The organism is Paracoccus sp. MC1862 (assembly GCF_016617715.1).
In the GTDB taxonomy this organism is placed as follows: Bacteria; Pseudomonadota; Alphaproteobacteria; order Rhodobacterales; family Rhodobacteraceae; genus Paracoccus.
In genome coordinates, this window is the sequence record NZ_CP067226.1 from 1 (window position 1) to 56,147 (window position 56,147).

The 56,147-nt window shown below is 65.7% G+C and carries 52 protein-coding genes and 3 pseudogenes (1 of these 55 running past the window's edge); 19 read left to right on the plus strand and 36 right to left on the minus strand.

Translation table 11 applies throughout. The annotated features are described in order from the left end of the window. The first annotated feature begins 148 nt into the window (after positions 1-148). Complete coding sequence (locus JGR78_RS16345; protein ID WP_182805386.1) at positions 149-1,384, plus strand: helix-turn-helix domain-containing protein; 1,236 nt, start codon at positions 149-151, stop codon at positions 1,382-1,384. A gap of 192 nt (positions 1,385-1,576) precedes the next feature. Here JGR78_RS16345 and JGR78_RS16350 read toward each other — a convergent pair whose 3' ends face one another. After that, positions 1,577-1,780: a hypothetical protein gene (locus JGR78_RS16350; RefSeq protein WP_182793676.1), complete on the minus strand. Its 204-nt coding sequence runs from the start codon at positions 1,778-1,780 to the stop codon at positions 1,577-1,579. Between the two features lie 363 nt (positions 1,781-2,143). Here JGR78_RS16350 and JGR78_RS16355 point away from each other — a divergent pair, with 363 nt between their 5' ends. The 6 genes from JGR78_RS16355 (at position 2,144) to JGR78_RS16380 (ending at position 7,720) form a co-directional block, all read left to right on the plus strand. Continuing rightward, positions 2,144-2,551 carry a hypothetical protein gene (locus JGR78_RS16355; RefSeq protein ID WP_182793677.1) on the plus strand — a complete coding sequence of 136 codons (408 nt, stop codon included), beginning with the start codon at positions 2,144-2,146 and terminating at the stop codon, positions 2,549-2,551. Beyond that, on the plus strand, positions 2,541-3,053 hold the full coding sequence (locus tag JGR78_RS16360) for a thermonuclease family protein (RefSeq protein ID WP_182793678.1): 513 nt from the start codon (positions 2,541-2,543) through the stop codon (positions 3,051-3,053). The genes JGR78_RS16355 and JGR78_RS16360 overlap by 11 nt, the downstream gene beginning before the upstream one ends. 971 nt (positions 3,054-4,024) lie before the next feature. Continuing rightward, positions 4,025-4,636, plus strand: coding sequence for a Crp/Fnr family transcriptional regulator (locus JGR78_RS16365; protein WP_182805381.1), 612 nt, complete (start codon positions 4,025-4,027; stop codon positions 4,634-4,636). Between the two features lie 137 nt (positions 4,637-4,773). Then, on the plus strand, positions 4,774-5,028 hold the full coding sequence (locus tag JGR78_RS16370) for an addiction module antitoxin (RefSeq protein ID WP_182793680.1): 255 nt from the start codon (positions 4,774-4,776) through the stop codon (positions 5,026-5,028). Positions 5,029-5,030: 2 nt separating this feature from the next. After that, entirely contained in the window at positions 5,031-5,348 is a 318-nt protein-coding gene (locus JGR78_RS16375) for a type II toxin-antitoxin system RelE/ParE family toxin (RefSeq protein ID WP_182793681.1), read from the plus strand. Positions 5,349-5,539: 191 nt separating this feature from the next. Next, positions 5,540-7,720 (plus strand): ATP-dependent RecD-like DNA helicase, encoded by a 2,181-nt coding sequence (locus JGR78_RS16380; RefSeq protein ID WP_182805379.1) that lies wholly within the window; start codon positions 5,540-5,542, stop codon positions 7,718-7,720. A 367-nt stretch (positions 7,721-8,087) separates the two neighbouring features. Here the strand turns inward: JGR78_RS16380 and JGR78_RS16385 are convergent, their stop codons facing one another. Continuing rightward, positions 8,088-9,239: a hypothetical protein gene (locus JGR78_RS16385; RefSeq protein WP_182805377.1), complete on the minus strand. Its 1,152-nt coding sequence runs from the start codon at positions 9,237-9,239 to the stop codon at positions 8,088-8,090. A 166-nt stretch (positions 9,240-9,405) separates the two neighbouring features. On the opposite strand from JGR78_RS16385, the gene JGR78_RS16390 reads away from it, so the two are divergent. Next, on the plus strand, positions 9,406-9,573 hold the full coding sequence (locus tag JGR78_RS16390; protein ID WP_234450985.1) for a hypothetical protein: 168 nt from the start codon (positions 9,406-9,408) through the stop codon (positions 9,571-9,573). Here JGR78_RS16390 and JGR78_RS18285 read toward each other — a convergent pair. The 4 genes from JGR78_RS18285 to JGR78_RS16410 form a co-directional block, all read right to left on the minus strand. After that, entirely contained in the window at positions 9,547-9,783 is a 237-nt protein-coding gene (locus JGR78_RS18285) for a transposase (protein WP_370576543.1), read from the minus strand. The two genes, JGR78_RS16390 and JGR78_RS18285, sit on opposite strands and share 27 nt — an antisense overlap. A gap of 209 nt (positions 9,784-9,992) precedes the next feature. Then, positions 9,993-10,553 carry a peptidoglycan-binding protein LysM gene (gene lysM, locus JGR78_RS16400; RefSeq protein WP_182805373.1) on the minus strand — a complete coding sequence of 187 codons (561 nt, stop codon included), beginning with the start codon at positions 10,551-10,553 and terminating at the stop codon, positions 9,993-9,995. A 178-nt stretch (positions 10,554-10,731) separates the two neighbouring features. Continuing rightward, positions 10,732-11,955 carry a PHB depolymerase family esterase gene (locus tag JGR78_RS16405; protein WP_182805371.1) on the minus strand — a complete coding sequence of 408 codons (1,224 nt, stop codon included), beginning with the start codon at positions 11,953-11,955 and terminating at the stop codon, positions 10,732-10,734. 30 nt (positions 11,956-11,985) lie between these two features. Beyond that, positions 11,986-12,405, minus strand: a complete 420-nt coding sequence (locus JGR78_RS16410; RefSeq protein ID WP_182805369.1) for a CopG family transcriptional regulator — start codon at positions 12,403-12,405, stop codon at positions 11,986-11,988. A gap of 383 nt (positions 12,406-12,788) precedes the next feature. On the opposite strand from JGR78_RS16410, the gene JGR78_RS16415 reads away from it, so the two are divergent. From JGR78_RS16415 to JGR78_RS16430, 4 genes are all read left to right on the plus strand, one after another. Continuing rightward, complete coding sequence (locus tag JGR78_RS16415; RefSeq protein WP_200559533.1) at positions 12,789-13,667, plus strand: hemerythrin domain-containing protein; 879 nt, start codon at positions 12,789-12,791, stop codon at positions 13,665-13,667. A gap of 40 nt (positions 13,668-13,707) precedes the next feature. Further along, on the plus strand, positions 13,708-14,139 hold the full coding sequence (locus JGR78_RS16420; RefSeq protein ID WP_200559535.1) for a YsnF/AvaK domain-containing protein: 432 nt from the start codon (positions 13,708-13,710) through the stop codon (positions 14,137-14,139). Positions 14,140-14,200: 61 nt separating this feature from the next. Continuing rightward, a complete protein-coding gene (locus tag JGR78_RS16425) occupies positions 14,201-14,875 on the plus strand; it encodes a YsnF/AvaK domain-containing protein (RefSeq protein ID WP_182806263.1) in 675 nt (224 codons plus the stop codon). A gap of 351 nt (positions 14,876-15,226) precedes the next feature. Then, a complete protein-coding gene (locus JGR78_RS16430; RefSeq protein ID WP_200559537.1) occupies positions 15,227-16,243 on the plus strand; it encodes a calcium-binding protein in 1,017 nt (338 codons plus the stop codon). Between the two features lie 174 nt (positions 16,244-16,417). Here JGR78_RS16430 and JGR78_RS16435 read toward each other — a convergent pair whose 3' ends face one another. Both JGR78_RS16435 and JGR78_RS16440 read right to left on the minus strand, forming a co-directional pair. Further along, positions 16,418-17,926 (minus strand): SGNH/GDSL hydrolase family protein, encoded by a 1,509-nt coding sequence (locus JGR78_RS16435; protein ID WP_200559538.1) that lies wholly within the window; start codon positions 17,924-17,926, stop codon positions 16,418-16,420. 353 nt (positions 17,927-18,279) lie between these two features. Continuing rightward, positions 18,280-18,381: pseudogene (locus JGR78_RS16440) on the minus strand (ATP-binding protein); the annotation flags it as partial. A gap of 175 nt (positions 18,382-18,556) precedes the next feature. Here JGR78_RS16440 and JGR78_RS16445 point away from each other — a divergent pair. Beyond that, positions 18,557-18,721, plus strand: a pseudogene (locus JGR78_RS16445) (IS3 family transposase); the annotation flags it as partial. A 29-nt stretch (positions 18,722-18,750) separates the two neighbouring features. Here JGR78_RS16445 and JGR78_RS16450 read toward each other — a convergent pair. After that, entirely contained in the window at positions 18,751-20,022 is a 1,272-nt protein-coding gene (locus JGR78_RS16450; protein WP_182806271.1) for an IS256 family transposase, read from the minus strand. Positions 20,023-20,127: 105 nt separating this feature from the next. On the opposite strand from JGR78_RS16450, the pseudogene JGR78_RS16455 reads away from it, so the two are divergent. Together JGR78_RS16455 and JGR78_RS16460 are read left to right on the plus strand one after the other, a co-directional pair. Continuing rightward, a pseudogene (locus JGR78_RS16455) lies at positions 20,128-20,241 on the plus strand (IS3 family transposase); the annotation flags it as partial. A gap of 74 nt (positions 20,242-20,315) precedes the next feature. Next, on the plus strand, positions 20,316-21,668 hold the full coding sequence (locus JGR78_RS16460; RefSeq protein WP_200559540.1) for an ISNCY family transposase: 1,353 nt from the start codon (positions 20,316-20,318) through the stop codon (positions 21,666-21,668). 231 nt (positions 21,669-21,899) lie between these two features. Here JGR78_RS16460 and JGR78_RS16465 read toward each other — a convergent pair whose 3' ends face one another. From JGR78_RS16465 to JGR78_RS16485, 5 genes are all read right to left on the minus strand, one after another. Beyond that, on the minus strand, positions 21,900-22,898 hold the full coding sequence (locus JGR78_RS16465; protein ID WP_182806233.1) for a branched-chain amino acid ABC transporter permease: 999 nt from the start codon (positions 22,896-22,898) through the stop codon (positions 21,900-21,902). A gap of 1 nt (position 22,899) precedes the next feature. Continuing rightward, entirely contained in the window at positions 22,900-23,787 is an 888-nt protein-coding gene (locus JGR78_RS16470) for a branched-chain amino acid ABC transporter permease (RefSeq protein WP_182806230.1), read from the minus strand. Position 23,788: 1 nt separating this feature from the next. Further along, positions 23,789-24,490 carry an ABC transporter ATP-binding protein gene (locus JGR78_RS16475; protein WP_182806228.1) on the minus strand — a complete coding sequence of 234 codons (702 nt, stop codon included), beginning with the start codon at positions 24,488-24,490 and terminating at the stop codon, positions 23,789-23,791. Beyond that, a complete protein-coding gene (locus JGR78_RS16480; RefSeq protein ID WP_200559542.1) occupies positions 24,487-25,278 on the minus strand; it encodes an ABC transporter ATP-binding protein in 792 nt (263 codons plus the stop codon). The genes JGR78_RS16475 and JGR78_RS16480 overlap by 4 nt, the downstream gene beginning before the upstream one ends. A gap of 78 nt (positions 25,279-25,356) precedes the next feature. Then, positions 25,357-26,523: an acyl-CoA dehydrogenase family protein gene (locus JGR78_RS16485; RefSeq protein WP_182806188.1), complete on the minus strand. Its 1,167-nt coding sequence runs from the start codon at positions 26,521-26,523 to the stop codon at positions 25,357-25,359. Positions 26,524-26,677: 154 nt separating this feature from the next. Here JGR78_RS16485 and JGR78_RS16490 point away from each other — a divergent pair, with 154 nt between their 5' ends. Together JGR78_RS16490 and JGR78_RS16495 are read left to right on the plus strand one after the other, a co-directional pair. Beyond that, entirely contained in the window at positions 26,678-27,706 is a 1,029-nt protein-coding gene (locus JGR78_RS16490) for a zinc-binding dehydrogenase (RefSeq protein ID WP_234450979.1), read from the plus strand. Further along, positions 27,703-28,479 (plus strand): enoyl-CoA hydratase-related protein, encoded by a 777-nt coding sequence (locus JGR78_RS16495; protein WP_182806193.1) that lies wholly within the window; start codon positions 27,703-27,705, stop codon positions 28,477-28,479. Before JGR78_RS16490 ends, JGR78_RS16495 begins: the two co-directional genes overlap by 4 nt. A gap of 57 nt (positions 28,480-28,536) precedes the next feature. Here JGR78_RS16495 and JGR78_RS16500 read toward each other — a convergent pair whose 3' ends face one another. The 11 genes from JGR78_RS16500 to JGR78_RS16550 form a co-directional block, all read right to left on the minus strand. Beyond that, positions 28,537-28,968 (minus strand): thioesterase family protein, encoded by a 432-nt coding sequence (locus JGR78_RS16500; RefSeq protein WP_182806195.1) that lies wholly within the window; start codon positions 28,966-28,968, stop codon positions 28,537-28,539. Between the two features lie 10 nt (positions 28,969-28,978). After that, positions 28,979-29,905 (minus strand): electron transfer flavoprotein subunit alpha/FixB family protein, encoded by a 927-nt coding sequence (locus JGR78_RS16505; RefSeq protein WP_182806197.1) that lies wholly within the window; start codon positions 29,903-29,905, stop codon positions 28,979-28,981. After that, the gene (locus JGR78_RS16510) at positions 29,905-30,663 is read right to left on the minus strand and encodes an electron transfer flavoprotein subunit beta/FixA family protein (RefSeq protein WP_200559543.1); all 759 of its coding nucleotides are present in this window, start codon (positions 30,661-30,663) and stop codon (positions 29,905-29,907) included. Before JGR78_RS16510 ends, JGR78_RS16505 begins: the two co-directional genes overlap by 1 nt. A 12-nt stretch (positions 30,664-30,675) precedes the next feature. Continuing rightward, positions 30,676-31,869 carry an acyl-CoA dehydrogenase gene (locus tag JGR78_RS16515; RefSeq protein ID WP_182805625.1) on the minus strand — a complete coding sequence of 398 codons (1,194 nt, stop codon included), beginning with the start codon at positions 31,867-31,869 and terminating at the stop codon, positions 30,676-30,678. Between the two features lie 20 nt (positions 31,870-31,889). Further along, positions 31,890-33,092, minus strand: coding sequence for a 3-oxoadipyl-CoA thiolase (gene pcaF, locus JGR78_RS16520; protein ID WP_182805627.1), 1,203 nt, complete (start codon positions 33,090-33,092; stop codon positions 31,890-31,892). Positions 33,093-33,102: 10 nt separating this feature from the next. After that, a complete protein-coding gene (locus JGR78_RS16525) occupies positions 33,103-35,148 on the minus strand; it encodes an FAD-dependent oxidoreductase (RefSeq protein ID WP_182805629.1) in 2,046 nt (681 codons plus the stop codon). Between the two features lie 13 nt (positions 35,149-35,161). After that, entirely contained in the window at positions 35,162-35,923 is a 762-nt protein-coding gene (locus JGR78_RS16530) for an SDR family NAD(P)-dependent oxidoreductase (RefSeq protein ID WP_182805631.1), read from the minus strand. After that, positions 35,920-37,572, minus strand: a complete 1,653-nt coding sequence (gene aliA / locus JGR78_RS16535; protein WP_182793321.1) for a cyclohexanecarboxylate-CoA ligase — start codon at positions 37,570-37,572, stop codon at positions 35,920-35,922. The genes JGR78_RS16530 and aliA overlap by 4 nt, the downstream gene beginning before the upstream one ends. A gap of 39 nt (positions 37,573-37,611) precedes the next feature. Next, positions 37,612-38,772 (minus strand): acyl-CoA dehydrogenase family protein, encoded by a 1,161-nt coding sequence (locus JGR78_RS16540; protein WP_182793322.1) that lies wholly within the window; start codon positions 38,770-38,772, stop codon positions 37,612-37,614. A gap of 61 nt (positions 38,773-38,833) precedes the next feature. Continuing rightward, a complete protein-coding gene (locus tag JGR78_RS16545; protein WP_182793323.1) occupies positions 38,834-39,625 on the minus strand; it encodes an enoyl-CoA hydratase-related protein in 792 nt (263 codons plus the stop codon). 13 nt (positions 39,626-39,638) lie between these two features. Next, the gene (locus tag JGR78_RS16550; protein WP_182805633.1) at positions 39,639-40,406 is read right to left on the minus strand and encodes an SDR family NAD(P)-dependent oxidoreductase; all 768 of its coding nucleotides are present in this window, start codon (positions 40,404-40,406) and stop codon (positions 39,639-39,641) included. Between the two features lie 187 nt (positions 40,407-40,593). Between JGR78_RS16550 and JGR78_RS16555 the strand changes: the two genes are divergently transcribed. After that, positions 40,594-41,115 carry a MarR family winged helix-turn-helix transcriptional regulator gene (locus JGR78_RS16555; protein WP_182793325.1) on the plus strand — a complete coding sequence of 174 codons (522 nt, stop codon included), beginning with the start codon at positions 40,594-40,596 and terminating at the stop codon, positions 41,113-41,115. Positions 41,116-41,191: 76 nt separating this feature from the next. Here JGR78_RS16555 and JGR78_RS16560 read toward each other — a convergent pair whose 3' ends face one another. The 7 genes from JGR78_RS16560 to JGR78_RS16590 all read right to left on the minus strand — a co-directional run bounded on the left by JGR78_RS16560 (position 41,192) and on the right by JGR78_RS16590 (position 49,940). Continuing rightward, positions 41,192-42,751, minus strand: a complete 1,560-nt coding sequence (locus tag JGR78_RS16560) for a class I adenylate-forming enzyme family protein (protein WP_182805635.1) — start codon at positions 42,749-42,751, stop codon at positions 41,192-41,194. A gap of 79 nt (positions 42,752-42,830) precedes the next feature. Continuing rightward, on the minus strand, positions 42,831-44,057 hold the full coding sequence (locus JGR78_RS16565; RefSeq protein ID WP_255434958.1) for an ABC transporter substrate-binding protein: 1,227 nt from the start codon (positions 44,055-44,057) through the stop codon (positions 42,831-42,833). A gap of 508 nt (positions 44,058-44,565) precedes the next feature. Further along, complete coding sequence (locus tag JGR78_RS16570; protein ID WP_182805637.1) at positions 44,566-45,345, minus strand: short-chain dehydrogenase/reductase; 780 nt, start codon at positions 45,343-45,345, stop codon at positions 44,566-44,568. Continuing rightward, complete coding sequence (locus JGR78_RS16575; RefSeq protein ID WP_182805639.1) at positions 45,329-46,162, minus strand: enoyl-CoA hydratase/isomerase family protein; 834 nt, start codon at positions 46,160-46,162, stop codon at positions 45,329-45,331. The genes JGR78_RS16570 and JGR78_RS16575 overlap by 17 nt, the downstream gene beginning before the upstream one ends. Before the next feature lie 22 nt (positions 46,163-46,184). Beyond that, positions 46,185-48,113 (minus strand): AMP-binding protein, encoded by a 1,929-nt coding sequence (locus JGR78_RS16580; RefSeq protein WP_182805641.1) that lies wholly within the window; start codon positions 48,111-48,113, stop codon positions 46,185-46,187. 353 nt (positions 48,114-48,466) lie between these two features. Continuing rightward, positions 48,467-49,075 (minus strand): glutathione transferase GstA, encoded by a 609-nt coding sequence (gstA, locus tag JGR78_RS16585; protein ID WP_182805656.1) that lies wholly within the window; start codon positions 49,073-49,075, stop codon positions 48,467-48,469. Positions 49,076-49,382: 307 nt separating this feature from the next. Beyond that, complete coding sequence (locus JGR78_RS16590; protein WP_182805643.1) at positions 49,383-49,940, minus strand: recombinase family protein; 558 nt, start codon at positions 49,938-49,940, stop codon at positions 49,383-49,385. A gap of 678 nt (positions 49,941-50,618) precedes the next feature. Between JGR78_RS16590 and JGR78_RS16595 the strand changes: the two genes are divergently transcribed. Further along, positions 50,619-52,553, plus strand: coding sequence for a PBP1A family penicillin-binding protein (locus tag JGR78_RS16595; protein ID WP_234450980.1), 1,935 nt, complete (start codon positions 50,619-50,621; stop codon positions 52,551-52,553). Between the two features lie 141 nt (positions 52,554-52,694). On the opposite strand, the gene JGR78_RS16600 is transcribed toward JGR78_RS16595, so the two are convergent. From JGR78_RS16600 to JGR78_RS16615, 4 genes are all read right to left on the minus strand, one after another. Beyond that, positions 52,695-53,414, minus strand: a complete 720-nt coding sequence (locus tag JGR78_RS16600) for a hypothetical protein (protein WP_182805645.1) — start codon at positions 53,412-53,414, stop codon at positions 52,695-52,697. A 242-nt stretch (positions 53,415-53,656) separates the two neighbouring features. Beyond that, positions 53,657-54,913 (minus strand): organoarsenical effux MFS transporter ArsJ, encoded by a 1,257-nt coding sequence (gene arsJ, locus JGR78_RS16605; RefSeq protein ID WP_256435081.1) that lies wholly within the window; start codon positions 54,911-54,913, stop codon positions 53,657-53,659. Continuing rightward, a complete protein-coding gene (locus tag JGR78_RS16610; RefSeq protein WP_182805650.1) occupies positions 54,910-55,932 on the minus strand; it encodes an ArsJ-associated glyceraldehyde-3-phosphate dehydrogenase in 1,023 nt (340 codons plus the stop codon). Before JGR78_RS16610 ends, arsJ begins: the two co-directional genes overlap by 4 nt. 4 nt (positions 55,933-55,936) lie before the next feature. Further along, a protein-coding gene (locus JGR78_RS16615) for a helix-turn-helix domain-containing protein (protein WP_182805652.1) crosses the window boundary here: on the minus strand, positions 55,937-56,147 show its 3' end. Its footprint extends 638 nt past the window's final position; 211 of the gene's 849 nt are visible here — the last part of the coding sequence; the start codon falls outside the window, past its right edge; its stop codon occupies positions 55,937-55,939.

Genomic DNA, 56,147 nt, shown 5'->3' on the forward strand with positions numbered 1-56,147 from the left:
TGCAACCAGGTCGCCAAACCTGAAAGCCTATCTAAAGCTAAGGCCCGTTGTAGTCCCTCCTGACATCCCGATCAAGCAGAAAACGCGTTTGCGCGAACGGACCCGTCTTGCCGGCCGCCCCTGCGCCTGAACCTGTCAGGAGCAGACCATGACACATCTTGCGGCCCAAGCCGCCCCCCTCTTTCCGACCCTTGCGCTGCCCGGCGGGCGCAGCGCCCTTCTCGATCTGGTGCGCACAGTGCGCCATCTTCTGCGTCCCGTGCCTTGTGCCGGCGCGATCAACGCGCTTGCCGACATGATGGGTGCCACCCGTCCGTCCGACTGGACCGAGCCAAAGACCGAGCCCTGCTGCTACATGGACGCGGTGGAGATCGCCCGGGCCCGCGGCATCCCGGCCTCGACCTGGCGGCGCTACGAGGCGCAGCTTGCGGCGGCCCGCCTGATCGAGCGCCGTACGGCCGCGAACGGCGCCCGCAGCCGTTGGACCGGCACCGGCATCTTCTTCGGGCCACTGCTGGCGCAGGTGAGCGACCTTCTGGCTATGAGAGAGCAGGCCGAGGCCGAGCGGCGCGCACACGCCCATCTGCGCGGCAGGCGCTCCATCGCCCGTCGCCATCTGCGGCACGCGATCGAGGCGCTGATCGAGCTTGGTGCGGCAGGCGAGACGGTCCAGGCGCTTGTCGAGCAGCGTGACGCCTGGCCTGCGGCCGAGGCGCTGTACTGCATGACGGTGGCCGAGCTGCGCCGGCACGTCGATGAGGCCGAATCCCTGTGTCGCGAAGCGCTGGCTCTTGTCGAGAACCTCGAGAAATCAAGCGGTGGACCGCTCAGTTTCGAGCGGTCTCATATACAAGATACAACCCAAATTCACATGAAGTCAGGTAATGCATGCGTGGATAACCGGAGCACGGGCAAGCCCGTGCAAGACAATCCCTCAGCTGCTCCGCCTAACGGCTCCGCGAAGAGCACAGAAAAAAATGATGGGGCGGGCAGGGCAGCGGTCAAGGGCCAGTTCATCGACCGGCTGGGACCGCAGCGGCTGTTCGAACTGGCCTCCGTCGAGATGCAGCAGGATCTGCTGCGCCACCGCAGCGACCCGGGCGAGCTGACGCTGTTCGACTTCATCTGCGCGGCCTATGACCGCTTCCCCCACATCGGCCTGCGGCCGCGGCTTTGGGAGGAATGGGCGCAGCTCATGTCCGAGGAGGAACTGATGCTTTGCACGCTCATCACCGATGCACGGCGATCGGACCCCGAAACCCCGGTCATCAGCCCAGGGGGCTACATGCGCGGCATGGTCCGGGCCTGCCAGCTCGGCACCCTCAACCTGACCGGCAGCCTGATCGGCCTCAACGAACGACGGCTGGCCGAGGAACGGACATGAAGGGACGGCGGCAAGGGCTGAACTTGGTTGGAAACGTCGGTCACGGCCGGGGAAAGATCAAAAATCTCCTTGGCCTTGTCGGAGCAGGATCATCGACAGCGTATTGCAGCGCATCCGGATGCAGGACGGCGGCCGGTATGAAAGGCTCATGGGTGAATGAATACCACAGCCAGGCCGTCCGAGCCGGCGAGATCACCCGGTGAGGCCGCGCCGGCCCTGTCCGGTCCGGCCGGTTTCCCCGCCGGTCAGCGTGGTGCCTTTCGGTCTGACGCCCGAGGCCCTTGCCAGGATGGCAAGCTTGCCGTGGAGGATGCGGTAATCCGCATTGTGGTTATAAGCATGGATCGCTTCCAGCAGCAGTTCCCATTCCGTCTTCGTCAGTCCTGGGCCATTCATGGAACTGTCCTGGCTGGTCATGTGAATGTCTCGGTCGCGAATGTTGCATCTGGTCTCTTCGGAAAGCGGATGCCTCCCCAAAACCGCACGTCGAGGTGACAGCCTGAGTGTGTCCGTCCTGTCCTGCGTGAACTCCGCAACCGCCATGACCGCAAAGCGCCTGGTCCTGCATGGCTTTTCCGAAGCAACGCAGGGAAACTCTACCCAGCGTTTCGGCGAAGTCCCGAGATTTGTTCGGTTTATCGCCTTCTGGTATAGCCAATCGGCTACACCGAAATCGCCATGTTTCCCGAAAATGCATGGAGCACCGTGGACGACACCGAGGGTCCCACAATCCTCTTCTGATCTTGCGAGGAAGCCGACATGAAGCTGGCCGATTGGGTGGATGAAGTGAAGGCGACGGGTGGCGTGCCCGAGGGCGACCAGGACACGCTGGCCGCCATCACCAGCGCCGCCGCCCTCTGCTGGGCCGAGATCGACAGGATGGGCGATCCCCGCAGCGAGATCGTGCAACTCGGCGTCAAATGGATGGCGGCCTTCATGGTGTCCTGCGCCCGGCACGGCGAGACGGACTTCCGCGCGATCCTGGTGCCGGCTGAACACCAGCAAGACGTTTTCCGACGCGAAGCCATGCGCAACACGGGTGTGATCGCGAAGATCCTGACCGAAGCGGCCCTAGCATCGCCCCGCCTGTTTACCAGCGCCGTTTCTGCCACCGGCGTCCATCGGCCCGATGCCCCATCCGGGCGCGGCAAGAACCGTGGCGGCTGACCACCCGCAGCCCCAGGGCAGACCCCGCTGGCGGCGGCTGATCGTCGCAGCGGCGGCGCTTCTGCTAATCGCGGCGCTCGTCGCGTTCAGTTGGCCACAGAGCGGCAAAGAATGGCACGTTATAGACGGTGATACGCTGGAACTTGCGGGTGAGCGCATCCGCCTGTTCGGGATCGACGCGCCCGAACGTGGGCAGAGCTGCGGACCCGTCGCTTGCGGCACAGCCGCAACCGACGCCCTGGCCGACATTCTGTCGGCCGGTCCGGTCCGCTGCACCCGCGTCAACACCGACCGTTATGGCCGCACTGTCGCCCGCTGCCGTGCAGGACGCCACGACGTCAATCGCGAAATGGTCAGGCGCGGCATGGCATGGGCCTATCGTCAGTATGGTGACGATTATGTGCGCGACGAGAAAGCAGCGAGGACGGCGCGTATCGGCATCTGGAAATACAAGTCGCAACCCGCCTGGAACTACAGGGCTGGAAGACGGACAGGCAACTGAACCTATCGGCTAGGCCGTTCTAATACGCAGCCTGCCATCGCAATTGCGCTTTCCGGACGTCCGTCAGCAGCAGAGTCCTGCCTTGGAACGCAGCTGTGTTCATCCGGCCACGCGGCCCAAAAATACATACGGTTCAACGTCATTCCTTCAGTCGCAACCGAGGAATGTCAGGCTATCAGACGCCATGGCGTCCTCAGGCCGCTTTGCAGGGGAGGCGGCTTTGACATCCGGGATCGAGACATGCGCCTGTGGGACGAAAGTGCCTCCCTCGGTGTCGGTCGATGCCGAAAGCTTCCGGGTGTGGCGCGCGATCCTTGAGTGCCCGGCCTGCGGCTTCGCTGCCCGTGCAGTCGGCTACGAGCCGGTCAGCTCGCTTTCGCAAGCCACCTTCAGGTGGAACGCGCATGCAGCCCAGGTTCAGGCTCCCCGACTGGCCATCTCGATCCGGTATCACTGACACTTTTCCGAAAGGAGCGAATGAACCGTGACGGGCCGGAACTGCGGAGAGTCCCAGTTCCCGGACCCGCATCTGCAGTGCGCATTCGTTGAGCAGGGCGGCGAGATCCTGGCGGTCCACATTATCGCACCGACTCGAAACCGGGGCAGGGCGCCCCGATGGAACGATCATTTCGCACCAGGGTTGAGTTCGGCATTGATGAGCAGACGAGAGCCAGATTGATTTTCAATCAGCCAGCCCAATCCGAAAGACACTGCCGCGCGCTTGGCCGCACATGCTGAGTTGCGTCGGGACAGCAGAATGCCCGGCCCAACCGATCATGTCCCGCTGCACGACGCTGGCTCCGGCAAGGCCCTGCAGGCTTGACCCGGCGAAGACATGCATCCTTGACGCAGCAATGCGCCGCGGGTGCGACGCTGGCTCACCCTCTGCCCAGGTTATCCTGACGCCCGCCGAGCTTGAGACCGCCCGTCGATCCGCTCTCCTTGCCAGTCTTCCCGACGGGGGTGAGGCCATGCTGCTGAAGGATGCACGGGTGCAGGGCCTCAGGGCCGGTCAGGTCCTCTTCCTGCAGGACGAGCCCTCCGACGCGCTGTTCGTCGTGCTGGAGGGCTGGATCAAGCTTTACCGCACTGCCGCCAGCGGGATCGAGGCGGTGGTCGGCACCATGCGCGACGGCCAGAGCTTCGGCGAGGCAGCGGCACTCTGCGGCCAGCCCTGGCCTGTCTCGGCCGAGGCGATCAGCCCGGCGCGGCTGCTGCGGCTGGACGCACGCCATGTACGCCGCCTGCTGCAGTCCGACCCGGCGCTTGCCACCTCGATGCTGGCTCCGGCTTTTCAGCGTCTGCAGCAGCTCATTGCCCACATCGAGGTGCTGAAGACATGTACCAGCGTGCAGCGGGTGGCCGAGTTCCTGCTGGACCTCATCGCGGAATGCGACGGAGACGGTCCGGTGGCCCTGCCCTACAATAAGGCGCTGATCGCCGGCCGACTGGGGATAAAGCCGGAAACCCTGTCGCGTACCTTCGCACGGCTGCGCGATCATGGTGTGCAGGTCGATGCCACGACGGTCCATATCGAGGACGTGGTGCGTCTGCGCGACGTGATGGTCGAAGCGGTGTCGTGAAGGGCAGGGCCCTTCTGAACAACTCGTCTGCTGGCGCCTCTGGAACTCGGACGAGCAAGGAGCCAGCAGGGACACGCGGTTCTTGTTTGGTCTTCAATAATGGTCATATTGAAGACGCTATCGGAAAGGACCTTGCCATGGCTCAGACCACAACCATGACCGTGCGGCTCGGCCCGGTGCTGAGCGATTTCGTTGCGGCCAATGTCGGTGAGGACGGATCCTATGAGAATGTCAGCGAGTATGTCCGTGACCTGATCCGTCGCGACAAGGAACGGGCCGAGGCTGAAGCCTTTGTTCGCCTTCAGACCGAACTGACCCGAGCGTTCGCCGCACCTGAGGACAGCTATCGACCCCTGACGGCTGCCGAGGTGATCGCGCGCAACCGGGGCTGATCGTGGCGGCCCTTCGCATCCAGGAGGCCGCATCGATGCGGCTGGATGACATTTATCGCTACACCCGTGAACGCTGGGACGAAGCGCAGGCCGATCGTTATATCACCGGCCTCATCGCCGCCTTCGAGCGGATCGAGGCACATGGGGTCGCCTCCCGCCCGATCCCGGCCGAGTTTGGCGTGAACGGCTTCTTCTTCCGCTACGAGCACCATTTCGTCTACTGGCGCCGGCTGTCCAATGGCGACATCGGCATTGTGACGATCCTGCATGAACGCATGCACCAGATCGGCCGGTTCGCCGAGGATTTCAGGCGCGAGTGACCTCTGAGGCGGTCAGTGGTCAGCTCGATCCTGTGGCAACTCGGACAGGGTCAGCGCGACCTGAGGAGTTGACCCCACAGATCGGGACGGATCATGACGAGGTGCCCGGAAGATACCCAACCTGTCACGGGTTGCTTCCGCCCTGAGTCTACAGCCCAAGCTATCCCCCCAACGCACGGCCGGACGCCTTGATGAACCAGCAGTCTCAGGATGACGGGCGTGAGGTCCTCGCGGGACTTGTCGAGCGGGTGACGTTCCACAATCCCGAGACCGGATTCTGCGTGCTGCGCGTCAAGGCGCGCGGGCACCGCGACCTGGTGACGGTGGTGGGCCATGCCGCCGCGATCTCGGCGGGCGAATGGATGACCGCGTCGGGGCAGTGGAGCAACGACCGCACGCATGGTCTCCAGTTCAGGGCGCAGTTCCTCAGGGCGTCCGCACCCACGACCGCCGAGGGCATCGAGAAGTATCTTGGCTCGGGCATGATCCGCGGCATCGGCCCGGTCACAGGCAAGCGCCTCGTGCGCCATTTCGGCACGGAGGTCTTCGACATCATCGAGACCAACCCTGAACGGCTGCGCGAGGTGGAGGGCATCGGTCCGGTCCGCACGGCCCGGATCGCCGCCGGCTGGGCCGACCAGAAGGTCATCCGCGAGATCATGGTGTTCCTGCACCAGCATGGCGTGGGGACCGCGCGCGCCGTGCGGATCTTCCGGACCTATGGCCTCGATGCGGTGCAGGTGATGAGCGAGAACCCCTACCGGCTCGCGCGCGACATCCGCGGCATCGGCTTCCGCACCGCCGATGTCATTGCCGAAAAGCTCGGCATCGAAAGGACCGCCATGATCCGGGTGCAGGCGGGGATCTCCTTCGCCCTCTCCGAAGCCATGGGCCAGGGGCACTGCGGGCTGCCGCGGACGGACCTGGCGGGGCTCGCGGAAAAGCTGCTGGAGGTGCCGGTCGAGTTCATCACGCGTGCGATGGCTCTGGAACTGGCCGAGGGCACGGTCACGGCGGATCGGGTGGGTGACACCGACTGCGTGTTCCTGACCGGGCTTCACCAGGCCGAGCGCGGCATCGCCGCGCATCTCAAGCGCCTGGCCAGCGGTCCCCTGCCGTGGCCCGCCATCGATGCTGACCGTGCCCTGCCGTGGATCGAGCGGGCAACGGGCCTCACGCTCGCCATCAGCCAGGTCGAGGCTCTTCGCCTGGCGCTGCGCTCCAAGGTGCTGGTGATCACCGGCGGGCCGGGCGTCGGCAAGACCACGCTGGTCAATGCCATCCTGCGCATCCTTGCGGCCAAGGGCACGCGTCTGCTGCTCTGCGCCCCGACCGGTCGGGCCGCCAAGCGCATGACGGAAGCCACGGGGCTGGAAGCCCGCACCATTCACCGGCTGCTCGAGTTCGATCCTGCAACCGCTGGCTTCAAGCGCAGCGAGGAGAACCTGCTCGCCTGCGATCTGCTGGTCGTCGACGAAAGCTCGATGGTGGACGTGCCGCTCATGCAGTCGCTCCTGAAGGCGGTGCCAGGCTCGGCTGCGCTGCTGATCGTGGGCGACATCGACCAGCTGCCCTCGGTCGGGCCCGGCCAGGTGCTGGCCGACATCATCGGCTCCGGCGCAGTGCCGGTCGTGCGACTGACCGAGGTGTTCCGCCAAGCGGCGCGGAGCCGCATCATCACCAGCGCGCACCGGATCAACGAGGGGCGCCTGCCGGACCTCTCGACCCCCGAGGGCGAAAGCGACTTCTACTTCGTGCCGGCCGAGGCGCCCGAACAGGCGGTGGCGCGCATCGTCGAACTGGTGCGTCACCGGATCCCGCGCCGCTTCGGGCTGGACCCCGTCCGCGACATCCAGGTGCTCTGCCCGATGAACCGTGGCGGCGTCGGCGCGCGGGCGCTCAACATCGAACTGCAGGCGGTCCTCAATGGGGCGGGTGCCCCGAAGGTCGAGCGCTTCGGCTGGACCTTCGCGCCGGGCGACAAGGTCATGCAGGTCGAGAACGACTACGACAAGGAGGTCTGGAACGGCGACATCGGCCGGATCGAGACGGTTGATCCCGAGGAGGGGGAGGTGATGATCGACTTCGACGGCCGCGCGGTCGTCTTCGGCTTCGGTGAGCTCGACACCGTCGTGCCGGCCTATGCGGCCACCATCCACAAGGCGCAAGGGTCGGAGTATCCGGCGGTAGTCATTCCGGTGATGACCCAGCACTATGCCATGCTGCAGCGCAACCTGCTTTATACCGGCATCACCCGCGGCCGGAAGCTGGTCGTGCTGGTGGGTCAGAGAAAGGCTGTGGCCATCGCGGTGGGGAATGTCGCGGGACGGCGGCGCTGGACGAAGCTCGCCGAATGGCTCGCCGGGGCGTAGGGCTTGAGGCGCCGCAGGATGCTTGGAAGAGAACGAAGAGCACACAATAAGATATTGATATAATTACATAATTATCATTAATATAAGAGTTGGTATACGCTCGGGCCGCAGCGATGGTCAGCGACGCTCCTCGTGCCCAGAGAACGACACCGGCAGAAGAGCGCAGCTTCTACGTCACGTCGGCGAAGAGGATGGCCAGGAGAACCCCCCCAACAGCCCCATGATCGTCTCCTGGGCACCAAGGTTGTGATAAAAGCGCCGGACATCAGCGTAATAGCTGATCCGGCGCTTTTTGTATCCACCCCGCCATATACCTCAGGGCGGATGGCGGATGGCGGATGGCGGGACGCGGACCGCGGCTACCTCTTCAGCCAAGCAGTCGCTTGATCATAGCAGCGACGGCACGCATCTGGACCCCTTCGCGGGTTCTCCATCCCTCACCGCTGTACCCCCAGAAGTCCCAGCATGCTCTCGGGTTGCCCGCTGACGCGGTGGCCTGCGGGTAGAGAACGACGATCTGATTGGCGGCTGCCCAGCTATTGTAGCCGGCGTCACGAACAAAATCGTCATGGATCCGGTCTTCTCCTTGGGCATCCGCATTCTGACGGCAACCATGGAAGGCGATATGAAGTCGGCACTCCTCGGACCGGCACGCGTCCGGCACGTAGATGTAGCCGACGTTGCTCATCCCGTCTGTTCGACTAGCTTGAAAGAATGGAGTCTGATCGAAGGCTTGCAGGCGGCCCAGATTGTGAGGGTCGGCCGGCCCCTCAAGAGAATCCTCGAAGTACAGGTGGCGCAGCAGGAGCTCGGCAGCGTCGTACCCGCATTCGATCACAAAGGGCAGCGCGTGCGCCGCGCAGTCGGGCGGCACGAACCGGCTCTCGCCGGAAAAGCTGTCCACCGGCATGCCATGGTTTGCGGGGCGCTCCGGATCCCCGGGTTCGACGTGCAAGTCCTCTCCGTCGATGCCAAGGAGGTTGTAGAGACTGGCCAAGCTGCCGGCGACAGCGGCGGGGACCACCTCATCGAGGTCGCCCCGGAATAGCCACACCCGATCGTCGGCAAGGTTGGCGGGATTATCGATCTCACCCGCCCGGTAGGCGGCATCGATCAGCTGCCGGGCGTCCTTCGCCGCTGGGGGCCGGGGCCGGAGACCCCAGAACCGGTCTCCGAAATAGTGTGTACAGGCGACCACAGCCGCGGAGCTGCGATCCAGCTTCGTGAAAGGCCAGAACGGATTTCTGATCACGTCAACGCATGCGTAGGGTCCGCCAGCAAGGACCGCCGCGCCCGCCACGGTTGCCGAGAAGGCGATGTGGAACTGGTGGGCGAAGAACCCCCCGGACGAAAGGCCGGAAACCGACACGGAACCAGAGTCGAGGATCAGATCCGTTGGCAACTGCTGTGAAACTGAAAGGGGCGGCGGATCCGGGATGTCGTCATGGTGCGCTGCGCTGAGACCAGCGCTCACCAGCAGGGCCAGGACGATTGCCGGAAGCAGACTGACTTGGCGCATTTCGCCTCACGCGCTGCACTACGTCATCGAGATTACACTGCTGCAGCTGAAGTCGACAGTGCGCGCAAGCTGTTGCTCACGCGGATGGGGCCTCTCGAACGCCGCAGCAGCGCCGGGCCGACAACACGGGCGTGAATGCAATGGCGTCGCGTTCCGGTGGAAGAGAATGCTGGAATCGGGCCAGTTCGCCACCATCGCCGAACTGCCCGAGCGCGAGGGGATCGCGCGCTCCTACATGACGCGTGTGCTGCGCCTGACGCTGCTCGCGCCCGAAATCGTAACACTGTTGGTCACTCCGGGGGCCGCTTTATGCAGCTGTGAGCAGCGTGGCTAGCCGGGACTGACGCATCCGAGCCCGAGGCTGGCTGCGCAGCCATGCGTCGACACGCACCAGGTTCATCGCTGCCGCGGTGAGGACGTGCTGAAGATGGGTCTTGGCCTGTCCGAGATAACGGCAGCGGCGCAAGCCGAAGCGGCGGACGGCCTGCGACAGGGTGCCTTCGATCGGCTCTGTTGATGGCGTGGATGCCCCTCCCGACGGCATCGCAACAATCGCGCCGATTACTGGACCACGGCCGCAATCATGGGCGTGAACAACTAGCTTGCCTGCCTTGCCCGCATCGAGCGGCGCAACGCGGCCTGACTCCCTTCCTTCAGCAACGGAGGACACATGGCCCCGCCCCGCGCGGGGTCACTTTTTCGATTAAGAAAAAGCCCCGCCGACCAGCGGGGCATCGCATGGGGGGCCAGGCGTCAGCTCTGCGGTATCCGCAGTTTCTGCCCCGGGTAAATCTTGTCCGGGTCGCTCAGCATTGGCTTGTTTGCCTCGAAGATCTCCTGGTAGCGGTTGGCGTCACCCAGGTACTTCCTAGCGATCTTCGACAGGTTATCGCCGGTCTCGACTTCATGGAACACGGGTTCCATCGTCCTGGAGGCGGCGGCATCCTCGGGCAGGTCAGCTTCGACTCGTGCGATGCCTTTGACGTTGCCAACCGCGAGGATCAACTTTTCCATTGTGGCCCGATCCGCGCCCTTGCTGACAACCGTGACCGTGTCACCCTTCAGGTGAAGCCGGACATCGCCCGAGTCCAGCCCCAGTGCTGCCACCTCGGCATTCAGCGCGTCGAGCTTGCGTCTGGTGTCGGCGTCATCGCGGGAAGGGACCGGTTCGGGCGCGGCTTTCGGCGCGGCGTGCGAGGATGCTTGCGGAGCGGCCTGAGGCGTCGCCTGCTTCGGTGCCGTCTGCGGCTCGGCAGCCTGCGCCTCGCCAAAGACCGACTTGCCGGCGTCTTTCACAAAATCCCACAAACTCATCGGTTGTTCCTCTCCCATTTTCCTGCATGGACAAGCCCCCGAGCAGTTTTGGGTTCCAGCGAGGAGTCCGTCCGACACGACCGCGCACCCTGTGTCGCAAGGACCTTGACCCGCAAAGTCACAGCCCCGCAGCTTCATCTCCCCGGGCAGATGCCCGGGAAGATGACCTCTGCAATCCTCACGCGCCGGGCAGGTCCGATGCGCCGTCAAGGAAGAAGCGCACCATGGCCGCCGAGGCGTCGGGCCCGCGCGGATCGGTGTAGGAGCCACTGGGGTGCCCGCCCGACCAGGCGTGCTGCGCGCCATCGATCATCCAGCTCTCGACCCCGTGCGTGCCGTCCTTTCGTTTCGTGACCAGGCGCGTGTACCCGCGGGTTTCTCCCGCGGCGCCGGGCTCGGACCGGGAGGTCTTCCCCCCGCTTCCGCCCTTGCCGGCAATGATCCGTTCGGCATTGGACGGGTGGACCGTGGTGTCGGCGCTGCCGTGAAACACGATCAGCCGCGGCTCCGCCTCCGACCCACCATGGGGTTTCCCGGAGGCTGCTGGCGCGATCCCCGCTTGCCCGCGCATCACCGCAAAGGCCGACATGGCGTCATTGGCCGAGCCGTAGGCAAGGCCCGAGTGAACGCCGATCGCCCCATAGAGCTCGGGATAGGTCTCGCCCATGATCGCCGCCATCGCGCCGCCGGCCGACAGTCCGGCCACGAAGACCCGATCCGCCGGGATGGCGTACTGGTCGCGCAGGCTCTCGGTCAGGCCCGCGATGATTGCAGGCTCGCCGCTGTCGCGCATCTGGTCGCCCGGCCGGAACCAGTTCCAGCAGGACATGGAGTTGTCGCCGCCGGTCTGCGCCGGATAGACCACGAGCAGCCGGTGTTCTTCGGCCAGCGTGTTCATCCCGGTCCCCGCCGCGAAGTCTTCGGGGCTTTGCGTGCAGCCGTGCAGCATCACGATCAGGCCCTGCAGGCCTTCGTCCGCGGTTGAGGGAACATAAAGCCGGTAGCGGCGGGCGCCTGCCGGGCAGGAATAGCGCTCATCCAGGAACCGGGCGCCCTCGGGCAACGGCAGTTCCGGGGCTTGCAGAGGACGGCCGAGGCCCGGCAGTCCGTCGAGCTTCAGTCCCTTTCCGCCTTCCTGCAAACTGCGGATGACCTCGCCCAATGGCTTGCGCAGCCGCTCGGTCCGCGCCGGGAAGATTTCCGAGTAATTCTCGCGCGGCAGCACGATCTCAGGTGCCTGCCCGGCAGGTGTCGGGTTGCCGGCAGGGATGCCGCCCCCCGCGCCCGACAGACCCGCCAAGGACAGCGCGTTCTGGACGATGGCGGTCACGCCTGCCGGATCCCCGGAGCGTAGGGTGCCGGTCGCGCGGAGGATCTCCGCGACGTAGTCATTGGTGTTCATGGTCTTTGCCTTTCGTGCCGCTCGCAGCGGCTATTTCATTCTCGCGGCCAAGGCGGCCTTGATCTCTCGGCTTGCCTGCAGCGTACCCAGCACCGTCAGCGAGTCGATCGTCTGCAGCGCAAGTTCCGGTGTGACATCGGAGGCGATGCGGATGAGGCCCACGACCTTGACATGAAGCGTTTCGCCTGCAGCCAGAGCGGCCTCCAGTTCGGCCGCCCCAAGCTCCAGCAGGCCGACCTCGAGCCTGTGGCGCTCGACCGAGCGCGACACCTCTTCCGACTGGCTGCGCAACTGGTTGCGGATCGCCGTCCTGATAAAGTCGGTCCGGTTCGAGAAGAAGCCTTCCTGAACCAGCAGATCGATCCGGCCGAGGTCAACGTAACCGAGGTTGATGGTGATCTTCTCGGTCTCGGGAAGCCGGTCCCGCAACTGCACCACTTTGTCTGACATTCAGCCACTTTCCATCCACATGGATGGTATATGGATGTATGATCAGGTATTGCAAGGGCGGAGAATGTGCTGCCTGACCTCAGGCCGATCAATGCATCAGGGTGTGGCCGGGGTCCCTCTGCTCAGGCAAGCGACGAGTAAGCGGCAGAAGCTACCGCATCCGCGGCCTATGGAACTTATCTGAGGCCGGCGCATTGTTGCAGTGCAGCATTCATGCTGCAGGCGCAGCATGGGATCGTCAGAAAGCCAAAGGGACACTCGGGCCACCTGCCCGCCGAAAGCGGCTCCCCTCCGGCTCAACCTCTTCACGTCGCGTGAGGCCTTTCGGGCAAGGTTCCCGAGCCCTGCCAAGGTCACATACGCCCCCCAGCAAGGACCAAAAAATGACCACCATCCAGCAGCTGATGCAGACCGGCCAGCTCAAGGCCAACGAGATCTTCGCGAAGCTCGCCGAAACTCCTCTGGCAGCCAGGACACGCGACCGGCTGGTCTCCGACCTGAAGGTCGAGTTCGACCGCCAGGCCGAGTTCGAGGAACAGCGTCTCCTTCCGGTGCTGAGAGAGAACAGGGAGACGAAGGACCTCGTGGCCGCGGCGCTGAACGACAACCAGCAGATGCGCAAGCTCCTCGGCGAGATCGAGCGCAGCCCGAGGGACGGCGAGGCGTTCGGCACCAAGGTCGCCGAGTTCCGGGACCTGTTCCAGCGGCGCTTTCGTGACGACAGGAACGAGATCCTGCCGGCCGTCGTGAAGGCGCTGAGCGACGCGGAGGCCGGCACCGCCGCCAGCAAGACCGAAGGCGGGACAACCGGGATCACGCCGGCGCGCCGCGCGGGCGGGCGAGAGAACCCGATGACGGACGCCGCGCGCCAGAGCGGGGAGATCATGAAGGCCGGCATGGATGTGGTGCAACAAGGCGCCCAGGTGGCACGCAGGGCCATGGGAGCCGGCACCGATGCGGCTGGCGGAAGGGACCGGGGGCTTCAGCCCACGGCTGTTCTCGGGGAACTGCAGGAAACGGCCCGCGAGGCGGGCTCTGTCGGCAATTCGATGATGGCGCTGCTCAACGAGCAGGCGCTGCAGGCGCTGCAGGTCCAGACCTCGATGGCGGCCGGCCGCATCCGGACGCTGGCAGAAATGGCCCAGATGCAAAGCGCCTTCATGGCCGGCAGCTTCCAGCGGATGGGGCAGATCAACGACCGCTACCTTGCTTTCCTCCGCGGCTGGGGGACCATCCCGTCCTTCCCGTCCGCCCGTCGCTGAACCTCGGAACAGTCCGCAGCCGTCCGGGATCGGAGAATCCATGTCGAAGCAATCCAGACCCGCGCGGCATGCCGTTTCCGCGCCCCCTGCCCAGATCATCCCGATCGTCGAGGAGCAGGCCCTTGTCCTCAAGCGCAAGACGCTGACCGAAGGCGTTCGTGTCCGCACGGTGGTGCGCGAGGACGAGGCGCTGATCGACGAGCCCGTCGTCCGCGAGACCGTCGAGGTCGAGCGGGTGCCGCTCGGCCGATGGGTGGATGGTCCGGTTCCGGTGCGGCAGGAGGGCGACATCACGATCGTCACGCTCGTCGAAGAGGTCGTGGTGGTCGAGAAGCGCCTGCGCGCGACCGAGGAGATCCGCATCACCCGGCGCAAGGACACCGAACAGCATTCCGAGACCGTCACGCTGCGCCATGAGGAAGCCGTCATCGAACACCTGAACGCCAACGGCGACAGCCACGACCCGGACTGAACGGGCGCCTGCCTGTCCTGTCCGACACGACCCCGAACACCTACCAATTGGAGAGATCCCCATGACAACCGTCATAAACGCCTATGCCGACCAGAAGATCGCCGACATGGCCGTCGCCGCCCTCCGCAAGGAAGGGCTCAGCGACCAGCAGGCCCGCATCCTCGGCGGCGACACCAAGGCGCTTCTGCGCGAGCTTTCCGAGTACGGCTTCGCGGATGCCGACGCCCAAGCCTATGCCGAGGCGGTCGAGCAGGGCCAGACGCTGGTCATCGCCAGCATCTCCGAAGAGCGGGCCGACTGGGCGCTGTCCATCATGGACCGCATCCTGTCGGACCATGGCAGCCTCAAGGAAAGCAGCGCTGGCTCGGTGCCGATCGTCGAGGAAGAGCTTTCGGTCAGCAAGGCCCGGAGCGCCAACGGCGGTGTCCGCGTGACCTCGCGCGTCGTCGAGACGCCGGTCGAGGAAACCGTCACCCTGACAACCGAGACCGTGGGGGTGAAGCGTCACGCCGCCAATCGCGTGCTGGAGGACGACGAGGCCGCTGCCGTCTTCGAGGAAAAGACCGTCGAGATGATGGGCACCCAGGAAGAGGTCGAGGTGCGCAAGGAAGCCCGGGTCGTGGGCGAGGTCGAACTCACCAAAGAGGTCGAGGCGCATCAGAAGACCATCAAGGACACGGTCCGCAAGACCGAGGTCGAGGTCGAGGAAGTCGGCGTCCGCGCCACGAAGAAGTAAGACCTGCGCCCCGGCCCGTTTCGGGTGGGTCCCTGATCCTGCAAGGGATCGGGGACCTGAGGTCGAGGGGGCTTCGGGGAACGCGCAGGCTACGATCCGCGAGACACGCCCCGGGAGGCCGCGCGGTCCCGCTTGCGGTTCAGCACATGCCCGTCCCGGCGCGGATCACATGCAGGCGCCGATAACCGAACCGTGGGTGCTTTTCGGCGGTCTGGCGCAACTTCTCGCGCAGCCTGGTGTCGTCCGGGCACCGATACCGAGACCGCGCATTCTGCACCGCAAGATCGTTGATCCGAGGGGCTGGTTCTTGCTAGTCTTTCATGTAGATCCTGCCACGCTGGTGAAACTGCCATGACTGGACAGATCTTCATCGAGGCGAATGATGTCGAGCTCTTCGGCTTGCCGTCGGGTGCGACGCATCTCTACCTCGTCTTCCGGGACAACAACGGCGAGGAATATGTGATCCGCTCTGGGCCGGAGCGTCCGTATTTGCCGTGGTTCGGTGACATGAAGGTCGAGACCAACATCCCCATTGTCGACTCTGCCGATGACCGCGACGGCGACACGCCGGCCGAGCGCTTGAGCACACCGCTCGACTTCCCTGGGCTGACCGACGATCAGGCTTGGGCGATCATGGTCAAGTACGCGCGCATGATCGACAGGGTTGATAATGGCTACGAGGTTTTCGGTGAAAACTCCAACGCCTTCATCGGCGCGATGCTGGCTGCAGCCGGTGGCGACCCCTCGGCGATGCTGCCGACTGGCGTAAGCCGCGGGGAGGCGCTGGGGATCGCGAACTATCGCGACATCATGAACGATGTGCCGCCTCCCGCCGACGGCATCGTGCGTGGCACGTCGGGGGCAGACCGGATCAACGGCATCCAGATCGACGAGGTGATCGCCGTCGGGGCGGGGAACGACATCGTCCATGGCGGGCGCGGCGACGACCGCATCAATGGCGGCGCGGATAGCGACTGGCTTTTCGGCGAGACGGGCGACGACACGCTGAATGGCGAGACAGGGGCCGACAGGCTTTACGGGATGATCGGCAACGACATCCTGCGGGGCGGGGGTGGAGCCGACCTTCTCGACGGTGGGTCGGGCATAAACACGCTTCTCGGCGGGGCGGACGCCGATGTGTTCCAGTTCACCCAAGGCTCCGCTGGCCGTATCGGTGACTTCGAGGATGGGGTGGACCAGCTTCGCATCCGAACCGGGGCCGCCGTCGCCTATGAGGATCTTGTCATCACCAGCTTCGGAACCTCGGACCAGCATACCCGCATCACATGCGAAAACATCATGATCGAGTTGCTGAACGTCGAGCGCGCCCTGATCGATGCGCGCGACATGGACCTGTTGCTGGTCTGAAGCTTGAGGCCCGTCGGATTCTTGCTCGGGCGTTATCGTTGAAGGGGAGATCAGGCGCCCTGCGGACCTCCTCGGCCTGCAGCCGCACGTTGCAGGAGGCCAGAACGTCGAGGCGCCAGTTCGTCGTCGTCAGTCGAAGCCAGTTCGAGAGGGCGGACGTGTGCCGCTGTAGCGTTATACCAGCCCCCAGATATCCGCCTGCTGGTACCATGCCTCGCCGGACAGCGCCGCGAGTCCGTCGCGTCCCTCGATCACCCGGACCTCCTCGATGCCCATGACCCTGATGTCGAGAGCGGCCAGCGCCGCGCGCGGGTCGCATCCTGTCAGGTCGGTGCCAAGTTCCCGTGCGGTGTCGCTGCCGAGAACGAGCCAGAGCGTGTCGATGCCGCTGCCGCCCACAAAGACGTCGGAGTCCGTCCCTGTTGTTCCGCCGATCAGTTCGGCTTGGGTGAACAGGAACTGGTCCGCTCCATCGCCGCCCCAGCAGCGGTCGCTGCCCAACCCGTCGATCAGCACGTTCCGTCCTTGGCCGCCGAAGATCCAGTCCGATCCTTCGCCGCCGGCCAGAACGTCGCGGCCTTGCTGACCTATCAGCAGATCCTTGCCCGAGCCTCCGGACACAAGGTCATTTCCATGCCCCGCCAGGATGCTGTCGCGGCCGCTGCCACCAAAGGCGATGTCGTTCCCACGCCCGAGACTGATGACGTCGTTCCCCTGCAGCCCCAGCACCAGATCGGCGCCTCTCCCGGTCGTCACGAAGTCCGAACCATCCGTCAGTTCGGTCGGGTCATGCTCGAGCCCGAAGGCGGTGTAGGCGCCCATGATCCCGTGGGTGGCCGTGGTGGGATGCACCGGGTTCCAGAAGGCCACCTGGTCATCATCATACCGGGCCAGCGCGTCAGGAGGCGCGGTCTCGAGCGTGAGGTTCCAGGGCGCGATCAGGCCAAAGCCCGAGGGATCCTCCAGCAGGGCCCGTGTGATCGGCTGGATATCGAGAAGCCGCACGTCCTGTCCCTGAGCCTGGAGCGCCTCGACCCCTTGTCTCAGGGCAGCGGTATGCGCGGCCGAGAGAGCGACCGACTGTGCCGCCTGCGCGGGGTCGCCCGCCCTCAGGGCAGGAAAGAAAAGCGGCACCGGCAGGGTGGAAATGACCACTTCTCCCATGCCGAAGCCAAGCAGATCGGTCGCGGCCGACAGGGTGCCCTGGACTGCTGCTGTTACAATGGCAGGTCCGTCAGAGGGGCTCCGGATGTTGAAGAAATCGTTGCTTCCTGCAAGGATGAACCCCGTCGCGTCGGTCAACCGGGTGCCGGCCATGTCGGCTCCGAAGCGGTCGGCCTGGGCGCCGATATTGGTGTCCAGATCCAGCCGGGGATCGGTCTCGGGTACCAGCAGGGCGTCCGTGAAGCGCAACTCGGTGAAGAGATCCCCCATGCGCTGGGTGCCTGCCGCTTCGGCGCCGGCCAAGGCATAGTTTCGGCCTTGGGGCACCCCGAGCAGATCGTCGACATACTCGGCATAGGTGGGCCCGTCGCTGAGCCGTCCATCCGTCCCGACATAGGAGAGGAGGGCGGATTGAGCGACAAGACCCTGGGCCAGTTCGAACAGATTGCCGTTGTCGGTGAGGCTGTCACCGAAGAAATGGACTGGCCCTGTCACGCGTGAAGTGGCTAAAGCACTCATTGCGGTTGTTCCCTGATATGAGGTTGTTTTCGGGAAACGCAGGATCCTGCCAAAGCTGACAGGATGAGGGTGGCGCCGTGGTGGGGAATAGAACGCATGAACGGCGCTCCACCTGCCTTACTCCGGCAGGCCGATTGTGGGGATCAAGCGACGAGCGTCAATACCCGCCGCTCCGCAGCCGCGCGGACTCCTCCAAGAGGCCCCACAGAGTCACGGAATGCTCGCTGAACAGCGCCGCTGACTCGTCCGGATTGGCACTGTTGCAAAGAGTGGGCTGAGGCTGTTGATTTTCACCCAGAACTGAGCCGGGTTTTCCATCGAGACGTGAGCCACCTCTGACTATGGATTTCAGGTTATGCTGGGGTCAAGGCCTGGCTGGTCTCCTTCTTCCTTGCTGCCGCAGCCGAACTGGCCTTGAAGCGGAAGCTGTCGTTTCCGGTCTCCAGGATGTGGCAACTGGACAGACCCGCAGCCACTCCCCGCCAGAACCGGCATAGATTCTCACGCTGCCAAACCGGCGGTCGCCCTGGCGAACATAATTTGCGCCGTGTTGAGCGCTCCGACTTCCGTCGTCCCGTCGTCATCTGCACCTCCAGCAATGGGCTGCTGCTACGACCGGTTGAATCCGCCGCATACACCAGCGAGCAGTTCCAGCGCCTGCTCCACGACCACGGCATCATCTGCTCGATGAGCAGGGCCGGCAACGTTTGGGACAACTCGGCCATGGAGAGCTTCTTCTCTTCGCTGAAAACCGAGCGCACCGCCAGCAAAGTCTACCGCACGCGTGACGAGAGCTATGGCTGAATTTGGGTGACGCGGCTTGATCAGGCGGCGCGGCTTTGGTCGGCGTCGGATTGAGCGACGCCGTCGGTGAATCTGACGCCTTCGATGAGGCGGGGCAACTGGTTTGTGCCGTTGAGCTTGCGCCATGTCTTCGATGCCGCTCTGATCAGGGTGAAGACCATCAGCTTCGCGGTCTTCTGCGACAGCGCGCCCTTCGTCCGGACGGTGCGGTGACGGACGGTGGCGAACACGCTCTCGATCGGGTTCGATGTGCGCAGATGGTCCCAGTGCTCGGCCGGGAAGTCGTAGAAGGCCAGCAAGGCCTCGCTGTCCTTGGTCAGGCACGTCACGCCACGATCGTATTTGGCGGCGTATTTTCCCTCGAAGGTCTCGATGGCCTTCCGCGCCCCGGCGCGGGTTTCGGCATGCGAGATCTCGCGCAGGTCGACGGTAACGGCGGGTTGCATGGACTTCGGAAAATGGTTGAGGATATTGGAGACCTTGTGGAACCAGCAGCGCTGGTGACGGGTGCCGGGGAAGGCCTCGTCCATTGCCTTCCAAAACCCGAGCGCGCCGTCGCCGACGGCCAGCTCCGGCGGCACGGCGAGCCCGCGGGCCTTGAGATCGACCAGCAACTCGCGCCAGCTCTGGGCACTCTCCCGCACCCCGACCTGGAAGCCGAGCAGCTCCTTTCTGCCCTCGGGCGTTGCCCCGATGATCACCAGCATGCACTCGGCCTGCGGCTCCATCCTGGCCTGCAGGTAGACGCCGTCGGCCCAGATGTAGACGTAACGGCGGGCCGAGAGATCACGGCGCTGCCAGCGGTCGTAGTCCTCCTGCCAGCCCGCCGTGAGGCGCGAAATCACGCCCGCCGACAGGTTCGGCGCGTCCGCGCCGAGCAGGGCCGTCAAGGCCTCCTGGAAGTCTCCGGTGGAAACGCCCCGAAGATAAAGCACCGGCAACAGGGCGTCGAGGCTGCGGGAGCGCCGCGCCCACCGCGGCAGGATGTTCGAGGTGAAGCGGATCCTGCTCTCGGCCGGCACCTCGGTGGCGCGGTCGCGCAGCTTCTGGCGCTGCACCGGGATCGGCCCGATGCCGGTCTGGATCAGCCGCTCCGGCCCGGTGCCGTGCCGCACGACGCGCTGGCGGCCATCAGGCAGCCGCTCGTCCGCAAACTGCGCGACGAAGCTGGTCGCCTCGGCCCTGAGCGCCGCCGCCAGCATCTGGCGCGCGCCCTCACGGGCGATCTCGGTCAGCGGATCGACAATCGAACCAGGCTGGTGAAGCGGGGTGATCGTGGTATCGTCCTTCATGGCGTATCGCTCCTTCGGGAGGTTCTGGCAGGCTTCGACACCCGCCACGATACGCCGCCTTCTCAGGCCCCATCACCCAGTTTCAGCCATAGCCCCGCGTGCGCCGCCCGGGCCGATGTGTTCGACTACGTCGAGCGCTTCTACAATCCGCAGCGACGCCATTCGAAGCTGGGATATCTAAGCCCAGTGGCGTTCGAGGCCCGTGCTATGCAAACTTAACCTGGTGTCCACGAAACCGGCAGCAGGCCAATGTCACTCTCCCCCGGTTGAAGCATGATCCTCGGGGGACAGACATGGGATGGCTGGTGATGAGCGAGCGCGAGTTGAACCGGATCGAGGTGCTGTCGGAGGTTGAGACTGGCCGGTTGCGAGCCGAAGACGCCGCCGGCCTGCTCGGCCTGACCCGGCGGCAGGTATTTCGGCTGCTGGCGCGGTTTCGGGCGGATGGCCCGGCCGGGCTGGCCCACCGTGCACGCGGACGTGCGCCGAACAACGCCCTGTCTGCCCTTCATCGGGAGCAGGTGCTGGCACTCGTTCGGACGCAGTATGCCGATTTCGGTCCGACGCTTGCGGCCGAGAAGCTGGCCGAGCTGCATGACATCCATATCTCGCACGAGACCTTGCGCAAATGGATGATCGAAGACGGTTTATGGGTCTCGCGCAAGCAGCAGCGGGTGCTGCACCAGCCGCGGCTGCGGCGCGAGGCCCTGGGTGAGCTGGTCCAGATCGACGGCTCGGAGCATCGCTGGTTCGAGGATCGGGGCCCCGCCTGCACGTTGCTGGTGTTCATCGACGATGCGACCGGCCGGCTCATGCATCTCCGGTTTGTCGCCTCCGAGAGCACCTTCAGCTATTTCAATGCGCTGGAGGGCTACCTTCAGGAGCACGGCCGGCCCGTGGCCTTCCATTCGGACAAGCACAGCGTGTTTCGGGTGAACCGCACCGAGGCGCGCAGCGGCCATGGCATGACGCAATTCGGCCGGGCGCTGAACGAGCTGAACATCGAGATCCTCTGCGCCAATTCCTCGCACGCCAAGGGCCGGGTCGAGCGCGCCAATCGCACCCTGCAGGACCGTCTGGTCAAGGAACTGCGGCTTGCCGGGATCGCGGACATGGCAGCCGGCAATACGTTCCTGCCCGGCTTCATCGCGGCCTTCAATACCCGCTTCGCCCGCATCCCGCGCCGGTCGGACGATCTGCACCGTCCCCTGAACGTCGAGCCGGAGCGGCTCCGCGACATCTTCTGCCTGCGCGACGAACGCCATGTCGGCCAGCAGCTGGCGCTGTCCTACGACAGGAAGCGCATCATCCTCGAACCGAACCACCTGACGCTCGGCCTGGTCGGCACATACGTCGACACCTACGAGTTCCCGGACGGCCGGCTGGAGATCCGGGCCAGGGGCGTGTCCCTGCCCTACCGGATGTTCGACAAGGAGCAGCGCGTCACCCACGCCGCGATCACCGAGAACAAGCGCCTGACCGAGGTGCTGGCCTTCATCCAGACCCAGCAGGACCAGGACCCGCCCAGCGCGCGGCGCGTCGGCAAGCAGCGCACCCGCTATGAGCCCAAGGGCACCGTCGGACCTGGTCGCACACCTCTGCTGGTCAAGGCACGTCGAGCGCAGGTCGAAGCCAGAACGAACTGAACACCAGACGGAGCACTGGATCCGACGGCCGCTCAAGGCAGCCGGTCAGGGCTGCGATGGCGGAGGTCTCCGCCCTGCCCGGCTGCCGGCATCGTGGCGCCCGGTGACATTCCTGAATTGCCAGCAAGGGTGACATTTCTGGATGGTTGCAACATGGGATAGCCCGTCCAAAGTGGCGGAAGCGGCCGAGGTCACAAACCCAAATGGCCGCTTCCAACTTCAAAAAGATACTCAGCCCGGCGGCCGCAGCCCCAGCGCCCGGCCCAGGCGGGAATAGGCCAGTTCGCCCACCAGCCCGCGCCGGAACAGCATCACGCAGATCATGAAGACAAGCCCGGTGATGATCGTGACCGGGAAGGCCGAGGTCGCCAGCCGGTTCTGCAGCGCGATCACGATGCCCGCGCCCACGACCGGGCCCAGCAGCGTGCCGATGCCGCCGATCAGCGTCATCAGCACCACCTGCCCCGACATGTGCCAGTCCACGTCGGTCAGGGTGGCGAACTGCATCACCAGCGCCTTCAGCCCGCCGGCCAGCCCTGACAGGGCCGCCGACATCACGAAGGCGCCCAGCTTGTACTGCGCCGTCGCATAGCCCAGCGAAATGGCCCGGTTCTCGTTTTCCCGGATGGCCTTGAGGATCATCCCGAAGGGCGAGTTCACGAAGCGCCAGATCACCAGCAGCCCCAGCACGAAAATGGCCAGCACGAAGTAATACATGGTCATCGTGTCGCTCAGGTCGATGAACCCGAACAGATGGCCGCGCGGCACCGCCTGGATGCCGTCCTCGCCGTGGGTAAAGGGCACCTGCAGGCAGAAGAAAAAGAACATCTGCGCCAGCGCCAGGGTGATCATGGCGAAGTAGATGCCCTGCCGCCGGATCGCGATGGCGCCGATCACCCCCCCCAAGCCGGTGGCGCCGAGAACGCCGATCGCCAGGGCGAATTCGGGGTTCCAGCCCCATTCCTTGGCCGCATGGGCAGTGAAATAGGCCGCGCCCCCGAAGAAGGCGGCATGGCCGAAGGACAGCAGCCCCGTGTAGCCCAGCAGCAGGTTGAAGGCCGCGGCGAAGAGCCCGAAGCACAGCATCGTCATCACGAAGACGGGATAGACCATGAAGGGCGCCGCGATCAGCAGAACCCCCGCCGCCAGCAGCAGCGCAAGCTGCGCCCCTCGTCCCATGGTGCGGACCGAGCCCGGCTCGGCCGTCGAGATTTCGGATGTCCTGGCCATCTCAGCCCTCCTTCCCGAACAGACCCGCGGGACGCAGGATCAGCACGATCGCCATGATGACGAAGATCACGATGTTGGAGGCCTCGGGGTAGAAGACCTTGGTCAGCCCCTCGGCCACGCCCAGCAGGTAGCCGGTGACGATGGCGCCCATGATGGACCCCATGCCGCCGACCACGACCACCGCGAAGACGACGATGATGATGTTCGTCCCCATCAGCGGCGAAACCTGGTAGATCGGCGCCGCCAGCACGCCCGCGATGGCCGCAAGCCCCGACCCCAGCGCATAGGTCAGGGTCAGCAGCCGCGGCACGTTGATGCCGAAGCTTTGCACCAGCACCGGGTTTTCCGTGGCCGCGCGCAGGGTCGCGCCCAGCCGAGTCTTCTCGATAAGCGCCCAGACGGCAAGGCAGACGATCAGCGAGGCCACGATCACCCAGCCGCGGTAGATCGGCAGCACCATGAAGCCCAGGTTGACCGCCCCTGTCAGCGCCGCCGGGGCCGAATAGGGCTGGCCCGAGGCGCCGAAATACCAACGGAAGGTGCCTTCCAGCGCCAGCGCCAGGCCGAAGGTGAACAAGAGCCCGTAAAGGTGGTCGAGCTGATACAGCCGCGACAGCATCGTGCGTTCCACCAGCGCGCCGAAGGCGCCGACGACCAGCGGCGCGAGGATCAGCGCGAACCAGTAGTTCAGCCCGAACCAGTTCAGCGCCAGCAGCGCCACGAAGGCGCCCAGCATGTATTGCGCGCCATGGGCGAAGTTGATGACCCGCAGCAGGCCGAAGATCACCGCAAGGCCCAGCGACAGCAGCGCATAGAACGAGCCGTTGATGAGGCCCACGAGGATCTGGCCCATGAAGGCTTGGATCGGGATTCCGAAGATCATCGTCATCTCAGACTCCCAGTGTTTCTTGCAGCATGTTCATGCGGGCGGCCAGTTCGCCCACCGGGAATTCATGGGCCATCACGCCGTGGTCCATGACATAGAAGCGGTCCGCGACCTTGGAGGCGAAGCGGAAGTTCTGTTCCACCAGCACCACCGTCATGCCGCGCGCCTTGAGTTCCCGCAGCACCGCGCCGATGGCGTCGATGATGACGGGGGCCAGCCCTTCGGTCGGCTCGTCCAGCAAAAGGCAGCGGGCGCCGGTCCGCAGGATGCGCGCCATGGCAAGCATCTGCTGCTCGCCCCCCGACAGCTTGGTGCCGGGGCTGTTGCGGCGTTCCTTGAGGTTCGGGAACAGCGTGTAGATTTCGTCCAGCGTCATGCCGCCCTGCGCCACCACCGGGGGCAGCATCAGGTTCTCGTCCACCGACAGGGTCGCGAAGATACCGCGTTCCTCGGGGACGAAGCCCAGCCCGGCCCGCGCGGTGCGGTGCAGCGGCATGGTCATCAGGTCCTGCCCGGCGAAACTGATCTGCCCGGTCCGCTTGCGGACGATGCCGATGATGGACCGCAGCGTGGTGGTCTTGCCCATGCCGTTGCGGCCGAGGATGCAGACGGTCTCGCCCTCGTTCACATGCATGTCGACGCCATGCAGGACGTGGCTTTCGCCATACCAGGCGTTCAGCCCGGCCACGTTCAGAAGCGCGCTCATGCTTCGGTCCCCATGTAGGCGGTGCGGACGCGCGGGTCGGCGGCGACCGTGGCGTAGTCGCCTTCCGCCAGGATCTCGCCCCGCTGCAGCACGGTGACGAAATGGCAGATGTCGGCCACGACCGACAGGTTGTGTTCCACCATCAGGACGGCACGGTGGCGGGCGACCTCGCGGATGATCTCGGCCACGGTATGCACGTCCTCGTGCCCCATGCCGGCCATCGGTTCATCCAGCAGCAGCACCTGCGGGTCAAGCGCGAGCGTGGTCGCGATCTCAAGCACCCGCTTGCGGCCATAGGAAAGGTCGGCGGCGCGCACGTCGCGCCAGGGGGTCAGGCCCAGTTCGTCGATCAGCACCTCGGCCCGGCCGTTCAGCACGTCCAGCGCCTTGAGCGGGCGCCAGAACTGCACATGCAGTTCCGCCGGGCGCTGCAGCGCGACGCGGACGTTTTCCAGCACCGTCAGATGCGGGAAGACGGCCGAAATCTGGAAGGACCGCACCAGCCCCATGCGGGCCACCACGTCGGGCTTCATCTTCGTGATGTCGGTGCCCAGCAGGGTGATCTGCCCGCGCGTGGGTTGCAGGAACTTGGTCAGCAGGTTGAAGACGGTGGTCTTGCCGGCCCCGTTGGGGCCGATCAATGCGTGAATGCGGGCATGGTGGACGTCGAGGTTCACGTTGTTGACGGCCGTGAACCCCGAGAAGTCCTTTCCGAGACCGCGGGCGGTAAGCACCAATCTGGATTCAGTCGGCGATACGACCGACGCATTTGTCTGCTCAGAAAGCATGTCGCCTCCTCCCAAAGGCTCGACATTTTTGCGCAGGCCACATGGCCCACGAAAGGATCACACAATTAAACCGCGGGATCACACACCGAGCCGCTCCTTTGCCTCGGCGACCAGTGCCTTCGCGATGATGGTCTGCTGGATCTGGGTTGTACCTTCGTAGATGCGGTAAAGCCGCGCGTCGCGGAAGAGCTGCTCGGCGCGGTATTCGCGGATATAGCCGTTGCCGCCGTGGACCTGCACGTTGCGGTCGGCGACCCGGCCGACCATCTCTGAGGCGAACATCTTGGCGCACGCCGCCGCCATGGATACGTCCTCTCCCGCGTCGCGCCGCCGCGCTGCGTCCAGAACCAGTGCGTGGGCGGCCATTGCGTCGGCCTTGCTGTCGGCGAACATCCCTTGGATCAGCTGGAAGTCGGCAATGGCACGACCGAACTGCTTTCGCTCGGCGGCATAGGCGACCATGTCGTCGATCATCCGCTCGGCCAGGCCCGTGCAGGCGGCGGCGATGCCAAGGCGGCCCTTGTCCAGCACCTTCATCGCCGTCTTAAAGCCCTGCCCCTCGATCCCCCCAATCAGCGCCTCCGCAGGCACCCGGCAGTCCTGGAAGATCACGTCGGCCACATGGGCGCCCTGCTGGCCCATCTTCTTCTCGGGCTTGCCGACGGAAAGACCCGGCGTCCCTGCCTCGACCGCGAAGGCGGACACGCCCGCCGCGCCCTTCCTGTCGGGGTCGGTGCGCGCCATGACGGTAAATAGCCCCGCGTGCGGCGCGTTGGTGATGAAGCGCTTGGTGCCGTTCAGGACATAATGGTCGCCATCGCGCCGCGCGGTGGTCCGCACGCTGCCCGCGTCGGAACCGACATCCGGTTCGGTCAGCGCGAAGGAACCGATGATCTCGCCCGAGGCGAGGCCGGGCAGGTATTTCGCCTTTTGCTCGTCGGTGCCGTCGATCACGATGCCTTGGCTGCCGATGCCGACGTTGGTGGCGAACATCGACCGGAAGGCGGGCGCGGCGCGGCCGATCTCGAAGGCGACCAGCACCTCCTCCTCCATCGTCAAGCCGAGGCCGCCGTATTCCTCGGGGATCGACAGGCCAAACAGGCCCATCTCGCGCATCCCCTCGACCACGTCGGCCGGTATGGCGTCGGTTTCGGCCACTTCGGGCTCGCGCGGGATCAGCTTCTCGTCCACGAAACGGCGGATGCCGGCGACGAGTTGGTCTCGGGTGTCGGGATCAAGGGCCATGGTCGTTCCTCCACTATTTAAGACAATATACTGTTACAAATCTTTGCAAGCAATCGAATTGATATCTGTATGAATAGATAGAAGTTGATATGACCGCTGGAATGTAGAACAATGCATTGACTGAATAACTGGGGAGGGACAGATGGAAGCCGTCATGCTGCACGAGCGCGGGGCCGCAGGGCCGCGTCTGACGCGAATCGATAAGCCGCCCCGGCCTGAGGATGGCGTCCTTGTGCGGATGCTGGCCGCTTCGGTGAACCGTGTTGACCTTTACATGCGCGACTCAGGCGTGGGCATCACCCACGAACTGCCGCTGGTTATGGGCGTCGACGGCATGGGCGAGGTGCTGGAGACGGCCCCCGATTCAGCCTTCAAGCCCGGCGACCGCGTGATCCTGTATCCTTATGACTTCTGCGGGCGCTGCCGCTATTGCCTTGCGGGCGACCAGCCGCTGTGTCTGCGCGCCCGCATCTTCGGAGAACATGTCGACGGCACATTCACCGAGATCATGGCCGCGCCCGAACGCGCACTGGTCCGCCTGTCGCCTGCAGTGGACATCCATCGGGCAGCGACGCTCGGCGTGGCCTATCTGACCGCCTGGCGCATGATCTTCGGCAAGATGGCGACCGGGCCGGGGCGGATCGTCTTCATCCAGGGCGCGGGCGGCGGCGTGGCCTATGCCGCGATGCAGCTGGCCCGGATGGCAGGCGCGCGGGTCATTGTCTCGACCTCGGGCGAGGAGAAGCTTGCGCATTTCCGCGATCTCGGCGTCGAGGCGGTAGACTATCGCGACGGCGACATGGTCAAGCAGGTCCTGGTCCTGACCGATGGCGAGGGTGCCGACCTGGTCATCGACAACGTGGGAGAAAAGACCTGGGGTTCGTCGCTGCGGGTTATGGCGCGGGGCGGGCACCTGGCGACCTGCGGGGCGACCACCGGGGCGCATCCTTCGGCCGACATCCAGCGGCTCTTCGTGCGGCAGTTGTCGATCCACGGCTCGACCATGGGCAGCCTAGAGGAGTTCCGGCGTCTCGTCCGAGCGTTCGAGACCGGCGCCTTCGTGCCGCCCATCGACAGCACCTATCCCTTGGCCGAAGTCCCCGCCGCCTTCGCCCGGCTCGAGGAAACCAACCGCATGGGCAAGATCGTCATCTCTATTGCCGAACCGGAGGGGACTGCATGAGCTACCAGACCATCCTGACCGCCCGCGACGGCGCCGTTGGCATAATCACCCTGAACCGCCCCGAAGCCCTGAACGCGCTGAACGGCCAGATCACGGCGGAACTCGGCCAAGCCGTGGAGGAGATGGAGCGCGACGACGGGATCAACGTCATCGTCCTGACTGGCTCGGACAAGGCCTTTGCCGCCGGTGCCGACATCAAGGAAATCCTCGACAAGACGTTCATCGACGTCTTCGACGAACAGTTCATCACCGCGACATGGGAACGCATCGCCCGCTGCCGCAAGCCGACCATCGCCGCCGTATCCGGCCACGCCATTGGCGGCGGCTTCGAGCTTGCGATGATGTGCGACATCATCATCGCCGCCGAATGCGCCCGCTTCGCGCTGCCCGAAACGAAGATCGGCATCATCCCTGGAGCGGGCGGCACGCAGCGGCTGACGCGGGTGGGGGGCAAGGCGCTGGCCATGGACATGATCCTGACCGGCCGCCGTCTGGCCGCCGAGGAGGCGCGCGCCCATGGTCTTGTCAGCCGGGTGGTGCCGGACGGCGAGCATCTGACCGCCGCCATCGCTATCGCGCAGGAGATGGCACAATCCTCGCGGCCGATCCTGCTGATCGCCAAGGAGGCCGTGAACAAGGCCTACGAGACGCATCTGGCCGAGGGCATCCATCTGGAACGCCGGCTGCTCTATTCGACCTTCGCCATCGAAGACCGGCGTGAGGGCATGACCGCCTTCAGCGAAAAGCGGAAGCCCAGGTTCCGCAACCGCTGATAACGGCCGGTCCGCCCGGAAGGCGCGGCCAGCATCCCCGGGCTATCCGCATGCGGTTCAGACCAGATGCGGCTCTAGCGCCGCACGCAGCCAGTCCGGAAGCGGCTGCTTGCCGTCCCTTTGCGCGATAAAGACGTTGACGCTGTTCAGCGAGAAGCAGTGCTCGCCCTTCTGCCAGCCGGTCGCGCGAAACCCCATCGAGGTCCGCCCGAGCCGCGTCACCTCAATGGTGAAATCGAGGTCCGCGTCGCCGCGCACGGGAGACGCGAAGTCCACGTCCAGATGGACGAAGGGCATCCCCACCCCCAGCCGGACTGACATGGCATACCATCCCCGTCCTTCGGTCACGTCAGACAGGAAGCGGTCGATGGCGCGCAGCGCGGCATTCACCAGCGCCCCGGTATAGGCGATCCCGGCCGGGTCGCAGTCCCCAAAGCCCATGTGATGAGTGTAGCGATAGACCTCGGCGGGAAGGGCGGACTGGCTCATGTGGGTTCCGTCACAGCTTCTCGGTCAGTTCCGGCAGGACGGTGAAGATGTCGCCGACGAGGCCGTAGTCGGCGACCTGGAAGATGGGGGCTTCCTCGTCCTTGTTGATGGCGACGATGACCTTGCTGTCCTTCATCCCCGCGAGGTGCTGGATCGCGCCCGAGATGCCGGCGGCGATGTAAAGCTCGGGCGCCACCACCTTGCCGGTCTGGCCCACCTGCCAGTCGTTCGGGGCATAGCCCGAATCGACCGCCGCGCGGCTTGCACCCACGGCGGCGCCGAGCTTGTCCGCGAGCTTCTCGATCAGCGCGAAGTTCTCCTTCGAGCCGACCGCGCGGCCGCCCGAGACGATGCGTTTCGCCGAGGTCAGTTCCGGGCGGTCCGAGGCCGCAACCCGGTCCTCGACCCAGGAGGACAGGCCGGGATCGGCGGCGGCGGCGGCGGCCTCGACCGGGGCCGAGCCACCCTCGCCCGCCGCGTCGAAGCTGGCGATGCGCACCGTCAGCACCTTGATCGGGTCCGAGGACTTCACCGTCTGGATCGCGGCCGAGGTGTAGACGCCGCGCTCGAAGGTGTCGGCGTCCACGATCCGGCTGACCTCGGGGATCACCATCACGTCCAGAAGCGCCGCGGCCCGCGGCAGGACGTTGCGGGCATCCGTGGTGCCCGGGGCGGCGATGTGGCTGAACTGCGGCGCAAGCCCGACCAGCAGCGCCGCCATCGGCTCGGCCAGGCGGTGGGCGTAGGCCGCGCCCTCGGCCACCAGCACCTTCGCCACGCCCGCGATCTGCGCGGCGTCTTGGGCGGCCGCCTGCGCGCCCTCGCCCGCGACCAGCACGGCCACATCCCCAAGCGGCGTCACCGCCGTCACGGCCTTGGCCGTCGCGTCCCGGTTCAGCCCGTTCTCGGCCATCTCGGCCAGCAGCAGCACCGCCATCACACCACCCCCGCAGCTTTGAGTTTCGACACCAGCTCGTCGACCGAGGCCACCTTGACCCCCGCCTTGCGCCCCTCGGGCTCGGCGGTCCTGACCACCGTCAGCCGGGGCGAGACGTCCACGCCGTAGTCACCGGCGGTCTTTTCGACGAGTTCCTTCTTCTTCGCCTTCATGATGTTGGGCAGGCTCGCATAGCGCGGCTCGTTCAGCCGCAGGTCGGCGGTCACGATCGCGGGCAGGCTGACCTCGATCACCTGCAGCCCGCCGTCGACCTCGCGCGTGACGGTGGCCTTCTCGCCCTCGACTTCCAGCTTGCCGGCCTGCGTCGCCTGCGCCCAGCCCAGCAGTGCCGCCAGCATCTGGCCGGTGGCGTTCATGTCGTTGTCGATCGCCTGCTTGCCCATCAGCACCAACTGCGGCTGCTCCTCGGCGATGATGGCCTTCAGCAGCTTGGCCACCGCGAGGGGCTCGATGTCCTGGTGCACGTCGTCGGCGGCCACCACCAGGATGCCGCGGTCGGCGCCCATGGCCAGCGCCGTGCGGATGGTTTCGGCCGCCTGCTTGACGCCGATCGACACCACCACGATCTCGGACGCCGCGCCCTTCTCCTTCAGACGGATCGCCTCCTCGACCGCAATCTCGTCAAAGGGGTTCATCGACATCTTCACGTTCGACAGGTCCACCCCCGACCCGTCCGCACGAACCCGCGCCTTCACGTTGTAGTCGATCACCCGCTTCACAGGCACAAGAACCTTCATTTCCGCATCTCCTCAGAAGAACGCCTGCAGCCCGGTCTGCGCCCGACCCAGGATCAGGGCGTGGACGTCATGGGTGCCCTCGTAGGTGTTCACGGTTTCCAGGTTCACCATGTGGCGCATCACCGGGTATTCGTCCGAGATGCCGTTGCCGCCGTGCATGTCGCGGGCCACCCGCGCGATCTCCAGGGCCTTGCCGCAGTTGTTGCGCTTGATGAGGGAGATCATCTCGGGCTGCATCCTGCCGGCCTCGAACAGCCGCCCGACCCGCAGGGCCGCGTTCAGGCCGAGCGTGATCTCGGTCATCATGTTCGCAAGCTTCAACTGGTGCAGCTGCGTCTGCGCCAGGGGCTTGCCGAACTGCTTGCGATCCAGCCCATAGGACCGCGCCGCGTGCCAGCAGGCCTCGGCCGCGCCCATCGAGCCCCAGGCGATGCCATAGCGCGCGCGGTTGAGGCAGCCGAAGGGGCCACCCAGGCCCTCGGCATTTGGCAGCAGGGCATCCTCGCCCACTTCGACCTCCTCCATGACGATCTCGCCGGTTACGGAGGCGCGCAAGGACAGCTTGCCCTCGATCTTCGGAGCGGACAGGCCCTTCATGCCCTTTTCCAGCACAAAGCCACGGATCTTGCCGCCATGCGCCTCGGACTTCGCCCAGACCACGAAAACATCGGCGATGGGGCTGTTGGTGATCCACATTTTGGACCCGTTCAGCCGGTAGCCGCCCTCGGTCTTCCTCGCGGTGGTCTTCATGCCGCCTGGATCCGAGCCCGCGTCGGGCTCGGTCAGGCCGAAGCAGCCCACCCATTCGCCGGAACAGAGCTTCGGCAGGTACTTGCGCCGCTGTTCTTCCGAGCCATAGGCATTGATCGGGTGCATTACCAAGGACGCCTGCACCGACATCATGGATCGGTAGCCCGAATCCACCCGCTCGACCTCCCGCGCAACCAAGCCGTAACTGACATAGCCTGCGCCGGTGCCGCCGTATTCCTCGGGGATGGTGACGCCCAGTAGGCCAAGCTCGCCCATCTCGGTGAAGATGGCGCGGTCGGTGTGCTCCTTCTGGAAGGCCTCGCGCACGCGGGGGGCGAGGCGGTCCTGCGCATAGCTCCGCGCGGTGTCGCGGATCATGCGTTCTTCCTCGGTCAGCTCGTCTTCCAGAAGGAAGGGGTCTTCCCAGCGGAAGCTGCCTGTGCGGTCCATCTTCATGGTCGTTTCTCCTGTCTGGATCAGACGCGTTCGATCAGCAACGCGGCGCCCTGACCGACGCCGACGCACATGGTGGCAAGCGCGTAGCGCCCGCCGGTGGTCTTGAGTTCAAGCGCGGCGGTCCCGCTGATGCGGACACCGGACATGCCCAAGGGGTGCCCCAGCGCAATGCCGCCGCCGTTGGGGTTCAGGCGCGGGTCGTCGTCGTCCAGCCCCAGGTCGCGGGTGACGGCCAGCGCCTGCGCGGCAAAGGCCTCGTTCAACTCGATCACCGACAGGTCGTCCAGCGTGATCCCGGCCAGGTCCATCAGCCTGCGAACAGCCGGCACCGGGCCGATGCCCATGATCCGCGGGGTGACGCCTGCGCTCGCCCCCGCGACGATGCGGGCGATGGGGGTCAGGCCGTGGCGCTTCGCGGCGGCTTCCGAGGCCACAATCAACCCCGCTGCGCCGTCGTTCACGCCCGAGGCGTTGCCGGCGGTGATCGAGCCGTCCCTGCGGGTGATCGGCCGCAGCTTCGCCAGCTGTTCCAGCGTGGTCTCGCGCGGATGTTCGTCCTGCGTGACCTCGATGGGTTCCTTGCGGCCCTGCGGCACGGTGACCGCCACGATCTCGGCCGCGAAGCGGCCGTTCCTCTGCGCCGTCGCGGCGCGGGTCTGCGAGTTCAGGGCTAAGAGGTCCTGGTCCTCGCGCCGGATCTGCAACTCGTCGGCAAGGTTCTGCGCCGTCTCGGGCATCGAGTCGGTGCCGTATTGCTCCGCCATCCTCGGGTTGACGAAGCGCCAGCCAATGGTGGTGTCGTGGATCTCGGTCGCGCGCGAGAAGGCAGACTCCGCCTTGGGCATCACGAAGGGCGCGCGGGACATGCTTTCCACGCCGCCCGCGAAGGCCAGCTCCATGTCGCCCGAGCGGATGGCGCGGGCGGCGGCCGCCACCGCTTCCAGCCCCGAGCCGCAGAGGCGGTTCACGGTCACCCCCGGCACGGTGTCCGGCAGGCCTGCCAGCAGCAGCGCCATGCGGGCGACGTTGCGGTTGTCCTCGCCCGCCTGGTTGGCGCAGCCCATCCAGACCTCCTCGACCGCCGCGGGGTCGAGGCCGGGGTTGCGGGCGATCAGCGCCTGCAGCGGGATGGCGGCGAGGTCGTCGGCGCGGACGGTCGCCAGGGCGCCGCCGTAGCGCCCGATGGGGGTGCGGACATAGTCGCAGATGAAGGCGTCGGCCATCGTGGGCTCCTCAGTTCAGGCTGGCGAGGGTCTGGCCCTCGGCGACAAGGCGTTCAAGCAAGGGCGGCACGCGCCAAGACAGCGGGTCTTCCGCCGCAAGCTGGCGGATGCGGTCCAGGACCGTGGGCAAGCCCAGCCGGTCGGCATGGTGCATCGGCCCGCCTCGCCAGCGCGGGAAGGCGTAGCCGTGGACCAGCACCAGGTCGATGTCGGCCGGGCGGCGGGCGATGCCTTCGTCGAGGATGTGGAAGCCCTCCTCGATCATCGCCAAGACGGCGCGGGTGGCGATCTCCTCGGCGCTCCAGTCGCGGCGGGCGGTCGCCTCCTCGGCCACCAGCGCCTCGACCACGGCCGAGGGCTGACGCGTGCCGCCGCCGGGATAGTCATACCATCCTGCCCCAGTCTTGCGGCCGAGGCGCTTCAACTCCTCGACCATACGGTCGGCGATGCGGACATAGCGGGTGCCGGGCCTGTCCCGTAGCCCCTTCCGCTGCCGGTTGGCGTGAGCGATGTCGAGCCCCGAGAGGTCCTGCACCGCATAGGGGCCCATTGCCATGCCCCAGCCTTCCATCGCGGCATCGACCTGCGCGGGTATCGCTCCTTCGAGCAGCATCAGGTCAGTGGTCTGGCGATAGCGGGTGAGGATGCGGTTGCCGATGAAGCCGTCGCAGACGCCCGCCTCGACCGGGATCTTCTTCAGACGCGCAGCGAGGCGGAAGGCGGTGGCCAGCGTCTCGGGCGACGTCGTCTCGGCCCGCACGATCTCCAACAGCTTCATGACATGGGCGGGCGCGAAGAAATGCAGCCCGATCAGGCGGCCGGGGTGGCTGACGTCCGCGAAGATCGCGTTCACGTCGAGGTAGCTGGTGTTGGTGGCGAGGATCGTCGCCTCAGGCAGGCCACGGTCCAGCGCGGCAAAGATGGTGCGCTTGACCTCCATCGCCTCGAAGGCTGCCTCGATGGCGATGTCGGCGGGGGAAAGGGCGTCGTAGCCGGCGCGGAAGGTCAGACGGTCCGCCAGCTGGGCGTCGGCCTCGGCCTGGGTCATGCGGCCGCGCCTGACGGCATCGGCATAGAGGCGGGTGACATTGGCGCGAGCACGTTCCGCCCCGGGTCCGTCCTGCTCGACCAGGGTGACGGCGATGCCGATCCCGGCCAGTGCATAGGCGATGGCCGCGCCCATTGTGCCGCCGCCGACCACGATGGCGGTCGAGATTTCCCGCGCCTCGGCCTCCTTCGGGGCGCGGCCGGTAGCAGCGCGTTCGGCGAAGAAGACATGGCGCAGCGCTGCCGCCTGATCGCCCGAGCGCAGGCGCAGGAAGGTCTCGCGCTCGCGGGTAAGCCCCGCGTCGAGCGGCAGCTCCGCCGCAGCCTCGACCAGCGCGATCGCCTCGGGCGGGGCGATCTGTCCAGCGGCGCGCTTCGCCGCCGTGGCGCGGGCGGCGGCGACCGCCTCGGACGCGGGCTCCGGCGCGGGCCGGTCGCGCAGGGATGGCGCGGCGTCCAGCCGCTCCTGCGGGATCGCCAGCGCCGCCGCCAGCGGGTCGGCCTCGACCGCATCGAGCATGCCGAGCAACAGCGCCTCGTCGGCCTTCACCACGCGGCCCGCGGCGATCAGCCCCACGGCGCGGTCGGTCCCGATCAGCCGCGGCAGCCGCTGCGTCCCGCCCGCGCCGGGGACCACCCCCAGCGTCACCTCGGGCAGCCCCAGCGTGGCACCGGGCGCGGCGATCCGCATCCGGCAGGCCAGCGCAATCTCGAGCCCTCCGCCGAGCGCCGCGCCATTGATCGCGGCGATCGCGGGCAGGCGTTCCAGCCGCGCCAGCACGTCCGGCAGATGCGGCGGGATGGGTGCCTGGTCGAACTCCCTCGCGTCCGCCCCAGCGACAAAGGCCCGCCCCGCCCCGGTCACGACGATCCGCCGGGCGCCCGCCGCCTCGGCCGCGTCTAGCGCTGCCATCAGCCCCTGCCGCACCGAAGCCGAGATCACGTTCACCGGAGGGTTGTCGATGGTGATCACGCAGGCATCGCCCTGCAGGGAATGGCTGACAGGCATGAAGGACCTCCGTTCAGAGATGGGGGCGGATGCCCCCGGATACCGAGAGCATCTCGCCGGTCAGGAACCGCGAGTCGTCGCGCAGGAAGAAGGCGATCGCGGCCGAGGTCTCCTCTGGCTCGGCCATGCGGCGGATCATGCCTTGGGCGACCAGCCGCTCGGCCTCCTCAGGCGGGATATTCTGGGTGACCGAGGTACGGGTCAGTCCCGGTGCCACGCAGTTGACCGTCACGGCGGGGGCGAACTCGGCTGCGAGACTGCGGGTCAGCGAGGCGACGGCGGCCTTGCCGGCCGCGTAATCCGCCTGTCCCGCCTCGCCGCCGAAGACGATGCTGGCCACGTTGACGATGCGACCCCAGCCGCGTTCCAGCATCCCCGGTGCGAAGGCTTGGATCAGGTGGAAGCCCGGCATCAGGTTCAGGTCCATCGTCGCGCGCCACTGCTCCTCGGTCATCTCGAGGAAGGGCGTGTAGAGCCGGGGCGAGCGCAGCCCGCCCACGAGGTTGACGAGGATGTCCACCTGCCCCAGCGCCAGCGCGGCCTCGGCAAAGGCCCCGGCCTCGCCGGCGCGGGTCACGTCGCCGCGCAGGCTGGCGACCTTCACCCCTGACCCGTCCAGCGCGACCACCGTCTCCTCCAGCCGGCGCCCCGAGATGTCGGTGAGCGCGAGCCCGGCGATCCCATCCGCGACCAGCCGATCGATCACGGCCCGGCCCATGGGACCTCCCGCGCCGCTCACTGCGGCAATACGGTTTGCAAGATGTGCCTCGGTCATGCGCGATCAAGCTCCTCGTGCAGCATCTTGCGCAGCGCGAATTTCTGGATCTTGCCGGATGCGGTGGCCGGCAGGCTCTCGCGGATCTCCAGCCGCTCGGGCCAGTACTGGATCGCCAGCTTGTGTTCGCCCAAGTGGCGCCGCATCTCGTCGAAATCGAAGCTCGCGTCCGGTTTCAGCGTGACGAAGGCGCAGGCGCGTTCGCCCAGCCGGTCGTCGGGGTAGGCGACGATGGCGACCTGGTGGATCGCCGGGTGCCTGAACAGGACGCCCTCGACCTCGAAGACGGGGATGTTCTCGGCACCGCGGATGATGATGTCCTTGGACCGGCCTGCAATGCGGATATAGCCGCGCTCGTCCATGCGTGCGATGTCGCCGGTATCGAACCAGCCATTGTCATCGGTCGCGTTCAGCAGCGGGCGCTTGAGATAGCCGCCGAAGTTAGAACAGGCACGGACGAACAGTTCCCCCGCCTGGCCCGGAGGGCAGACGTTCCCGTCATCGTCGCGGATCTGGATCTCGACACCCGGAAGCGGGAAGCCATCCGTGTTGATCGAGCGCTCGTCGTCGTCGGAAGGGTCCACCACGGTCAGCGCGCCGTTCTCGGTCATGCCCCAGGCCGAGACCACCTTGGTGCCGGTCATCACCTGCCGCGCGCGTTCAACGACCGGGCCGGGGATCGGCGCCCCGGCGCACAGGAAGATCCGCAGAGAGCTGCTGTCGAACTTGTTTTCATCGACGGCGTTCGTGAGGTCCATCAGGAAGGGGGTCGAGGCCATGGTGAAGGTGATGCGGTCGTCCTGCACCATCTGTCCCTTCAGCCGCTTGTCCCAGGTGTCGAACAGGATCGACCGCGCCTTGAGGTAGATCGGCATCAGCAGACCGTACATGAACCCCGTCTGGTGGGCCATGGGCGAGGCCATGGCGATCACGTCATCCGCCGTCAGCCCCAGGCGTTCCGAATAGGGAATGAGGTTGGAATACATGGTGTTCGAGGTGTGCATCACGCCCTTGGGCTCGCCCGTCGTGCCGCTGGTGTAGATCAGCTGGTTGACGTCGTCGGGACCGGGGCGGTTGGCGGTCACGATCCGCTGCAACTCGGGGTCAGCGTCAAAGGCGGGGTCGGCCAGCAGCGCGTCGAAGCTGTTTTCGCCCGCACCGTTATTGACAACGATGTGCTGCAGATCGGGAAGTTGGGGCTTCATCCCCTCGGCCATCGCCTCGTGGTCGAAGTTGCGAAACACCGTGGGGACGATGAAGACCTTGGACTCGCCGTGGCGCAGCATGAACAGCAGTTCATGTTCGCGGAAGATCGGCATCACCGGGTTGAAGACCGCCCCGATCCGCGCGCAGCCGAGATAGGTCGCCACGAACTGCCAGCTATTGGGAAGCTGGCAGGTCACCACGTCGTCGCGTTCCACGCCAAGCCGCGTCAAGCCCACCGCCACGCGGTTGGCGGCACGGTCCAATTCCACCCAGGTGAAGTCACACCGCTGTCCATCAGACACGCTGATCGAGCTTAGCGCCAGCTGGTCTGGCTTCTCGGCCAGCACCTCGTCGAAATAGTCGTTGACGGTCTTGTTGCGCCAGTGGCCGGCGCGGACCATAGCCTCGCGGCGCGGCTCGATCAGGATAGCGTCGAACTTCATTGGTAGTCCCCCCTTGCAGTGTGCGGCTTTCGGCTCTCCTCAGCCGGTGACCGCGTCCCGTCCAGCGCGTTCCCGCGCGATGATGTTCTTCATGATATGCGCGGTGCCGTCGCCGATCTGCAGCCCCAGCACGTCCTTGAGCCGCTGCGCGAAGGGCAGGTCGCCCGCATAGCCCGCGTGACCGTGGATCAGCAGGCAAGCGTGGATCGCCTCATAGGCCAGCAGTGGCGGCCACCACTTGGTCATGGCGGCCTCGGCGGTGTGTGGAAGGTTGTTGTCCTTGAGCCACAGCGCGTTCATCGACAGAAGCCGCGCGCCAGCCAGCTTCGTCTCGAAGTCCGCAAGCTGGTGGCTGACGCCTTGGAAGGCGCCGAGCGGCTTTCCGAATGCGCGGCGCTCGCCGATATAGGCCCAGGTCTCGTCAAGCGACTGCTGCGCGGTGCCCACACATTGCAACCCGATCAGGCTGCGCGAAAAGTCGAAGCCCTGCATGACCTGGGCAAAGCCCCGGCCTTCCTCTCCCAGCAGGTTTTCCGCGGGCACCCGCACGTTGTCGAACCAGATCGAGCCGTGGCCGATCGAGTTCTGGCCCATGTTGTCGAACTTGGACGTGCTGATGCCGTCCAGATCCATCGGCACGAGGATGGCTGACACGCCCCGCGCACGGTCCTCGGCTTTGCCGGTGCGGGCAAAGACGATGGTGCCGGCGGCGATCTGGTTGGCCGAGATCGAGGTCTTCTCGCCGTTCAGGATGTAATGCGCGCCATCGCGCTCCATCCGCAGCCCGAGGTTTGCCGCGTCCGAGCCGCCCTTGGGTTCCGTGAGGGCGATAGCCAGCATGATCTCGCCCGCCGTCAGCTTTGTCAGCCATTCGCGGGCGATTTCCCGCTTTGCGAATTGGGCAAGGACCTGGCCGTTCAGCGAGCCCAGAAGCGGCACGTAGCCGAAGGTGAAATCAGCGCGGCCGATTTCCTCGACGATGGCGCCGGCATAGATCGTGCCCGCGCCCATGCCGCCGAAGTCCTCGGGCAGTTCCGGGGCGATCAGCCCGAGGCTGCCCATCTCGCGCACAAGGTCCATGTCCATGCGGCCCGCCCTCTCGCGGGCCTGGTAGCCCGGCGCGACGCGGTCCTGCGCAAAGCGGCGCGCGAGATCGCGGATCTGATCCAGTTCCTCGGTGTCGAAAACGGTCTTGGACATAAGCCTCACCCCCGGCAGATCGAAAAAGGGGACCGCCCGGCGGGGGCAGTCCACGCTGGACTCAGCCCTTGCGGGCGACGTGCTTGCGGAAGTCGGGCTTGCGCTTTTCCTTGAAGGCGACGCCGCCTTCCTTGGACTCGTCGGTGTCGTAATAAAGCGACAGCGCCCGCATCCCCATAGCCGAGATGCCGCGGATGCTTTCGGTATCGGCGTTGAAGGACACTTTCGCCATCGCCAGCGCGGTGGGCGAGCGGTCCATCAGTTCGGCCACCCAGCGGTCCACCTCGGCGTCCAGCTCCTCGGCAGGGACGACGGCGTTCGCAAGGCCCCAGTCCAGCGCCTGCTGCGCGGTATAGCGCTTGTTCAGGTACCAGATCTCGCGGGCGCGCTTTTCGCCCACGACGCGGGCCAGATAAGCGGTGCCGAAGCCGGGATCGACCGAGCCGACCTTGGGGCCGACCTGCCCAAACTGCGCGGTGTCGGACGCGATGGTCAGGTCGCAGATCGTCGCCAGCACGTTGCCGCCGCCGATGGCGAAGCCGTTGACCCGCGCGATGACGGGCTTCGGCACGTCGCGGATCAGGGACTGCAACTCGTCGATGGGCAGGCCGATCACGCCGCGCCCGTCATACTGGCCGTCATGGGCCGACTGGTCGCCGCCGGTGCAGAAGGCCTTGTCGCCCGCGCCGGTCAGGACGATCACGCCGACCTCGCGGTCCCAGCCCGCCTTCTGGAAAGCGTCGATCAGTTCATCGACGGTGTGGCCGCGGAAGGCGTTGTACTTGTCGGCGCGGTTGATGGTGATCCAGGCCGCGCCGTTGCGGTTCTCGTACAGGATGTCGGTATAGTCCATGATGGTTCCTCCGTTAACCGTGCATCGTCAGGCCGCCGGACACCGAGATCACTTGGCCGGTGATGAACGAGGCGTCGTCGGAGGCAAAGAACAGGATCGCGCCCGGCAGATCCTCGGGGCGCCCGAGCCGTCCCAGTGGCACGGCCTTGGTAAAGGCGTCGCGCAGCTTGTCCTTGTTGCCCGCAGCTTCCATGAAGCTGTCGAGCATCGGCGTGTCGGTGACGCCGGGGCAGACGCAGTTGAAGGTCAGCCCCTGCCGCGCGTGTTCCCGCGCCAGCGTCTTGGAAAATGCGATCACGCCGGCCTTGCAGGCAGCATAGACGGATTCGCCAGACGAGCCCACGCGCGCTGCGTCCGACGCCACGCTGACCACCCGGCCAGACTTGCGTTCTGCCATCCTCGCCACCACCGGATGAGTGATGTTCAGCACCGACTTCAGGTTGATGTCGATCAGCTTCGACCAGTAGTCCGGTTCGGACTTCAGGAACGTGACGAACGAATCCCAGCCCGCATTGTTGACAAGCACGTCGATCGGTCCGATCTCGGCCTCGACCTTCTCGACCGCGACGCGCACGGCCTCTGCATCGGTGAGATCGACGACCATGGGGGACGCCTTGCCGCCGGCCGCCGTGATCCGGTCAACCACCGCCTGCGCAGCATCCGCCTTGATGTCAGCGACCACGACAAGCGCGCCTTCCTCGCCGAACCGCTCGCAGGTGGCCGAGCCGATGCCGCCACCTCCGCCAGTTACGACAACAACTTTATCCTTGAGTCCGCGCATGATGTTCCTCAACCCTATTCGCTCTGCACCGAATGCAAGCTGCGAGGCTTTGATTTACAGCCGTGCAGCGTGGAAAGGTGCGTTGATTCTCTTTCTAAGAGTATTTGCCAGTCAGCACCATTTGTGTCAATATGTTTACTGATAAGTTCGCTTTCTCTACCATTCTCGGATACCCTCGGAGCTTCGCATGAACAGCCGCCCTGCCCCGCCGACCCAGGACACTGCCGCCATCGATGCGCTGACTGCTGGCCTGCGCAACCGGCTGTTCTTCCGGCTGTACCAGACCGCCAACCTGCTGAACAAAACCGGCAACCGTGCGCTCGAAGATCACGGCGTGACCACGCAGCAGTGGGCGATTCTGGGCGCATTGGCCGACCCGCGGAGCGAAGGAGGGATTTCGGTCGGTGATCTTGCCGCCCTGCTCATGGTCAGCCGCCAGAACCTGACCGGCGTGCTGTCACGGCTCGAGTCCCGCGGCCTGATCGCCCGGACGGTGGACGTGCGCGACAAGCGCTCGCGTTTCATCTGCCTGACCGGCGAGGGATTGCAGAGATGGGCCGAGATGCAGCCGCAGATCAACGAGTTCTACCAGGCCTCGCTGGCAGATTTCTCGACCTCGGACCTCATCGCCGCGATGCACTACCTTGAGAGGCTGCGGCACAACTTCGTCGTGCTTGAGGGAGGGCAGGGCGAAGCGGAGGGCGACTGACCGCAGGAGCCCCGTTCCCGATCTTGCCCGAGGCAGTCAGCCGGACCCCGGCGAACGGGGCCGCCCCCGTCCCCGATCAAGAGGCTCGAGCGGAATCCTTACGCGCTTCGCCCTGCCTGGATGCGAGGCTTTCCACGATTTCCCGCTTCAGGATCTTTCCTGTCGGACCCAGAGGGAAGCTGTCGAAGAACTCGATTCGCCGGGGAACCTTGTACGAGGCCAGACGATCCCGGCAGAAGGATAGCAGCGTTTCGCCGGAAATCTCGGCACCCTCGCGGATGACGATGCATCCTATCGCCAGTTCACCCTTGACGGCGTCCGGCACCGCGACCACCGACACCAGGGCGACCGCGGGGTGCGCTGCCAGGACGGCCTCGACCTCGGCGGGGAAGATGTTCGAGCCGCCGGTGATGATGACGTCCTTCTTACGGTCCAGCATGTAGAGGAACCCGTCCTCGTCGAGCATGCCGATGTCCCCGCTTCGCCAGCCGTGGCTGGTGAAGGCGGCAGCCGTCGCCGCGGCGTCCTGCCAGTATCCCGCCCCGAGCAGATCCCCAGCCACGCAGATCTCGCCCGGCTGCCCAGCCGGCTGCGGGTTGCCCGCATCGTCCAGGATCGAGATCGTCGCACTGCCCATCGGCCTGCCGACCGAGCCGGGCTTGCGCCGGCCTTCGGGCGCCTCGGTTGTGCAGATGCCGCAGAGTTCGCTCGCCCCGTAGGCATTCACCAACGGCACTCCGAAGGTCGTCTCGAAGCGCGCCTGGACATCGGGCGGCAGCGGCGCCCCCCCCGCCATGCACAGCCGCAGGCCGCTCGTGTCGTGGCGCGCCGGATCATGCCCTTCCAGCAGATAGGAGAACATGGTCGGCGTCCCGGCGAAGAAGGTCGCGCGGTGCTCAGTCATCAGCGACAGGATCGCGGCCGTGTCCCACTTCCCGTTCAGGATCAGGGTGCCGGCTGCGTACAGGCAGCCATTCAGCATGACCGTCGCGCCGAAATTGTTGAACAGCGGCACCGCGCATAGGAAGCGCTCCTGCTGCCAGCGCATCCTGTGATGCGAATGAGTGTCCCGAATCGCGTGATAGATCGCGCGGTGCGTCTGCATCGCACCCTTCGGCAATCCGGTGGTTCCCGAAGTGAAGAAGATCGCGGCGACGTCCTCGGGATCGACCGGCACGGGTTCGAAGACATCCGGCCACTTCGGCAGTTCGTCGCGCAGCGCGGTCCCCCAGTCCGGGGCGTCCCCGCCGGACACGAGCACATACTGGAGGTCGGGCAGTGAGCCGCGCACGGCGTCCACGACCGGCACGCCTTCACTCCGGCAGATCAGCACCGGCATGCGGGTCTTTCGGCCCAATGTCTCGACTTCCGACGACTTGTAGCTGTCGCTGATCGGCAGCGCGATGGCACCGATCTTCTGACAGGCGTGATAGGTGACCGCGACCTCGGGCGTGCTGGGCAGGTAAAGACCGACAGGCGTCCCCTTCCCCACGCCAAGGCTGCTCAGCAGGCCCGCCAGCCGGGCGGTCCGGCGGTTGAACTCGGCATAGGTTATACTTTCGCCCTCGAAGAGGAGGAAGGGCTTGTCCGGGAACCAGCGCGCCGTGGTCTCCAGCATCATTCCAAGCGTCTGCATAACGTGATCCTCAAGGGCTAATAGGCTGCAGCACAGGAAGGAAGCGCCTGCCCGCCGCTTCCCCTTGTTCGTGCAGGCTTCACTGCACCAGAGGGCAGCCGCCTTCGGAGAGCGGACGGAACGCCTCGGCCGCCGGGATCGTCGCGACCGTCTCGTACAAGTCCCATTCGCCCGTCGATTTTTCCGGCGACTTCACGCGGAACAGGTACATGTCGTGGATCGCGCGTCCATCGGCGCGGATCTCGCCCTTGCCGAACAGCGGATCGTCGATGGGCGTTTCCTTCATCTTTGCCATCACCGCCGAGGCGTCCTTGGTGCCGGCCGCCTCGACCGCCTCGAGGTAGTGCATGATCGAGGAGTAGACCCCGGCATGAACCTGCGTCGGCATCCGACCCCCGTGCGCTTCGGCGAACCGCTGGGACCAGGCCCTGCTTTCGTCGCTCTGATCCCAGTAGAAGGCTTCGGTCAGCACCAGTCCCTGCGCCGTTTGCAGCCCGAGGGAATGGACGTCGGTGATGAAGGCCACCAGCGCGGCGACGGACTGGCCGCCCTGCATGATGCCGAACTCGGCCGCCTGCTTGACGGCGCTGATCATGTCGCCACCCCCATTCGCCAGGCCAATCACCTTGGCACCGGAGGATTGGGCCTGCAGCAGAAAAGAGGCAAAGTCGCTGGTGCCGAGCGGATGGCTCGCGGACCCGACAACTGTCCCGCCCGAAGCTTCAACGACGGCGGAGGCATCCTGCTGCATGGCCTTGCCGAAGGCGTAATCCGCCGAAATGAAGAACCAGCTGTCGCCGCCCTGCTGGACCATGGCCCGCGCCGTTCCGTTGGCCAGCGCCCAGGTGTCATAGGTCCAGTGCACGGTGTTGGGCGAGCACTTGGCGCCGGTAAGCTCCGCCGTGCCGGCCCCCGAGTTCAGGTGGATGCGGCCCTTTTCGCGGGCCAGATCGCTGACCGCCAAGGCGATCGCCGATCCCGGTATGTCCGAGATGACATCGACGCCCTGCTGGTCGAACCAGTTGCGCGCGATATTGCTGCCGACGTCCGGCTTGTTCTGGTGATCTGCCGCCAGCACCTCGACATTGATGCCCTTCGAGGCGCCGTCGAAATCCTCGACCGCCATGCGGGCAGCGACGACCGAGCCCATGCCTGCCAGGTCGGAGTAGATCCCCGACTGATCGTTCAGCACGCCGATCTTGATGCTGATGTCTTCCGCCAGGCTCGGGCTGACCCCGAGCACAAGGCTGGCCGCGAACACGTGCGTTCCAATTTTCTTGAGCAAACCACATCCTCCCCGATGCAACTGCCTTCATCCCGTGCCGAGTGGCACAGGACCATCCCAAGAATAATCCATGGTCAAAAGCGTGTCAACATCTTGATACGTTATTCCCGTACCAATGCCGGTTCTCCTACCACAGGAAGACACCATCGCCATTCCCTCTTCACAGGACAAACCTCACATGCTTGCCGAAAATACGCTTGCACAATGGCTGCAGGCGCTGGAAGCCGGTACACTGCTCAAAACGGGAGATATGCTTTCAAGGCTTAGGAATAGGTAGCACTATTGCTATTATGAGTGCCTGAATGCTTGCGTCTGGCAGGCCGCCAAGCACTATTCAGCCGGCAGGCAAACCCCACTCGAACGCTCTCGCCGGCGGCTACCTCCTGGCGGCTCTCTCTGGCCGGAAGGACGCCGTCGAATCGATCCTACCATGTGATCGGGGCGACAACCTCATGTCCTCCTAGGTCCGGACGCCCTACTCGCCTCTGCCTGGCCGCACGACGGGAATCTTCGTACCAGTCTACCTTCCTCAGAGCGAACGGCGTGAAGCCATGCCACCATCGATGGTGAAGATCGTGCCCGACAGATAGGCGCCCCTTGTCGAGGCAACGAAGGCAATCAGGTCGGCCACTTCGTCCGCCTCGGCCGGCCGGCCGGCCGGGTACCGGTCGAAAAACCGACGATACTCTCCGGGATCGCCATAGGTTTCCGCCGCGCGGCCCGAAAGCAACTTTCGCAGCCGCTCGGTCTCGACCGCGCCCGGATTGATGCCGACCACGCGCACGCCCATGTCCAGGCTGCGCCCCCCAACCGCACGGGTGAAGGCCATCAGCGCCGCGTTTCCGGTCGAGCCGCAAACATAGTCGAAATCCGGGCTCTCGCCGGCGCTGCCGATCGTGTTGACGATGGCACCGCCACCCGCCTCGGACATGGCCTTCAGGAAATGCCTGGTCAGGGCGATGTAGCCGAAGACCTTCAGGTCCCAAGCCCTGCGCCAGGTTTCCATCGAGATGTCGAGCAAGTTCCCCGCGGGAATGGCGCCGGCATTGTTCACCAGGATGTCGATGCGCCCGCACGACCCCGTTACCGCGACGATGCCGGCCTCTGTGGCGAGGTCTGCAGCGATCGTGCGGCATTCCCCGCCGTGCACCTGCTTCAGCCGCTCCGCCTGCGCGGCGAGCTTCGCCGCATCTCGGGCGACGAGGATGAGCCCTGCCCCCTCGACAGCGAAACGGTCTGCGACCCTGCTGCCGATGGCGCCAGTTGCCCCGGTGATGAGGACGGTCTTGCCGTCAAGCCCGAGGTTCATCTTTGCCTTTCTGGACGCGAGTACCCCGGAAGTTCGGCGGGCGCTTCTCCCGGTGTGAGGCCACGCCCTCGCGCACCTCCGGGCCTGCAAAGCCCAGCATCTCGAGCGCAGTCGAGGTGTCGAAGGTGGGCCCCGCACTGCGGAGCCAGTTGTTCATGGCGTATTTGGTCCAGGCGATGGCGTCGGTGGCACCATTGGCGAGTTCCGCCGCGATCTCCAGCGCGGTCGGCAGCACCTGGTCGGGCTCGACGGCCAGCGAGACAAGACCGATACGCTCGGCTTCCTCGCCGGTGATGGGGCGGCAGGTCATCAGGTAATACTTGGCCTTGGCCATGCCGCAAAGCAGCGGCCAGATGATCGCCGCCGCGTCACCCGCCGCCACGCCGAGCCGGGTATGGCCGTCGACCAGCTTCGCGGTCTTGGAGACGACGGAGATGTCGGCCAGAAGCCCGACCACCAGCCCCGCGCCCGCGGCAGGTCCGTTGATCGCCGAGATCACCGGCTTGCGGCAGTTGATGATGTTGTAGACCAGATCCCGCGTCTCGCGCCAGGACGAGACGCGCTCGGCATGATCGTTCATCAGATTCTCGACCCAGCCGAAGTCGCCGCCTGCCGAAAACGCCCGGCCTGCACCGGTGACAACCACCGCCTCGACCTCGGGCGCGTCGTCGATGTCGCGCCAGATGCGGGTGATCTCCGTATGGGTTTCCCGATCGATCGAGTTCATCGCCTCGGGCCGGTCGAAGGTGATCTGCAGGATGCCGCCATCGAGCATCTCGAGCTTCAGCTTCGTATAATGGCGATGCCAGTCGGTCATGGTTTCTTCTTTCGTGATCGGGTCAGGGACCCAGTCTTGCGGCCTCGGTAGCCGCGCGCAAGCTTTCCAGTGAGGCCGGGTTCTCGAGGGTGGTGAGATCGCCGAGCGGTTCACCAAGAACTACCTGCCGCGCGAGGCGGCGCAGGATCTTACCATTGCGGGTGCGCGGAAGCTCGGGGACGATCAGCACCTCGCGCGGGCGCAGCCCCGCACCGAGCTTGCGCGCGACATGCTCGCGAAGTGCCTCGGCCATGGTGCCGTCGTCGGGAACCTCGGGCCTCGGGACGACAAGCAGCACCACGGCTTGGCCGCTCTTCGCGTCGGGCACGCCGATCGCCGCCGCGGCGACGACGCGGCTGTCCGACAGCGCGGCTTCCTCGATCTCGGAGGGGCCGACGCGGCGACCCGAGATTTTCAGCACATCATCGCTGCGGCCCCGCAGTTCCCAGACGCCGTTCGCGTGGCGGACGACAAGGTCGCCGTGGCTCCAAAGACCCGGACGCTGCGACCAGTAGCTTTCGATGAAGCGGTTCGAGTCCTGCCAGAGCCCGACCGTCAACCCCACCATCGGGCGGCGCAGGACCAGCTCTCCGACCTCTCCCGGCGCGGTCTCGTTTCCGTCGTAGACTACCGCAGCGTCCACGTCGGTGACGACAGAGTTGAAGCCAACCGGATAGATCGGGCGCAGCACGATGTTCGAGAGGATCCCGCCCGAGATCTCGGTACCGCCGGTCAGGTTGATGATCGGGGTCCGCTGATGGCCGATCTGCTGGAATGCCCACAGGAAAGTGGGTTCGTCGATCACCTCGCCCGCAGTGATGATGGTGCGGAAGTTGCCGCCCAGCTCGGCTGGCAGTTCCGACACGGCTGCCCTCATGACGCGCAGCATCGTGGGCGCAGTGCCGAAATGGCTGACATCCGCAGCCTTCGCCACACGCAAAAGCTCGAGCGCGTCGGGCGAGGTTGGTCCGCCGTTGTAGAGGACCAGTGATCCGCCCAGCATCAGCGGCGCGCAGATCTGCCAGGGGCCGACCATCCAGCCCATGTCGCTGTACCACATCAGGCGGTCGCCAGGGCGGAAGTCGACCTGGTAGGCGGTATCATGCGCCACACGGAACGGGAAGCCGCCATGGATATGGACGGTGCCTTTCGGCATGCCGGTGGTCCCCGAGGTGAACATGATCATCCAGGGCGTGTTAGGGTCCAACGCGGGCGCCTCCACGACGCGATCGCCGGGAAGGCTTGCCCAGTCGCAGGTTCCTTCCGGCGCCCCCTCGCCCAGGCTGTCGAACACGGCCACCGTTTCAAGGCCGGGACAAGCCACGGCGATCGCGGCGAGGGTGCCGACGGTGCGGATGGTCTTGCCGCCGCGGACCCAGCCATCGCAACTGATCAGCACCCTGGCGCCGGCCGCATTGATCCGCGTCGCGATCGCCTCGGGTCCGAAAGCGGAATAAAGCGGCACGATGATCGCGCCGATCCGTGCGGTGGCAACCATCACGACGGCGGCTTCGGCGATGTTGGGAAGCAGCATTGCTACGCGATCGCCCTTGCCTACCCCAAGTGAGGCCAGCCTGGACATCGCCGCCTCTACTTCGCGACAAAGCTCGGCACGGGTGATGTCGCGCCGCGCGCCGGATTCCGACAACTCGACAAGCGCCAGGTCACCGTCCTTCGCACCCTCCGGCGCGAGCAGGATGTCGGTGAAGTTTAGCGCACCGCCCTCGAACCAGCGCGCCCACTCCACCCCGCCCCTCAGGTCCATGACCTGCCGGAAAGGGCGGCGGAAGCGGAGGCCGAGGTCGGCAACAACATGTCGCCAGTAGCCCTCCATATCGGCCAAGGCGAAGTCGCGCAGGGCGTCGAAGTCCTGCCGCCCCGAATGCCGCAACAGCCGCGACAGGGCGGCGCTTTCAATCCGTGCCGGATCCGGTACCCATACCGGAGTCATCGGCCGACCCTCCCGCGGGCTATGGGGCGACTGGCCGCCCGAAGATCATCGCCATCCAGATGCCCTGATACCGCGTGGATGGGGTACTTGGCCGTCCCCTCCGGCTCGGATGAATCGCTCGCAAAACGAATGCTGTCAGACCGGTCTTTGCAGCGACGGAATTCGGGCACGTTTGCGTTGGGCGAAAGCTGCAGACGTCCGCTCGCACAAGGTTTGTCCTGCATGGAGCGAGGCTTGTTGAAGAACAGGGCCTCGACTGCAGTGCCTTTGGCGTTCCGCCCCGTTGCGCCAATAGCCCTCCTGTGCCGGATCCGCCGCATCTTCAATTTCCTGCAATGGAAATGCATCAGACCTCAGATCAGCCCTTCCGTCTTCATGGCCCTAGCGGCTGCCGGTCGCTCAGCCACCCTTTGCACGAATAAATGGATGTTCGGCCAGCGGTCCAAAGCCACGCCAACGCGGGGCGCCCAGCTGGCCACGACGAAGGCGTAAGCGTCGGCAACGGTGAAGTTGCTGCCGGTCAGGAACGGACGGCCGTCCGACAGCAGTCCCTCGAGCCACTCCATGTTACTGGCCACACTCTCACGGGCGCTCGCCTTGACTGTCTCGTCGCTGCCGGGTTTGAAGAGCGGCTTGAATGCCGCGTGCAGGCTTGTGCCGGTGAAGTTCAGGACTTCCTGCACCCGCGCACGTTCGATCGTGCCGGGCTTCGGGGCCAAGGCTTCGTTGCCGGCACTGTCGGCCAGGTATTGCAGGATCGCCGGCCCCTCGGTCAGGATCTCTCCGCCGTCAAGCTCAAGCGCAGGAACGACCCCCTTCGCATTGATGGACGTGTAATCCTGGCCGCTCTCGGTCCTCTTGGCGGCGGTGTCCACCTTCTCGACCTCGTGCGGCAACCCGAGTTCATGCAGCACGATATGTGACGCCAAGGAGCAGGCGCCTGGCTTGTAGTAGAGCTTCATCATGGTCTCCTGTGCTTGCGACCAAGGCTGCCGAGAGTCCCGGCGCCGGACTGCCGGTCAATGGACCGAGCGGCGCCCAATCCTGGAGCGGGATCATCGATAGTGTTGATCAACATGTCCAGCCGTGGCCGCTGAGGCACGGATCGGCAGGGTAATGCATTGTTGCAAAGACTGGCTGTCCGGAACCGAGGGTTGCGGGCAGACTCTGCAGGTATGTCCGTAATTCAGCTTGATCTGCTTTCGAACGGGGAGGAAGATCTGTACTGCCCTTACGAATGCCCCCCAAGTGGCGCACCTTCGCCTAGGATCAAGCCGAACCGCTCTCCGGCAAGAACCGATACACCGACGATCGTGCAATCCCGAGCCTGCGTGCGATGGCGGTGGGGCTGAGCCTTTCTTCGGTGTGTAACCGCCGCACCTCCTCGGGATCGATCTTCGGCTTGCGTCCCTTGTAGACGCCGCGGGCCTTTGCGGCGGCGATCCCTTCCATCTGCCGCTCGCGGCGCAGGTTGGTCTCGAACTCGGCGAACACGCCCAGCATGTCAAAGAAGGCCTTGCTGGCTGCGGTGGCGGTGTCCACGGGCTGCTCGGTGGCCTTCAGCGTGACACCCTTTGCCTTCAGCTCGTGAACGATGTCCTGGAGGTCCTTGAGGGAGCGTGCCAACCGGTCGATGCGGGTGATGACGAGCGTGTCGCCTGCTCGCAGGAACTGCAGCAAGATGTCGAGCTCGGAGCGGCCTTCGCGGGAGGTGCCGGTTTTCTTCTCCGCCCGGATCACCTGGCAACCGGCTGCTCGCAGAGCGGACTCCTGCAGCGAGAGGTTCTGGTCCGTCGTGGAGACACGGGCATACCCATAGGAGGTCATGAAAAAGCCAGTCTGTACGATTTGAGTTCAGACCCACGCACATTGACGTCCGAAAATACTGAAAGCAATCCTAGTCGGACGCACAACGGTGTCCGAAGCAGATGGCCTTCTACGGTATACCCATTGCGCCTTTCTCCGCGACACGTGCTTGACGCAACGTCGTGAAGAATTTCAGTAGCTTGCCGGCGCGGCCAAGGTTCTTCATCAACCCTCGATATACAGTCCAAGGCCTCCAAGCTGTTCGAACAACCGCCACAATCTGAGAAGCCGGCTTCCGGTGCCCCGAAGCTTGCAACCTCACGGATCACGGCTGCCGGAGGCACGAGCCCTGCCGACACGCCAGACTTTCCCGCAGCGATCCACAGCGAAGCTGTGGCGCAGCCCTCGCTGGACGCTGAACGGTCAGAAGGCTCGGTGCGCGATGCGTCGCGGGCTCTCTGGCACGCTGTCCGGCACAAAGGTGAGGTGACCGCTCGACACGCCTGGAGGTGGGTTGCCCATCGAGCACGGGTGCAGCTTGCAGCCACCGGATCCCATATTGCGATGCGAGCGCGCACGCTGGCGGATCGCGGGTTCTCCGCAGCTGCATCGAGGCTCGCGGTCAATAGAAGGTCAGCGGTTTCCGCCTCATCCCTCCAAACGCGATGGCACCGCATGCGAACCGCGGGGGCGCGTGGCGTGCGGGTGATCCGTTTCGGCTGGCGGCTCACCCTCTGGTCGCTCGGTCTGCTCCTGGTCGGAGGGGGCGCCATGGCTTTCGCGATGTGGATGACCATGCGGGATCTGCCTCTGGCCGATGTCCTGCCGCCCTTGCCCGAGCCGACGATTGCCGTGCAGCTTGCGAATGGGGAAACGCTGACTTCGCAGGGCGCCTATCGCGCCCCCTATGTCGCCCTGGACGAGATGCCCCCGCATCTGGGTGAGGCCGTGCTCGCCATCGAGGATCGGCGCTTCCTCGAGCATACCGGTGTCGATCTGCGCGCAATCGCACGCGCCCTGCTGCGCAACACCCGAGCAGGCGACGTCGTGCAGGGCGGCAGCACCATCTCCCAGCAGCTGGTGAAGGTCCTTTATCTGAAGCCGGAGCGCACCTATGCGCGGAAGCTTCAGGAGGCCGTTCTGGCAGGGATGCTGGAGCGGCAACTGGGCAAGGAGCGCATCCTCGAGCTTTACCTCAATGCGGTCTACCTCGGTTCGGGCGCTCATGGGATGCCGGCAGCGGCCCATACCTATTTCGACAAGGACGTCGGCGAGCTGAGCCTGCCCGAGGCCGCCCTGCTTGCCGCATCGATCCAGCTGCCCTCGCAGGTGAACCCCCTTTCGAACCTGGCCGCGGCCCGGGAGCGGGCAACACTGGTCCTGAGGCTCATGGTGGAGCAGGGCCGCATCGACGCAGCTACGCGCGACCAGGCGGTGAAGGGTCTGGCGGCCCTTGAACCCAAACCGCTGCCCAGCCGTGCCGGCAGCTACTTTGCGGACTGGGTGCTCAAGGAACTGGAGACGCTCAAGGGACAATCCGGCGGGGGCCTGTCAGCCACGGCCAGCCTCAATCCGCGGCTCCAGGCCAGCGCCGAGCGGATCGTCCGTGAGGTCATGGCCGAACGCGGGGCGGCAGCGGGGGCCACACAAGCGGCCCTTGTAATCATGACCCCGGACGGGCGGGTGCGCGCCATGGTCGGGGGGCTCGACTACAAGGCCAGCCAGTTCAACCGTGCCGCCGATGCGAAGCGTCAGCCAGGCTCTACCTTCAAGCTGTTCGTCTACATGGCGGCGCTGGCCATGGGTGCCCAGCCGGACACCCGGATCTCGGACGACCCCATCACCATCGGCGACTGGAAGCCCGAGAACTTCGACCGAAGGAGCCATGGCACCGTCACGTTGCGCCAGGCCTTCGCCCATTCCTACAATCTCGCTACTGTCCGGCTGGCCCAGGAGGTCGGCATCGGGAAGGTGGCCGAAGTGGCACGAATGTTCGGGATCGAGGCCGAACTCCGGCCGACACCCTCGCTGGCACTGGGCACCTCGGAGGTGACCCTGCTCGACATGACCGAAGCCTTCGCCGGATTGCTCCGGGGCCGTGTCCCGGTCCGGGCCACCGGCATCGAGACGCTGCGGCTGAGCGAAAGCAGCGATGCCCTGAGCATCACCGCGATCAACGAGCGCGAGCAGATGAGCCTCAGCCGGACGCAGGGGTCCATGCTCGCGCTGTTGCGTGCGGCCGTCGAGGAGGGGACGGGACGTGCTGCCGCGATCGAGGGGCTCGATATCCTGGGCAAGACCGGAACGAGCCAGGACAGCCGCGATGCGTGGTTCATCGGCCTTGTGCGCGGGCGCGGACTCATCGTCGGCGTCTGGGTTGGAAATGACGACAACTCGCCCATGGACCGCGTCACCGGAGGCAGTCTTCCGGCAGAGATCTTCCGGCGGACCGTCACCGCAGCCCTGGAAGGTACACCTGCCCCGCAGGCCGCTCAGGTGCAGCGCACGGCACCAGACATGGCCGAACGCGCACAGTGCGATCTGCGCGCCTGTTCGGCGGCCTATCGGTCGTTTCGTGCGTCAGACTGTACCTTTCAGCCCTATTCCGGGCCGCGTCGGCTGTGCACGCGCTGATACCGGAAGCCCTGACCACGCTTGACCGCAGTCGGCCCGATCAATCAGGACTCCTGGCCAGATCGCAGGAAAGCGCGGGGCCCTGGACCTACTTTTCCGAGACCTTCGGCCTCCACGTTCAGACCGGTGCTGGCGTTGAGATCAGCGCACGAGCACCGCGCCCCTGGGCACCTTCACATTGCAGGACGTGGGGGGCGGCTGGTGGCCCGGTGGGCGGTCCGGATACCAGATCCGGCAGGAGCCGGGGGGCGGGCGGTGCCCCTTCGGGACCTTCAGTCCGGCTCGCTTGCCCTCTTTGCGGTCACGATCCTTCGCGCGACCTTCGCGTTGGTTTCTCTCTTCCTGGCGAGCCCCGACGTTTCGATCCAGGACTTGAGAAACCCCCGCCGCACGCGCGATGGATTGCAACAGCTCGTAGCTCTTGGGATCAAGTTCCGCGATCATGCCAGCGGGCTCAGCAGGGCGCGCGCTCGAGGACCGCGACACGTCCGAAGGGCCGCCCCCATCGGGCAACTTGGCCCCCTGCCCCTCCGCGAGATGGCTGAGAACAGGTTCCTGCGGTTGCGCAGGGGACATCCTTGTTCCGGTATCCGGCTCGACGTCGACCGTCGTCACGGTGCCCGTAGGAGCCGGAAGCGGTGAAGGCTCCCCGCCGGCAACTTCGTCCTGCAATGGCGTTCCCGGCGGGCTGCAATCCATCAGTGCAGCCTCGAGGCTTCCCGCTTCCAGGGTGGTGCAGTCGGGCGATTGCCAGGATCGTGCGTCCTGAGCCTCGGCCCAGGCTGCAAAGGCGAGCGTGGCAGTCCCACAGAGTATGGCCAGGCGCATGAAGCGGTCTCCGGGAAAGCTCAGAACGAACACGACCTTGGAGCAGCAGTTCCCGAATAGCTGCGTGGGTCACGACCCTTTGAGGCCGAACCCATGCGGGGCAATTATCTTGGACGTTAATGGGATCTTCCGGCCATCTCCTCACCCGGGTCCTATCAGTCGAAAGGCTGGTTCAGAGTCTGGACACCAGCAAGCTGCACTGTCCGGCTGGGGGCTGTAAGCGATCTAGCTGACGGCGGGCATCGGCGTGATGGCTACGTTGGCGCTTTTCCTGCTCAGGCGGAGTCGAGTCTGCGGGCAGCCAACCAGCTGCACAGCGCCATTGCCCCTGCAGTGGCGAGGCAGAGCGGCAGCCCGCCCAGCTGGAAGCTGACGCCCGACAGAAGCGTCCCGATCAGCCGCCCCGCGGCATTCGCCATGTAGTAGAAGCCGACGTCCCGGGTGATCCGCTCGGCCGCCCCGAAGGCGAGGATCAGGTAGGAATGGACCGAGGAGTTCACCGCGAAGACGAAGCCGAAGAGCAGCAGGCCGAGGACCAGCGTGACCGTTAGCCAGGGCGCCGGGCCGCCCGCAACCAGTGCCACCGCCGCCAGGGCAAAGGGGATCGGCACCAGCAGGCCTGACCAGCGGATTGCCTTGGCCGTGGTCGCGGCCTCGGACTGGCGCTTGCCCCCGAGAATGCGCGGGGCCGCGGCCTGCACCGCGCCATAAAGGATGATCCAGAGCGCCATGAAGCCGCCGACGAGGAAGAAGGCTGCGCGCCGGCCCTCGGGCGTGCCGTCCGACAGAACGGCCTGGAAATAGACCGGAATGCCGACCACGAACCACACGTCGCGAGCGCCGAACAGGAACATCCGGGCCAGCGAGAGCCGGTTCACGCGGGGGTCTTTCGATCGCCAGCCGCTCCAGGCCTCGGAGGATTTCATCCGGCCCGGCAGGCCGGGCGGCAGGAACAGGACCACCGCGATCAGGATCAGGGTCAATCCCGCTGCCATGCCCCAGACCGCGGCCTGGAACCCGGCCAGTGCCAGTAGCGCGGCGCCGAGAAAGAAGCCCAGCCCCTTCACGGCGTTCTTCGAGCCGGTCAGCGCCGCGACCCAGCGGAAGAGGCCGCCGTCTTCTGCCGGGGCGAGCAGCTTGACGGCCGATTTCGAAGACATCTTGGCCAGATCCTTGGCCACCCCCGACACCCCCTGCACCGCCATCACGAAGGCGACCGAGGCGGGGATGCTCCAGGCCGGATCAAGCTGGCCCAGTGCCACCAGCGCCCCGACCTGCAGCACAAGTCCGCCATAAAGGGTGGCGGCCAGCCCGAACCGGGCCGCCAACCATCCGGCCCCGAGATTGGTGACGATCCCCGCCACCTCGTAGAGCAGGAACAGCCAGGCCAGTTGCACCGGCGTGAAGCCAAGCGTGTTGAAATGCAGCAGCACCAGCATCCTGAGCGCGCCGTCCGACAGCATGAACGCCCAGTAGGCGGCGGTCACCGCGGCATAGGCACGCAGCGGGTTGGCGGCGGCAAGGGTGTTCACAATGTGGCCTTCACGCTCTGCGCGACCATGCGCGCGATGTCGCCAAGACGGCAGGCGTAACCCCATTCGTTGTCATACCAGGCGTAGATCTTCACCTGGGTGCCGTTCACCACCATGGTCGAGGGGCCGTCCACGATCGCCGAGCGGGGATCGTTGGTGAAGTCCGACGAGACCAGCGGCCGCGCCTCATAGCCGAGGATGCCCTTCAGCGGGCCCTCGGCGGCGGCCCGGAACAGGGCATTGACCTCCTCGGCCGTGGTCGGACGCTCGACCTCGAAGACGCAGTCGGTCAGCGAGGCGTTGAGCAGCGGCACCCGCACGGCGTGGCCATTCAGCCTGCCTTTGAGTTCCGGATAGATCAGCGTGATCGCCGTGGCGCTGCCCGTCGTGGTCGGGATCAGGTTCAGCAGCGCCGAGCGGGCCCGGCGCATGTCCCTGGCCGGGCGATCCACGATTGTCTGGGTGTTCGTCACGTCATGGATGGTGGTGATCGAGCCGTGGCGGATGCCGATGGCCTCGTGGATCACCTTGACCACCGGGGCGAGGCAGTTCGTCGTGCAGGAGGCCGCGGTGATGAGGTCATGCACGGCCGGATCGTAGAGGTCATGGTTCACCCCATAGACGAGGTTCAGCGCGCCGCCATCCTTGACGGGGGCACTGACCACGACCTTCTTCACCCCGGCCGCGTAGTAGGGCGCGACCCTGGCCGCGGTCTTGAAGACCCCAGTGCAGTCGATCACCAAATCGACGCCCAGGTCCCCCAGCGGCAGGGCCTCGATGGTCTTCTCATGGGTCAGGCGAATGTGGGTCCCGTTGAGCACCAGGGCGTCGTTCTCATGGGAAACAGGGGTGCGCCAGCGGCCATGAACGCTGTCGAACTCCATTAGTAGGGCGTGCTGTTCGGCGTCGCCGGCGGGGTCGTTCAGCAGTACGATCTCGCCACCTGCGCCACTGTCGATCAGGTCCCGCAGGACGAGCTTTCCGATCCGGCCCAAGCCGTTCAGGGCAATCCGGGTCATCCGCTCAACCCTCCACGTGGTTCAGGGTGTCCGAGCCGATCTGATCCACACGCGTCTGCAGTGCGAGCCGGTCCAGCGAGGCGATGGGCAGTTCCACGAAAGCCTCGATCCGGCGGCACAGCGCGCCATAGGTCCGGGAAAAGGCAAGCGCCTTCTCGGCATTCGTGCCGGTCGCCTTCACCGGATCAGGCAGGCCCCAGTGACCGGTGATCGGC

Bases quoted from the DNA above. Each gene is read 5' to 3' on its own strand.
- gstA (WP_182805656.1), bottom strand. From the start codon at position 49,075: ATGAAGCTCTACTACAAGCCAGGCGCCTGCTCCTTGGCGTCACATATC.
- JGR78_RS16580 (WP_182805641.1), bottom strand. From the start codon at position 48,113: ATGACTCCGGTATGGGTACCGGATCCGGCACGGATTGAAAGCGCCGCC.
- JGR78_RS16610 (WP_182805650.1), bottom strand. From the start codon at position 55,932: ATGACCCGGATTGCCCTGAACGGCTTGGGCCGGATCGGAAAGCTCGTC.
- JGR78_RS16525 (WP_182805629.1), bottom strand. From the start codon at position 35,148: ATGCCTGTCAGCCATTCCCTGCAGGGCGATGCCTGCGTGATCACCATC.
- JGR78_RS16350 (WP_182793676.1), bottom strand. From the start codon at position 1,780: ATGAATGGCCCAGGACTGACGAAGACGGAATGGGAACTGCTGCTGGAA.
- JGR78_RS16370 (WP_182793680.1), top strand. From the start codon at position 4,774: ATGGCTCAGACCACAACCATGACCGTGCGGCTCGGCCCGGTGCTGAGC.
- JGR78_RS16345 (WP_182805386.1), top strand. From the start codon at position 149: ATGACACATCTTGCGGCCCAAGCCGCCCCCCTCTTTCCGACCCTTGCG.
- JGR78_RS16570 (WP_182805637.1), bottom strand. From the start codon at position 45,345: ATGAACCTCGGGCTTGACGGCAAGACCGTCCTCATCACCGGGGCAACT.
- JGR78_RS16495 (WP_182806193.1), top strand. From the start codon at position 27,703: ATGAGCTACCAGACCATCCTGACCGCCCGCGACGGCGCCGTTGGCATA.
- JGR78_RS16475 (WP_182806228.1), bottom strand. From the start codon at position 24,490: ATGAGCGCGCTTCTGAACGTGGCCGGGCTGAACGCCTGGTATGGCGAA.
- JGR78_RS16425 (WP_182806263.1), top strand. From the start codon at position 14,201: ATGACAACCGTCATAAACGCCTATGCCGACCAGAAGATCGCCGACATG.
- JGR78_RS16490 (WP_234450979.1), top strand. From the start codon at position 26,678: ATGCTGCACGAGCGCGGGGCCGCAGGGCCGCGTCTGACGCGAATCGAT.
- JGR78_RS16380 (WP_182805379.1), top strand. From the start codon at position 5,540: ATGAACCAGCAGTCTCAGGATGACGGGCGTGAGGTCCTCGCGGGACTT.
- JGR78_RS16505 (WP_182806197.1), bottom strand. From the start codon at position 29,905: ATGGCGGTGCTGCTGCTGGCCGAGATGGCCGAGAACGGGCTGAACCGG.
- aliA (WP_182793321.1), bottom strand. From the start codon at position 37,572: ATGAAGTTCGACGCTATCCTGATCGAGCCGCGCCGCGAGGCTATGGTC.
- JGR78_RS16560 (WP_182805635.1), bottom strand. From the start codon at position 42,751: ATGCAGACGCTTGGAATGATGCTGGAGACCACGGCGCGCTGGTTCCCG.
- JGR78_RS16420 (WP_200559535.1), top strand. From the start codon at position 13,708: ATGTCGAAGCAATCCAGACCCGCGCGGCATGCCGTTTCCGCGCCCCCT.
- pcaF (WP_182805627.1), bottom strand. From the start codon at position 33,092: ATGGCCGACGCCTTCATCTGCGACTATGTCCGCACCCCCATCGGGCGC.
- JGR78_RS16430 (WP_200559537.1), top strand. From the start codon at position 15,227: ATGACTGGACAGATCTTCATCGAGGCGAATGATGTCGAGCTCTTCGGC.
- JGR78_RS16500 (WP_182806195.1), bottom strand. From the start codon at position 28,968: ATGAGCCAGTCCGCCCTTCCCGCCGAGGTCTATCGCTACACTCATCAC.
- JGR78_RS16530 (WP_182805631.1), bottom strand. From the start codon at position 35,923: ATGACCGAGGCACATCTTGCAAACCGTATTGCCGCAGTGAGCGGCGCG.
- lysM (WP_182805373.1), bottom strand. From the start codon at position 10,553: ATGAGTTTGTGGGATTTTGTGAAAGACGCCGGCAAGTCGGTCTTTGGC.
- JGR78_RS16540 (WP_182793322.1), bottom strand. From the start codon at position 38,772: ATGTCCAAGACCGTTTTCGACACCGAGGAACTGGATCAGATCCGCGAT.
- JGR78_RS16410 (WP_182805369.1), bottom strand. From the start codon at position 12,405: ATGTCAGACAAAGTGGTGCAGTTGCGGGACCGGCTTCCCGAGACCGAG.
- JGR78_RS16480 (WP_200559542.1), bottom strand. From the start codon at position 25,278: ATGCTTTCTGAGCAGACAAATGCGTCGGTCGTATCGCCGACTGAATCC.
- JGR78_RS16485 (WP_182806188.1), bottom strand. From the start codon at position 26,523: ATGGCCCTTGATCCCGACACCCGAGACCAACTCGTCGCCGGCATCCGC.
- JGR78_RS16390 (WP_234450985.1), top strand. From the start codon at position 9,406: ATGCTGGAATCGGGCCAGTTCGCCACCATCGCCGAACTGCCCGAGCGC.
- JGR78_RS18285 (WP_370576543.1), bottom strand. From the start codon at position 9,783: ATGCCGTCGGGAGGGGCATCCACGCCATCAACAGAGCCGATCGAAGGC.
- JGR78_RS16365 (WP_182805381.1), top strand. From the start codon at position 4,025: ATGCTGCTGAAGGATGCACGGGTGCAGGGCCTCAGGGCCGGTCAGGTC.
- JGR78_RS16385 (WP_182805377.1), bottom strand. From the start codon at position 9,239: ATGCGCCAAGTCAGTCTGCTTCCGGCAATCGTCCTGGCCCTGCTGGTG.
- JGR78_RS16545 (WP_182793323.1), bottom strand. From the start codon at position 39,625: ATGGACTATACCGACATCCTGTACGAGAACCGCAACGGCGCGGCCTGG.
- JGR78_RS16405 (WP_182805371.1), bottom strand. From the start codon at position 11,955: ATGAACACCAATGACTACGTCGCGGAGATCCTCCGCGCGACCGGCACC.
- JGR78_RS16510 (WP_200559543.1), bottom strand. From the start codon at position 30,663: ATGAAGGTTCTTGTGCCTGTGAAGCGGGTGATCGACTACAACGTGAAG.
- JGR78_RS16435 (WP_200559538.1), bottom strand. From the start codon at position 17,926: ATGAGTGCTTTAGCCACTTCACGCGTGACAGGGCCAGTCCATTTCTTC.
- JGR78_RS16465 (WP_182806233.1), bottom strand. From the start codon at position 22,898: ATGGCCAGGACATCCGAAATCTCGACGGCCGAGCCGGGCTCGGTCCGC.
- JGR78_RS16355 (WP_182793677.1), top strand. From the start codon at position 2,144: ATGAAGCTGGCCGATTGGGTGGATGAAGTGAAGGCGACGGGTGGCGTG.
- JGR78_RS16470 (WP_182806230.1), bottom strand. From the start codon at position 23,787: ATGACGATGATCTTCGGAATCCCGATCCAAGCCTTCATGGGCCAGATC.
- JGR78_RS16450 (WP_182806271.1), bottom strand. From the start codon at position 20,022: ATGAAGGACGATACCACGATCACCCCGCTTCACCAGCCTGGTTCGATT.
- JGR78_RS16460 (WP_200559540.1), top strand. From the start codon at position 20,316: ATGGGATGGCTGGTGATGAGCGAGCGCGAGTTGAACCGGATCGAGGTG.
- JGR78_RS16555 (WP_182793325.1), top strand. From the start codon at position 40,594: ATGAACAGCCGCCCTGCCCCGCCGACCCAGGACACTGCCGCCATCGAT.
- JGR78_RS16515 (WP_182805625.1), bottom strand. From the start codon at position 31,869: ATGAAGATGGACCGCACAGGCAGCTTCCGCTGGGAAGACCCCTTCCTT.
- JGR78_RS16590 (WP_182805643.1), bottom strand. From the start codon at position 49,940: ATGACCTCCTATGGGTATGCCCGTGTCTCCACGACGGACCAGAACCTC.
- JGR78_RS16415 (WP_200559533.1), top strand. From the start codon at position 12,789: ATGACCACCATCCAGCAGCTGATGCAGACCGGCCAGCTCAAGGCCAAC.
- JGR78_RS16575 (WP_182805639.1), bottom strand. From the start codon at position 46,162: ATGACCGACTGGCATCGCCATTATACGAAGCTGAAGCTCGAGATGCTC.
- JGR78_RS16550 (WP_182805633.1), bottom strand. From the start codon at position 40,406: ATGCGCGGACTCAAGGATAAAGTTGTTGTCGTAACTGGCGGAGGTGGC.